Annotated in this window: 47 protein-coding genes, 1 tRNA gene, 1 pseudogene and 1 riboswitch (1 of these 50 running past the window's edge); of the genes and pseudogenes, 24 read left to right on the top strand and 25 right to left on the bottom strand. The window is 62.4% G+C overall.

Annotation, left to right across the window (positions count from 1 at the left end):
- Nucleotides 1-252, top strand: the 3' portion of a protein-coding gene (locus AC0L3L_RS01365; RefSeq protein ID WP_036267505.1) for a hypothetical protein. The gene continues 93 nt to the left of window position 1, outside the view; 252 of the gene's 345 nt are visible here — the last part of the coding sequence; the start codon falls outside the window, past its left edge; its stop codon occupies nt 250-252.
- 66 nt (nt 253-318) lie between these two features.
- A pseudogene (locus AC0L3L_RS01360) lies at nt 319-833 on the top strand (recombinase family protein); the annotation flags it as partial.
- 68 nt (nt 834-901) lie between these two features.
- On the opposite strand, the gene AC0L3L_RS01355 reads toward AC0L3L_RS01360, so the two are convergent.
- The 4 genes from AC0L3L_RS01355 to AC0L3L_RS01340 form a co-directional block, all read right to left on the bottom strand.
- Nucleotides 902-1,624: a phytochelatin synthase family protein gene (locus AC0L3L_RS01355; RefSeq protein ID WP_244602620.1), complete on the bottom strand. Its 723-nt coding sequence runs from the start codon at nt 1,622-1,624 to the stop codon at nt 902-904.
- A gap of 411 nt (nt 1,625-2,035) precedes the next feature.
- Nucleotides 2,036-3,769 (bottom strand): gamma-glutamyltransferase, encoded by a 1,734-nt coding sequence (gene ggt, locus AC0L3L_RS01350; RefSeq protein WP_473636257.1) that lies wholly within the window; start codon nt 3,767-3,769, stop codon nt 2,036-2,038.
- A gap of 529 nt (nt 3,770-4,298) precedes the next feature.
- On the bottom strand, nt 4,299-5,591 hold the full coding sequence (gene rhaI / locus AC0L3L_RS01345) for an L-rhamnose catabolism isomerase (protein ID WP_473636256.1): 1,293 nt from the start codon (nt 5,589-5,591) through the stop codon (nt 4,299-4,301).
- Between the two features lie 175 nt (nt 5,592-5,766).
- The gene (locus tag AC0L3L_RS01340; protein ID WP_473636255.1) at nt 5,767-7,869 is read right to left on the bottom strand and encodes a bifunctional rhamnulose-1-phosphate aldolase/short-chain dehydrogenase; all 2,103 of its coding nucleotides are present in this window, start codon (nt 7,867-7,869) and stop codon (nt 5,767-5,769) included.
- Between the two features lie 192 nt (nt 7,870-8,061).
- Here AC0L3L_RS01340 and AC0L3L_RS01335 point away from each other — a divergent pair, with 192 nt between their 5' ends.
- From AC0L3L_RS01335 to AC0L3L_RS01305, 7 genes are all read left to right on the top strand, one after another.
- Complete coding sequence (locus AC0L3L_RS01335) at nt 8,062-8,871, top strand: DeoR/GlpR family DNA-binding transcription regulator (protein ID WP_473483688.1); 810 nt, start codon at nt 8,062-8,064, stop codon at nt 8,869-8,871.
- Nucleotides 8,872-8,916: 45 nt separating this feature from the next.
- A complete protein-coding gene (rhaS, locus tag AC0L3L_RS01330; RefSeq protein WP_473636254.1) occupies nt 8,917-9,912 on the top strand; it encodes a rhamnose ABC transporter substrate-binding protein in 996 nt (331 codons plus the stop codon).
- Between the two features lie 84 nt (nt 9,913-9,996).
- Entirely contained in the window at nt 9,997-11,538 is a 1,542-nt protein-coding gene (locus tag AC0L3L_RS01325; protein WP_473636253.1) for a sugar ABC transporter ATP-binding protein, read from the top strand.
- Nucleotides 11,535-12,512, top strand: a complete 978-nt coding sequence (locus AC0L3L_RS01320; protein WP_473636252.1) for an ABC transporter permease — start codon at nt 11,535-11,537, stop codon at nt 12,510-12,512. Before AC0L3L_RS01325 ends, AC0L3L_RS01320 begins: the two co-directional genes overlap by 4 nt.
- The gene (locus AC0L3L_RS01315; RefSeq protein ID WP_473636251.1) at nt 12,509-13,510 is read left to right on the top strand and encodes an ABC transporter permease; all 1,002 of its coding nucleotides are present in this window, start codon (nt 12,509-12,511) and stop codon (nt 13,508-13,510) included. Before AC0L3L_RS01320 ends, AC0L3L_RS01315 begins: the two co-directional genes overlap by 4 nt.
- Nucleotides 13,510-13,827 (top strand): L-rhamnose mutarotase, encoded by a 318-nt coding sequence (rhaM, locus tag AC0L3L_RS01310; RefSeq protein WP_473636250.1) that lies wholly within the window; start codon nt 13,510-13,512, stop codon nt 13,825-13,827. Before AC0L3L_RS01315 ends, rhaM begins: the two co-directional genes overlap by 1 nt.
- On the top strand, nt 13,824-15,194 hold the full coding sequence (locus tag AC0L3L_RS01305; RefSeq protein ID WP_473636249.1) for an FGGY-family carbohydrate kinase: 1,371 nt from the start codon (nt 13,824-13,826) through the stop codon (nt 15,192-15,194). The genes rhaM and AC0L3L_RS01305 overlap by 4 nt, the downstream gene beginning before the upstream one ends.
- A gap of 96 nt (nt 15,195-15,290) precedes the next feature.
- On the opposite strand, the gene AC0L3L_RS01300 is transcribed toward AC0L3L_RS01305, so the two are convergent.
- The 3 genes from AC0L3L_RS01300 to galE all read right to left on the bottom strand — a co-directional run bounded on the left by AC0L3L_RS01300 (nt 15,291) and on the right by galE (nt 19,480).
- Nucleotides 15,291-17,117 carry an alanine racemase gene (locus AC0L3L_RS01300; protein WP_473483697.1) on the bottom strand — a complete coding sequence of 609 codons (1,827 nt, stop codon included), beginning with the start codon at nt 17,115-17,117 and terminating at the stop codon, nt 15,291-15,293.
- A gap of 3 nt (nt 17,118-17,120) precedes the next feature.
- Entirely contained in the window at nt 17,121-18,371 is a 1,251-nt protein-coding gene (locus AC0L3L_RS01295) for a D-amino acid dehydrogenase (RefSeq protein WP_473636248.1), read from the bottom strand.
- A gap of 113 nt (nt 18,372-18,484) precedes the next feature.
- The gene (gene galE / locus AC0L3L_RS01290; RefSeq protein WP_473636247.1) at nt 18,485-19,480 is read right to left on the bottom strand and encodes a UDP-glucose 4-epimerase GalE; all 996 of its coding nucleotides are present in this window, start codon (nt 19,478-19,480) and stop codon (nt 18,485-18,487) included.
- A 276-nt stretch (nt 19,481-19,756) separates the two neighbouring features.
- Here galE and hemA point away from each other — a divergent pair, with 276 nt between their 5' ends.
- Nucleotides 19,757-21,034 (top strand): 5-aminolevulinate synthase, encoded by a 1,278-nt coding sequence (gene hemA / locus AC0L3L_RS01285; protein ID WP_473636246.1) that lies wholly within the window; start codon nt 19,757-19,759, stop codon nt 21,032-21,034.
- Nucleotides 21,035-21,176: 142 nt separating this feature from the next.
- Here the strand turns inward: hemA and AC0L3L_RS01280 are convergent, their stop codons facing one another.
- Nucleotides 21,177-22,343, bottom strand: a complete 1,167-nt coding sequence (locus AC0L3L_RS01280) for a pyridoxal phosphate-dependent aminotransferase (protein ID WP_473636245.1) — start codon at nt 22,341-22,343, stop codon at nt 21,177-21,179.
- A gap of 111 nt (nt 22,344-22,454) precedes the next feature.
- Entirely contained in the window at nt 22,455-22,871 is a 417-nt protein-coding gene (gene mscL / locus AC0L3L_RS01275; RefSeq protein WP_473636244.1) for a large conductance mechanosensitive channel protein MscL, read from the bottom strand.
- A 229-nt stretch (nt 22,872-23,100) separates the two neighbouring features.
- Between mscL and AC0L3L_RS01270 the strand changes: the two genes are divergently transcribed.
- Nucleotides 23,101-26,589: a PAS domain-containing hybrid sensor histidine kinase/response regulator gene (locus AC0L3L_RS01270; RefSeq protein WP_473636243.1), complete on the top strand. Its 3,489-nt coding sequence runs from the start codon at nt 23,101-23,103 to the stop codon at nt 26,587-26,589.
- Nucleotides 26,590-26,601: 12 nt separating this feature from the next.
- Here the strand turns inward: AC0L3L_RS01270 and AC0L3L_RS01265 are convergent, their stop codons facing one another.
- On the bottom strand, nt 26,602-27,261 hold the full coding sequence (locus AC0L3L_RS01265; protein WP_123146589.1) for a response regulator transcription factor: 660 nt from the start codon (nt 27,259-27,261) through the stop codon (nt 26,602-26,604).
- 125 nt (nt 27,262-27,386) lie between these two features.
- The gene (locus AC0L3L_RS01260) at nt 27,387-27,824 is read right to left on the bottom strand and encodes a hypothetical protein (protein WP_473483712.1); all 438 of its coding nucleotides are present in this window, start codon (nt 27,822-27,824) and stop codon (nt 27,387-27,389) included.
- Between the two features lie 110 nt (nt 27,825-27,934).
- On the opposite strand from AC0L3L_RS01260, the gene AC0L3L_RS01255 reads away from it, so the two are divergent.
- Nucleotides 27,935-28,285, top strand: a complete 351-nt coding sequence (locus AC0L3L_RS01255; RefSeq protein WP_473483715.1) for a DUF952 domain-containing protein — start codon at nt 27,935-27,937, stop codon at nt 28,283-28,285.
- Nucleotides 28,282-29,358 carry a quinone-dependent dihydroorotate dehydrogenase gene (locus AC0L3L_RS01250; RefSeq protein ID WP_473636242.1) on the top strand — a complete coding sequence of 359 codons (1,077 nt, stop codon included), beginning with the start codon at nt 28,282-28,284 and terminating at the stop codon, nt 29,356-29,358. Before AC0L3L_RS01255 ends, AC0L3L_RS01250 begins: the two co-directional genes overlap by 4 nt.
- A gap of 12 nt (nt 29,359-29,370) precedes the next feature.
- Here AC0L3L_RS01250 and AC0L3L_RS01245 read toward each other — a convergent pair whose 3' ends face one another.
- Nucleotides 29,371-30,699: an MATE family efflux transporter gene (locus AC0L3L_RS01245; protein WP_473483720.1), complete on the bottom strand. Its 1,329-nt coding sequence runs from the start codon at nt 30,697-30,699 to the stop codon at nt 29,371-29,373.
- Between the two features lie 128 nt (nt 30,700-30,827).
- On the opposite strand from AC0L3L_RS01245, the gene AC0L3L_RS01240 reads away from it, so the two are divergent.
- Complete coding sequence (locus tag AC0L3L_RS01240; protein WP_473636241.1) at nt 30,828-31,730, top strand: histone deacetylase family protein; 903 nt, start codon at nt 30,828-30,830, stop codon at nt 31,728-31,730.
- Between the two features lie 80 nt (nt 31,731-31,810).
- On the opposite strand, the gene AC0L3L_RS01235 is transcribed toward AC0L3L_RS01240, so the two are convergent.
- Nucleotides 31,811-32,074, bottom strand: a complete 264-nt coding sequence (locus AC0L3L_RS01235) for a DUF6460 domain-containing protein (RefSeq protein WP_192364333.1) — start codon at nt 32,072-32,074, stop codon at nt 31,811-31,813.
- 259 nt (nt 32,075-32,333) lie between these two features.
- On the opposite strand from AC0L3L_RS01235, the gene AC0L3L_RS01230 reads away from it, so the two are divergent.
- Both AC0L3L_RS01230 and AC0L3L_RS01225 read left to right on the top strand, forming a co-directional pair.
- Nucleotides 32,334-34,205: an acyltransferase family protein gene (locus AC0L3L_RS01230; RefSeq protein ID WP_473636240.1), complete on the top strand. Its 1,872-nt coding sequence runs from the start codon at nt 32,334-32,336 to the stop codon at nt 34,203-34,205.
- 79 nt (nt 34,206-34,284) lie between these two features.
- Nucleotides 34,285-34,358, top strand: a tRNA-Gly gene (locus AC0L3L_RS01225).
- A 242-nt stretch (nt 34,359-34,600) separates the two neighbouring features.
- Here the strand turns inward: AC0L3L_RS01225 and AC0L3L_RS01220 are convergent.
- From AC0L3L_RS01220 to AC0L3L_RS01210, 3 genes are all read right to left on the bottom strand, one after another.
- Nucleotides 34,601-35,047, bottom strand: a complete 447-nt coding sequence (locus AC0L3L_RS01220) for a lipocalin-like domain-containing protein (protein WP_473636239.1) — start codon at nt 35,045-35,047, stop codon at nt 34,601-34,603.
- Between the two features lie 233 nt (nt 35,048-35,280).
- Nucleotides 35,281-36,285, bottom strand: coding sequence for a L,D-transpeptidase family protein (locus tag AC0L3L_RS01215; protein WP_473636238.1), 1,005 nt, complete (start codon nt 36,283-36,285; stop codon nt 35,281-35,283).
- A 167-nt stretch (nt 36,286-36,452) separates the two neighbouring features.
- The gene (locus AC0L3L_RS01210; RefSeq protein ID WP_473636237.1) at nt 36,453-37,442 is read right to left on the bottom strand and encodes a LysR family transcriptional regulator; all 990 of its coding nucleotides are present in this window, start codon (nt 37,440-37,442) and stop codon (nt 36,453-36,455) included.
- Between the two features lie 315 nt (nt 37,443-37,757).
- Here AC0L3L_RS01210 and chvE point away from each other — a divergent pair, with 315 nt between their 5' ends.
- From chvE to araD1, 4 genes are all read left to right on the top strand, one after another.
- Nucleotides 37,758-38,822 carry a multiple monosaccharide ABC transporter substrate-binding protein gene (gene chvE, locus AC0L3L_RS01205; RefSeq protein WP_473483731.1) on the top strand — a complete coding sequence of 355 codons (1,065 nt, stop codon included), beginning with the start codon at nt 37,758-37,760 and terminating at the stop codon, nt 38,820-38,822.
- 100 nt (nt 38,823-38,922) lie between these two features.
- Nucleotides 38,923-40,455 carry a multiple monosaccharide ABC transporter ATP-binding protein gene (gene mmsA, locus AC0L3L_RS01200; RefSeq protein WP_473483733.1) on the top strand — a complete coding sequence of 511 codons (1,533 nt, stop codon included), beginning with the start codon at nt 38,923-38,925 and terminating at the stop codon, nt 40,453-40,455.
- Nucleotides 40,452-41,744: a multiple monosaccharide ABC transporter permease gene (gene mmsB / locus AC0L3L_RS01195; RefSeq protein ID WP_123146578.1), complete on the top strand. Its 1,293-nt coding sequence runs from the start codon at nt 40,452-40,454 to the stop codon at nt 41,742-41,744. The genes mmsA and mmsB overlap by 4 nt, the downstream gene beginning before the upstream one ends.
- A 287-nt stretch (nt 41,745-42,031) precedes the next feature.
- Nucleotides 42,032-43,024 carry an AraD1 family protein gene (gene araD1 / locus AC0L3L_RS01190; protein WP_123146576.1) on the top strand — a complete coding sequence of 331 codons (993 nt, stop codon included), beginning with the start codon at nt 42,032-42,034 and terminating at the stop codon, nt 43,022-43,024.
- A 191-nt stretch (nt 43,025-43,215) separates the two neighbouring features.
- On the opposite strand, the gene AC0L3L_RS01185 is transcribed toward araD1, so the two are convergent.
- Complete coding sequence (locus AC0L3L_RS01185; protein WP_473636236.1) at nt 43,216-43,989, bottom strand: ABC transporter substrate-binding protein; 774 nt, start codon at nt 43,987-43,989, stop codon at nt 43,216-43,218.
- Between the two features lie 93 nt (nt 43,990-44,082).
- Complete coding sequence (locus AC0L3L_RS01180; RefSeq protein WP_473636235.1) at nt 44,083-45,177, bottom strand: 2'-deoxycytidine 5'-triphosphate deaminase; 1,095 nt, start codon at nt 45,175-45,177, stop codon at nt 44,083-44,085.
- Nucleotides 45,178-45,301: 124 nt separating this feature from the next.
- A riboswitch (SAM riboswitch) is annotated at nt 45,302-45,379 on the top strand.
- Nucleotides 45,380-45,453: 74 nt separating this feature from the next.
- Here AC0L3L_RS01180 and AC0L3L_RS01175 point away from each other — a divergent pair.
- Entirely contained in the window at nt 45,454-46,644 is a 1,191-nt protein-coding gene (locus tag AC0L3L_RS01175; RefSeq protein ID WP_123146574.1) for an O-succinylhomoserine sulfhydrylase, read from the top strand.
- 46 nt (nt 46,645-46,690) lie between these two features.
- On the opposite strand, the gene AC0L3L_RS01170 is transcribed toward AC0L3L_RS01175, so the two are convergent.
- A complete protein-coding gene (locus AC0L3L_RS01170; RefSeq protein ID WP_473636234.1) occupies nt 46,691-47,845 on the bottom strand; it encodes a ceramide glucosyltransferase in 1,155 nt (384 codons plus the stop codon).
- 225 nt (nt 47,846-48,070) lie between these two features.
- Here AC0L3L_RS01170 and apaG point away from each other — a divergent pair, with 225 nt between their 5' ends.
- Entirely contained in the window at nt 48,071-48,463 is a 393-nt protein-coding gene (gene apaG / locus AC0L3L_RS01165; protein WP_065005838.1) for a Co2+/Mg2+ efflux protein ApaG, read from the top strand.
- A 161-nt stretch (nt 48,464-48,624) separates the two neighbouring features.
- Here apaG and AC0L3L_RS01160 read toward each other — a convergent pair whose 3' ends face one another.
- The 3 genes from AC0L3L_RS01160 to AC0L3L_RS01150 form a co-directional block, all read right to left on the bottom strand.
- Nucleotides 48,625-49,659 carry an Hsp33 family molecular chaperone gene (locus AC0L3L_RS01160; RefSeq protein ID WP_473636233.1) on the bottom strand — a complete coding sequence of 345 codons (1,035 nt, stop codon included), beginning with the start codon at nt 49,657-49,659 and terminating at the stop codon, nt 48,625-48,627.
- Between the two features lie 93 nt (nt 49,660-49,752).
- Nucleotides 49,753-50,664: an ornithine carbamoyltransferase gene (gene argF / locus AC0L3L_RS01155; protein WP_123146572.1), complete on the bottom strand. Its 912-nt coding sequence runs from the start codon at nt 50,662-50,664 to the stop codon at nt 49,753-49,755.
- A gap of 17 nt (nt 50,665-50,681) precedes the next feature.
- The gene (locus tag AC0L3L_RS01150; protein WP_473526047.1) at nt 50,682-51,881 is read right to left on the bottom strand and encodes an acetylornithine transaminase; all 1,200 of its coding nucleotides are present in this window, start codon (nt 51,879-51,881) and stop codon (nt 50,682-50,684) included.
- 353 nt (nt 51,882-52,234) lie between these two features.
- Here AC0L3L_RS01150 and AC0L3L_RS01145 point away from each other — a divergent pair, with 353 nt between their 5' ends.
- On the top strand, nt 52,235-52,753 hold the full coding sequence (locus AC0L3L_RS01145) for a GcrA family cell cycle regulator (protein ID WP_095493542.1): 519 nt from the start codon (nt 52,235-52,237) through the stop codon (nt 52,751-52,753).
- A 62-nt stretch (nt 52,754-52,815) separates the two neighbouring features.
- On the opposite strand, the gene AC0L3L_RS01140 is transcribed toward AC0L3L_RS01145, so the two are convergent.
- The 3 genes from AC0L3L_RS01140 to AC0L3L_RS01130 all read right to left on the bottom strand — a co-directional run bounded on the left by AC0L3L_RS01140 (nt 52,816) and on the right by AC0L3L_RS01130 (nt 56,114).
- Nucleotides 52,816-53,823, bottom strand: coding sequence for a magnesium and cobalt transport protein CorA (locus AC0L3L_RS01140; RefSeq protein ID WP_473636232.1), 1,008 nt, complete (start codon nt 53,821-53,823; stop codon nt 52,816-52,818).
- Between the two features lie 91 nt (nt 53,824-53,914).
- Nucleotides 53,915-54,640, bottom strand: coding sequence for a phosphate signaling complex protein PhoU (gene phoU / locus AC0L3L_RS01135; RefSeq protein WP_473483750.1), 726 nt, complete (start codon nt 54,638-54,640; stop codon nt 53,915-53,917).
- A gap of 202 nt (nt 54,641-54,842) precedes the next feature.
- Entirely contained in the window at nt 54,843-56,114 is a 1,272-nt protein-coding gene (locus tag AC0L3L_RS01130) for a sensor histidine kinase (protein ID WP_473636231.1), read from the bottom strand.
- Nucleotides 56,115-56,320: 206 nt separating this feature from the next.
- On the opposite strand from AC0L3L_RS01130, the gene ppk2 reads away from it, so the two are divergent.
- Complete coding sequence (ppk2, locus tag AC0L3L_RS01125; protein WP_473526050.1) at nt 56,321-57,229, top strand: polyphosphate kinase 2; 909 nt, start codon at nt 56,321-56,323, stop codon at nt 57,227-57,229.
- Nucleotides 57,230-57,372 lie beyond the last annotated feature (143 nt).

Genomic DNA, 57,372 nt, shown 5'->3' with positions numbered 1-57,372 from the left:
GTGGCCAGCAACGATTTCGAGAAATACGCGGTCGCCGTGATCATCGTTTTCGGCGCTCTCATCATTGGCGGCTTGATGGCCGCAACCCTGGCCTTGGGGCACCGCAACGGCTTCCTGTACGCGCTTGGCGGCGCCACCGCGGCGTGGATATCCGGCAATGCGCTTCTGCTCGATCGGCCGCGTATCTATGCCTTGTTCGTCGGCATCGCGGCCGTGATGCTGATTGCGTCCACCATCACGCTGGTCATCTGACGGGTCTCCCGATATTCAGGTGATGCAGGCCTGACCTGACTCTCAACAGAGTCGGGGCGCACGAAATCTAGTATCCACGTCGAGCCGCGCCGCAGCATCACCGAGACAGTTTCCGGAAGCACGGCCATTGCGCTACGGCAGGGCTTCACGCGGCTTATCGATCGGCTGGAATCAGGGGACGTACTGATCGTGACCAAGCTTGATCGTCTCGGCCGCGACGCCATCGACGTCAGCTCCACGGTCCGGACGCTGGCCGAAATGGGCGAGCGCGTTCATTGCCTCGCTCTTGGCGGCGTCGACCTTACCAGCTCAGCCGGGACGCGACCATGAACGTGCTCAATGCTGTCGCACAGTTCGAGCGGGATTTGCTGATCGAACGCACCCAGTCCGGCCTCAAACGCGCCAAGTCGGAAGGCAAGGCTCTCGGTCGCCCCTCGACCCTCAGCGAAAAGCAGAAGCAGGACGTGCGCGACGATCTGGCGACGGGAATGAGTGTTTCGGCCGCCGCCAGAAAGTTTGCGACCAGCCGGCAGACGATCATGAGCATTCGTGACGAAAGCTCACGATCCGTTCGACCTTAGCGTGTCTGGGGGAACAGTTCTTATTCCGACCCCTCACAGAATCGATTTGCAACCCGGGCTAGCCAACATCAGGGCTTGGCAGCAATCAGAACATAACCCCGCGTACGGTTGGCATTGTCCGAGTCTTGCGTGTTCATCGCGTTAAATAGGTCGGCTGTCGTCACCCAGACGGGGGGATATTTGTAGCGGGCAACGTCGAGGATGAGGAAACGGTCGGTCTCGGCATCATAGGCGGCCAAGGGCGAGATGTGGCCGCCTTTTTCCTGGCCCATGGCTTTGCGCAAGTAATTGACGATGACAAACTGCTTTTTGGTCGCGAGATAGCCTCGGGCTTCCTTGCGGAAGGTGTCCAGGCTGCTGTCAGCAGCATGTCGCACTTCAACCTGCACGGGCTGCAAGGCAAGAAGGCCACCCAATTCATCTAAGGTCATGCCCTGCTTTTTGATTGTCTCAGCCGGAATGACCTGCTCGCTGCGGGCATCCAGAAGATTGTCCTGAGTGAAGGTGCTGTAGGGGTCGTACTCGGGCACTGGTGGGGCTGGAACGCCAATGGCATTCAGAACCATGACACTGCTGGCCACCCCACAAAAAGCTTGGTTCTTCTGGGTGACGAAATTTATGGCCAGCGGAAAATAGGCTTCCCGGGCATCGGCCTCGATCAGGAGCGTTTCACCGGCATCGGAAGCCGCCCCGATGAGATTTGCCGGCAGTGGCAACGTCTCGGCTCTGGCCTCCATCGAGGCCAATAACGTGGCAAACAGTGCGAGTCGAATGACATGCTTCATGAACATCGTCGCGCTCCTTGGCTGATCACCCTTCGGCCTGACAAACTTGCTCCTACGTTTCGCAACTGTCCAGAGGAGCTTCGGCGCAACGAGAGCCATCTGTGACCCCTGATGTGAGTGACCCAGGTGGTTTGCGGCGTTTCTCCGACAACGGAAGCTGGCACGGTTTATAGGCGGATCCTTCATTATCGGGAACGGGCCTCCTGTCGTCATTGCGGCGGCATTTTTCCTCGCCTCGAAGGCTAGAGCCGGAGAACTGGACACCGCTTGCACCTTCCGCGAAGCTGCCAATTTCCCCGCGGGGGAAATTGGCTGGCAGGGTGCTCCCTCGACCTCTCAAGGCTAGGTTCCTCGCCCGCCGCGAAGCGGGGGGATCGCGTCGACCATTGCGCTGGTCACTTAACTCAAGCGAATAACCTAATATCCGATGGCCTCGCCGGAAGCGGCGCGGCTGTCGATGGCGCCGTTGTAGCGGGCGCCGCCGCCCTTTTCGATGTCCGCCAGGCTCTTGCCGCCGACCAGGATGCCGGCCGCCTCACCCCAGCTCGCGTCGGCGAGATCGAGGTGGTAGCCCATGCCGGCAAGCAGTTTTTCGGTATCGGGCGACAGGCCGAACGGTTCGATATAGACCGTGTCGGGCAGCCACTGGTGGTGGATGCGCGGCGCGTCGATCGCCTCCTGGATGTTCATGCCGTGATCGACGACGTTGACGATCGCTTCCAGCGTGACGGTGATGATGCGCGAGCCGCCGGGGCTGCCGATGACCATGAACGGCTTGCCGTCTTTGGCGACGATGGTCGGGCTCATCGACGACAGCGGCGTCTTCCTCGGCGCGATCGAATTCGCCTCGCCCTGGACGAGGCCGTAGAGATTGGGCACGCCCGGTTTCTGGGTGAAATCATCCATCTCGTTGTTGAGCAGGATGCCGGTGCCGTCGGCGACGACGGCGGCGCCGAACGAACCGTTCAGCGTAAAGGTCACCGCGACAGCGTTGCCGTCATTGTCGACGATCGAATAATGCGTCGTCTCCTGGCTTTCGCCAAAACCCTTCGGCATCAATTCCTGCGAGACGCCGGCCCGGAACGGATCGATCTTTTCGCGGATTTCTTTCGCGTAATTCTTGTCGAGCAGCTTTTCGACCGGATTGTCGACGAAGTCGGGATCGCCGAGCGCCGAATTGCGGTCGACATAGGCATGGCGCATTGCCTCGACCATGATTTTGACGGTTTCGGCGGAACCCGCGCCGAGATAGGACAGCGGGTAGAATTCCAGCACGTTGAGGATCTCGCAGATGATGACGCCGCCCGAGCTCGGCGGCGGCGAAGAGGTGATCTCATAGCCACGGTAGTTGCAGGTCACCGGCTCGAGCTCGCGGACGGCATAGTTCTCGAAATCCGGCTTGGCCAGAATGCCGCCCTTCTGCGCGCTCGCCTTGACGATGCTGTCGGCGATCGGCCCTTTGTAGAAGACATCGCGGCCTCGCTCCGAAATCGCCGAGAGCGAGCCGGCGAGGTCGGCCTGAACAAGGCGCTCGCCGATGCCATAAGGCTTGCCGTCCGGCTTCAGGAATATGGCGGCGGCGGCCGGGTCCTTGGCCAGCCGCGCGGCACCGCCTTCGAGCGAGGCGACATCGCCCTGCTCCAGCACGAAGCCGTCCTTGGCATAGCGGATGGCCGGCGCCATCAAGTCCTGCCGCGTCAGTGTGCCGTATTTTTCCCGTGCGGTCTCGAAGCCGGCCACCGAGCCCGGCACGCCGACCGCGAGATAGCCATCGAGGCTGGCGCCTTTCACCGGCTTGCCGTCCTTGTCGAGATACATGGTTTTGGTCGAAGCGAGCGGCGCGCGTTCGCGGAAATCGAGGAACGTCGAGCGGCCGTCCTTGAAACGGATGGTCATGAAGCCGCCACCGCCGATATTGCCGGCGTTCGGATAGACCACAGCCAGCGCATAGCCGACGGCGACCGCCGCATCGACCGCGTTGCCGCCCTTCTTCAGCGCCTCGACGCCGACTTCCGATGCAAGATGCTGGGCGGTGACCACCATGCCATGCTCGCCCTTCGCCGGCTGCGGCGAGGCGGCGAAGATGGCCGTCAGCGGCACAAAGGCCAAGGTGAGGGAAAGACTGATCGCGATTAGGGTGCGGCGATGCATGGCCGTTCTCCGAGGCGTGGGGATGCGCCTAGAAAAGCCGCTTGGTGAGGTTGAGTCCATGGCAATAGGACGGAAAAGGATTGGTGCACCCGTCACCGGCCGCCCGTAACCACCGTTGCGATCTTCGGCTGATGTAACGGCATGGATCCTAGGGTCTCCGCGACGTCGCTTCGCTCCTGCTCCGCCCTAGGATGACGAAGGGAGAGAGGCATCGGCTAATTTCGAACGCCTTCGCTTGTCATCGGCCTACCTACGCTGCGACGCAACTGCCAAATCTCCGCCATCTGCGATTAGCTGTAGGCCAACACGCCTTCGTCATCCTAGGGCGGAGCAGGAGCGAAGCGACGTCGCGGAGACCCTAGGATCCATGCCGTGACCTCTCAGCGTCGCCGCGTTGACGGCAAGCCTATGCTTCACGCTTCAGCCGTTTTGTTCTTGCTTTGTGCCGACAACTATGCTATAGATTTAATTATAATGTTGATTTGCGCCGCGACCCGCTTCAGGCGGGTTTTTTCGTTTCAGGCCGGTATCAAACAATCCCGCCGCTGCCACCCGCAACCGGCGGCCGTTCCGCCGCGACCTTGGCCCGATAGGCGGCGGCGCGATAGGCGGCGACCGGATCGATGGCGCCGCCCGTGTTCAGCCGCGCCATGGCGAGGATCGGCTCGACATCGGTGCGATAGGCGGCTTTCAGCGTCTGCGTCGCCATCAGCGCGTCGTTGGTGTCCTGGAACCCCTCCAGTGCCTTGCGATCGACCAGCAGCGCCTGCGCATAGGCGCGCTGCACCTCGACCGCCGACAGCATCAGGCTTTCGATCGGATCGGTGACGTTGTGGCTCTGGTCGAGCATGTGGGCCGGATCAAAACCTTCGGCACCGGAAAGGTCGGCATCGACCAGTTCGTTGAAGACGAGGAACAGCCGGTAGGGATCGATCGAGCCGGCGTCGAGATCGTCGTCGCCATATTTCGAATCGTTGAAATGGAAGCCGCCGAGCTTCTTGAACTGGATCAGCCGCGACACGATCATCTCGATGTTGACGTTGGGCGCGTGATGGCCGAGGTCGACCAGGCAGAACGCCTTATCGCCGAGCTCTTTGGCGATGATGTAGTTGGTGCCCCAATCCTGCACGACCGTCGAATAGAAGGCCGGCTCGTACATCTTGTGCTCGGTGAACAGCTTCCAGTCGTCCGGCAGTCCGGCGTAGATCTCCTTCATCGCGTCGAGATAACGCTCGAACGCCTTGGCGAAATTGACCTGGCCGGGAAAATTCGAGCCGTCGCCGATCCACACCGTCAGCGCCTTCGAGCCCAGCGTCTTGCCGATCTCGATGCATTCGAGATTGTGCTCGACCGCCTGCCGGCGTGTTGCGGCATCGGCATGCGACAGCGAGCCGAATTTGTAGGAAAGTTTTTGGTCCCTGGCGTCGGAGAACGTGTTCGAATTCATGGCGTCGAAGCCGAGGCCGAAGCGGGAGGCCGCCTGCTTCAGCCGGTTCGGGTCGGCCTTGTCCCACGGAATGTGCAGCGAGACCTTGGGTGTGGCCTGCGTCAACTGCCGGATGACGGCGCAGTCCTCGATCTTGTCGAAGATGTCGCGCGGCTCGCCGGCGCCGGGAAAGCGGGCAAAGCGGGTGCCGCCGGTGCCGACGCCCCAGGACGGGATCGCCACAGCGAATTTTTCGACTTTGTCTCTGATAGCGTCGATGGCGATGCCGCGGCGGTCGAGGCGCTCGCCGAGCGAGTCGTAATCGCGCTTGAGGTCGGCTTCGCGGACGGCGTTGTCCTTGTCGACGATGTCGGCGGAGATGATGGTTTCGGACACTGCGTTTCCTCCCAAATGGCGTTCGGTTGGCGCTGCCACTCATCCGCCTGCCGGCACCTTCTCCCCGTATAGGGACGGGGAGAAGGGAAGCGCTCCGGCGTTGGCGACCCCTCTCACCGTCCTTACGGGGAGAGGGTAAGGGTGAGGGGCAGCGCAACCCTCAAAAAATGATCGCCTACCGCGTAAAACTCTGGGCGTTGCCCGCGTCGACATTGACGATGTTGCCGGTCGACTTGGCCGACATGTCGGAGGCAAAGAAATAGATCGCCTCGGCGATATCTTCGGGGAACACCGAACGCTTCAGCATCGAGCGCGAGCGGTAGTGCTCCTCGAGGTCGTCGGTCGACATTTTGTAGGCGGCGGCGCGCTGTTCCTTCCACTCGCCGGTCCAGATCTTCGAGCCGCGCAGCACGGCGTCGGGATTGACGACATTGACCCTGATCTGGGCGTCGGCGCCCTCCAGCGCCAGGCAGCGCGACAGATGGATTTCGGCGGCCTTGGCAGTGCAATAGGCGGCGGCGTTGGGCGATGCGGCAAGACCGTTCTTGGAGGCGACGAAGACGACATTGCCGCCGATTTTTTGCGCACGGAACAGCCGGAATGCTTCCCGCGAAACCAGGAAATAGCCGGTCGACAAGATGTCCATGTTCTTGTTCCACAGCGCCAGCGTCGTCTCCTCGATCGGCGCCGAGGTTGCCAGGCCGGCATTCGACACCAGAATATCGATGCCGCCGAATTCGACCGCCGTCTCGGCAAAGCCGGAGATCACCTGGTCCTCGGCGGTGACATTGATGACCACCGGCCGCACGAAATCCTTGCCATAGGCTTTGGCAAGCTCGTCATTGGCGCTGGCAAGGGCTGCTTCGTCGATGTCGGCCAGCACGACGCAGGCGCCTTCGCGCAGGAGCCGGTTGGCCGTCGCCCGGCCGATGCCGCCGGCGCCGCCGGTGACCAGCGCGATCTGGCCGGCAAGAGCCTTCGGCTTCGGCAGGCGCTGCAGCTTTGCCTCTTCGAGCAGCCAGTATTCTATGTCGAAAGCTTCCTGCTCGGGCAGGCCGACATAGGTCGAGACCGTCGAGGCGCCGCGCATGACATTGATGGCGTTGACGTAGAACTCGCCTGAGATGCGCGCCGTCGCCTTGTCGCCGGCGAAGGTGAACATGCCGACGCCGGGCATCAGATAGACCACCGCGTTCGGATCACGCACGGGTGGCGAATCGGCATGCTTGCACCTGTCATAATAGCCCTGATAGCCGACGCGATACTCCGCTACGTCGTCGGCGAGACGGGCGATGACGGCATCGACATCGGGGGCCTTGGGATCGAACTCGATGACCAGCGGCCGGATCTTGGTGCGCAGGAAATGGTCGGGGCAGGACGTGCCGAGCGCCGCCAGCGGGCGCAAATCCTTCGAATTGACGAATTCGAGCACGGCGGGCGAATCGTCGAAATGGCCAAGCTTGTGGCTCTTCTCCGAAATCAGGCCGCGGATCCTCGGCATCAGCCTTGCGGCCACGGCGCGACGCGCTGGTGCGTCGAGCGATTTGACGACTTCGCCGCCGAAGATCGGCTTGCCTTCAGACTTGCGCTCGAACCATTCGATCGCCTGGTTGATCACCGAGATCGTCGTCTCGTAGCATTCCCGAGGCGTCTCGCCCCAGGTGAACAGGCCATGGCTCGCCAGCACGACACCCTTGGCCTCAGGGTTTTCGAGGCAGAATTTTTCCAGCCAGAGGCCGAGTTCAAAGCCCGGACGCTTCCATGGCAGCCAGCCGATCGCGTCGCCGAAGATCTCCTTGGTCAGCGCCTGCGAATCCTTGGCGGCGGCAATCGCGATGATCGCGTCGGGATGCATGTGGTCGACATAGGGCTTCGGCACGAAGGCGTGCAGCGGCGTGTCGATCGAGGCCGCGCGCGGATTGAGGTTGAAGGTGCAGTGGGGCAGATAGCCGACCATCTCGTCCTCATGCTCGAGGCCACGGTAGAGACCCTTCAGCGCCCTAAGCTTGTCCATGTAGAGCGTGGCGAAACCGTCGAGCTTGATCGAGGCGCTGTCGCCGCCCGAGCCCTTGACCCACAGCACTTCCACGCTCTCGCCGGTGAGCGGATCCGTTTGCCAGATCTTGGAAGAGGTGTTGCCGCCGCCATAGTTGGTGACGCGCTTGTCGGAGCCAAGAACATTCGAGCGATAGACGAGACGTTCCGGCTCGCTCATCCCCAGGGCTTTCGCCTCATTCCAAAGATTGGCGAGGCGCGTGCCGGAGCGCTTGTCGAGCATAGGTAATCCTCCCGTGACGTGAGACGCGCAAAACGGCGCGGTCCCTTTGGTCCGAATTTCTACGCAAGCGGCGGCGTTGTCAATCACAAACGATCAACATCGATCATATTGCACTGCACAATGGATTTATCTGATCGGAAATGATTGACACTGCGCGTTTTGAGTGCCTAGATGTGCTGGCAGGGAGGAACCATGCACGAAAAAGAGCGCCACAGGATCATTTTGTCCGCCGTCCAGGAAAAGCCTGTGGTGACGGTGCAGGAGATGGTCGACCTGACAGACTCGTCCGAGGCGACGATCCGGCGCGACATCGCCGCATTGCATGTGCAAAAGCGCCTGCGCCGCGTGCGTGGCGGCGCCGAGGCGATCACCCCACCGCAGTTCATCGGCCTTGCCGGCCGGCCTTTCTCCGTCAACGAGACGATCAACGCTGCGCAGAAGCGGGCGATCGCGCGGGACGCCGTGGAACTGTGCAAGGACGGCGAGCCGATCATCATCAATGGCGGCACCACCACCTTCCAGATGGTGCATTTCCTGACCGGCCGCCGGATGCCGATCTTCACCAATTCCTTTCCGATCGCCGAGCACCTGCTCAAGCACTCCAAGAACACGGTGATGCTGTCGGGCGGCACCATCTACCGCGAGCAGAACATCATCCTGTCCCCCTTCGAAAATGACGTGACGCGCAATTTCTATGCGCGCCGCATGTTCATGGGCGCGCAAGGGCTCGGGCCGTTGGGCCTGATGGAAGGCGATCCGCTGCTGATCCAGGCCGAGCAGAAACTGATCGATCAGGCCGACGAACTGGTGGTGCTGGTCGACTCGTCGAAGTTCCGCAAACGCTCGAGCCTGATCCTGTGCGGCCTGTCGCGCATCGCGACCGTCATCACCGACGACGGCATCGAGGATCGCGAGGCCAAGATGTTGGAGACCGCCGGTGTGACGCTGATCGTCGCCCGCACAACGCTAGGCAATAAGGAAGAATCTTCGCTGCAGGCCTGAGGCCCGCAGCGGCGATGGAATGCAACGCTCAAGGGAGGATATTCGATGAGCTTTCTGAAGAAATTGATGGTCACGGCGGCGTTCTCCGCCGCTATGTTCGTAAATGCGGCCTATGCCGAGAACGTCAAGATCGCGCTGGTGGTGAAGTCGCTCGGCAACGGCTTCTTCGACGCCGCCAACAAGGGCGCCGAAGAGGCGGCCAAGGAACTTGGCGACGTCGACATCATCTACACCGGCCCGACCAAGGCGACCGCCGAAGCGCAGATCGAAGTGATCAACTCGCTGATCGCCCAGAAGGTCAACGCCATCGCCATTTCGGCCAATGACGCTGACGCGCTGGTTCCGGCGCTGAAGAAGGCGATGGATCGCGGCATCACCGTCATCTCGTGGGATTCGGGCGTCGCTCCGGAAGGCCGCCAGCTCCACCTCAACCCCTCGGACACCAACCTGATCGGCGAGACCATCATCAAGCTAGCCGCCGACTACCTGCCGGAAGGCGGCGATGTCGCCATCCTGTCAGCTTCGTCGACCGCGACCAACCAGAACGCCTGGATCGACGCGGCCAAGAAGGTGCTGCCGGAGAAATTCCCCAAGATCAATCTCGTCGCCACCGTCTATGGCGATGACGACTCGGCCAAGAGCACGGACGAGGCCAAGGGCCTGCTAAAATCCTATCCGAACCTCAAGGCGATCATCGCACCGACCACGGTCGGCGTCGTTGCCGCCGCGCAGGTGGTGACCGACCAGGGCCTGATCGGCAAGGTCAACGTCACCGGCCTGGCACTGCCGTCGGAGTTCAAGAAGTTCATCGACAACGGCGCCAGCCAAGCGGTTGCGCTGTGGAACCCGATCGATCTCGGCTACTCAGCCGTCTACCTCGCCTATGATCTGGCGGTGAAGAAGGAAGAAGCCAAGCCGGGTGCGACGCTGTCGATCGGCCGCGTTGGAAAAGTCACGCTCGACGACACCAATTCGGCTGCGATGGCTCCGCCCTTCAAGTTCGACAAGTCGAACATCGAAGAGTTCTCCAAGATCTATTGATCCTGGAGCCCTTCAAGCCGGCGCGGCGGGGCAGAGGTTCCGCCGCGCCTTCAAACGAACCTTGCTTCAGGGCTTGATACGACTATGGACACGACAGCCCAACTCAACCCGACCACCGAACAGCCTCTGACTCCGGTTCCGCGCCTGACCCTGTCCGGCATCTCGAAGAGTTTTCCCGGCGTGCGCGCACTGCACGATGTCAGCCTGTCGCTCTATCCCGGCCAGGTGACCGCGCTGATTGGCGAAAACGGCGCCGGCAAATCGACCTTGGTCAAGATCATGACCGGCATCTACCAGCCCGACGCGGGCACCATCAGTATCGACGGCCAAGCCGTCACCTTACCCAGCGCCCATGCCGCTTTCGGGCATGGCATCACGGCCATCCATCAGGAAACCGTACTGTTCGACGATCTGACGGTGGCCGAGAACATCTTTCTCGGCCATGCGCCGCGATCGCGCTTCGGCACCATCGACTGGCGCACCATGCGCAAGAATGCCCGTGAAGTCCTTGATACGATGGGCGCCGGCCACATCGACGCCGATGCGCGGCTGAAGGACCTCGGCATCGCCAACAAGCACCTCGTCGCCGTCGCCCGCGCCATGTCGATCGATGCGCAGATCGTAATCATGGACGAGCCGACCGCAGCGCTTTCGCTGAAGGAGATCGAGGAGCTCTTTTTGCTGGTCGAGTTCCTGAAGAGCGAAGGCAAGGCGATCCTGTTCATCAGCCACAAGTTCGACGAAATCTACCGCGTCGCCGACCGCTATACGGTGTTCCGCGACGGCGAGATGGTCGGCGAAGGCCTGATCAGGGATGCCGGCCAGAGCCAGATCGTGCGCATGATGGTCGGCCGTGCCGTCGATCACATCTTTCCGCAGCGCAAGGCCGAGATCGGCGCTCCGGTGCTCACTGTCTCCGGCCTGTCGCACCCGACTGAGTTCGACGACATCGGCTTCAAGTTGCACAAGGGCGAAATCCTCGGCTTCTACGGCCTTGTCGGCGCCGGGCGCAGCGAAGTGATGCAGGCGATATCAGGCATCACCCGCACCAGCAGCGGAACGATCACGCTGGAAGGCAAGGCGATCGTGCCGAAATCGGCGGCGGATTCGATCGACGCCGGCATCGTCTATGTGCCGGAAGAACGCGGCAAGCAGGGCGTGGTGATCGGCCTGCCGATCTTCCAGAATATCTCGCTGCCCTCACTCAAGCGCACATCCAAATCCGGCATGCTGCGGCTGGCGGAGGAGTTCGCGCTGGCCCGTTCCTACACCGAGCGGCTCGATTTGCGCGCCTCGTCGCTCAGCCAGGATGTCGGCACGCTGTCGGGCGGCAACCAGCAGAAGATCGTCATCGCCAAATGGCTGGCGACCGCGCCCAAGGTGATCATCCTCGACGAGCCAACCAAAGGCATCGACATCGGCTCCAAGGCCGCCGTGCACGGCTTTATGGCTGAGCTCGTTGCGCAGGGCCTGTCGGTGATCATGGTCTCGTCCGAACTGCCCGAAATCCTCGGCATGTCCGACCGCGTCGTCGTCATGCGCGAGGGCCGCATCGCTTCGGTCTACGACAATAAGGGGCTCGACGCGGAAACGCTGGTCAAGACGGCAGCGGGGATCGCAGCATGAAGGCTTTTCCTAGATATCGCGAAGTCTGGCTGCTCGCGGCAATCGTTGTGCTGATCGGGCTGATCTCGATGCGCTTTCCGGGTTTTGCCAATCCGGCCAATCTGCGCCAGGTGTTCAACGACACCTCGATCCTGATGATCCTGGCGCTGGGGCAGATGGTGGTGATCCTGACCCGCTCGATCGACCTGTCGATGGCGTCCAACCTGTGCTTCACCGGCATGGTGGTAGCGATGCTGAACGCCGCGCATCCGGCAATCCCGATCCCGCTGCTGATCGTCATCGCACTTCTGGTCGGACTGGTGCTCGGCGCGATCAACGGCTTGCTGGTGTGGCGGCTGAACATCCCGTCGATCGTGGTGACGCTCGGCACGCTCACCATCTATCGCGGCGCCACCTTCGTCATATCGGGCGGCGCCTGGGTCAATGCCGACCAGATGAGCCCTGATTTCATCGGCCTGCAGCGCGCGGCCTTCCTCGGCATTCCGGTCCTGTCGTGGATTGCCATACTGGTCATCGCCTTGTTCTTCCTCTTGATGACGCGCACCGCACTCGGCCGCTCGATCTACGCCATCGGCGTCAATCCGACCGCGTCGGTCTATGCCGGAATCGATGTCGGCCGCACCAAGTTCATCGTCTTCTGCATCTCGGGGATGGCCGCCGGGCTTTGCGGCTATCTCTGGATCTCGCGCTACGTCATCGCCTCGGTCGAGGTCGCCAACGGCTACGAGCTCAACATCATCGCCGCCTGCGTCATCGGCGGCATCTCGATCGCCGGCGGCATCGGCTCGGTCGGCGGCGCGGTGCTCGGTGCGCTGTTCCTCGGCATCATCTCCAATGCGCTGCCGGTCATCAACATCTCACCCTTCTGGCAGATGGCGATTTCGGGCAGCGCCATCATCCTGGCCGTGGTGCTCAACGCGCGCGGCGAACGCCGGCAAGGTCGCATCATCCTCAAAAAGGCGGAAGCGGCATGACCGACACTCCTGCTCCACGCCACATTCCCGACCGGCTCGACAAGCCGCTCAACTCGGCGATCTTCTCATGGGAGGCGCTGCTGGTCGCTGTGGCGGTCGCCATCTTTGCCGTCAACAGCTTCGCCTCGCCCTATTTCCTCGACGCGTGGTCGCTGTCGGACCTGACCTTCAACTTCACTGAAAAGGCGCTGATCGCGCTCGCCATGGCGCTGCTGATCATTTCCGGCGAGATCGACCTGTCGGTCGCCGCCATCATTGCGCTTGCCTCGACGATGATGGGCATGGCGGTGCAGGCTGGCGCCGGCACGCCGGTGCTGGTGGCGATCGGCATCGTTGTCGGGCTCGGCTGCGGCGCCTTCAACGGGCTGCTCGTCACAAGGCTGGGATTGCCGTCGATCGTCGTCACCATCGGCACGATGAGCCTGTTTCGCGGCATTGCCTTCATCGTCCTCGGCGACCAGGCCTACAAGGGCTATCCCTCGAGCTTCGCCTTCTTCGGCCAGGGTTATGTCTGGTGGGTGGTGTCGTTCGAACTGACGCTGTTCCTCGTCGCGGCCGTCATCTACTGGTTCCTTCTGCACCGGACGAGCTTCGGCCGCCGCGTCTTCGCCATCGGCAACAATCCGGTCGCGGCGCAGTTTTCCGGCGTGCGCGTCGGCCGCATCAAATTCTTCCTGTTCTGCCTGACCGGGCTGATGGCGGGCATCGCCTCGGTGCTGATCACCTCGCGACTCGGTTCGACCCGGCCGTCGATCGCGCAAGGCTATGAATTGGAAGTCATCACCATGGTGGTGCTCGGCGGCGTCAGCATCCTGGGCGGCGCCGGCAGCATAGTGGGCGTGGTGTTGGCCGCCTTCATCATGGGGCTAGTGACCTTTGGCCTTGGCCTGCTCAACGTGCCCGGCATCGTCATGTCGATCTTCATCGGCCTGCTGCTGATCATCGTCATCGCGCTGCCTATCGTCTGGCGGCGGGTGCGTCGGGAGCGCTTCACCTGATGCCCGAAAAATACGCGTTCAAGATGAAGCTCAATCCCGGCATGAAGGCCGAATACAAAAGGCGCCATGACGACATCTGGCCGTCGCTGGTCGCACTGCTGAAACAGGCCGGCGTTTCCGACTATTCGATCCATTTCGACGAAGAGACCAACATACTGTTCGGCGTGCTGTGGCGGCGCGACGATCACGGCATGGACGAACTGCCGAAGCATCCCGTGATGCAGCGCTGGTGGGCCGAGATGGCCGACATCATGGAGACCAAGCCTGATAACGAGCCGGTGGCGGTGCCGCTGGAAACAATGTTCCATATGGAATGACCCGCCACGTCGCCGTCATCGATATCGGCAAGACCAATGCCAAGGTGGCGCTGGTCGATCTTGCCGATCTGCGCGAAGTCGCGCTGCGCCGTATGGCGAACGCACCCGTTGCCGACGGTCCCTACCCGCATCATGATGTCGAGCTTCTGTGGTCGTTCGTCCTCGACAGCCTCGCCGGGATCAATCGCGAACAGCGCGTCGATGCGATATCGATCACCACCCATGGCGCGACGGGCGTGCTGCTGGACGCTGCCGGTGAGCTGGCGCTGCCGGTGCTCGACTATGAATTCGCCGGGCCCGACTCCCTCGCCGAGGGCTATGAGGCGATCCGTCCGGCCTTCGCCGAGACGGGCACGCCGCGCCTGCCGGTCGGTCTCAATCTCGGCGCGCAGTTCTTCTGGCAGCAGAGGAAGTTTCCGGCTGAGTTCGCCAGGGCCGCCGCGATCCTGATGTACCCGCAATACTGGGCCTTGCGCCTGACCGGCGTCGCCGCCAACGAAGTGACTTCGCTGGGCTGCCACACGGATCTGTGGAACCCGTGGAAAGCGGATTTTTCGACGTTGGTCGACAAGATGCAATGGCGGCGCCTGATGGCGCCGGTGCGGCCGGCGAAGGATCGCCTCGGCCCGATCCTACCCGCGCTTGCGACACGGACCGGGCTCGATCCGCAGACTCCGGTGTTTTGCGGCCTGCACGATTCCAACGCATCGCTGCTGCCGCATCTCCTGTCGGACAGACCGCCTTTCTCCGTCGTCTCGACCGGCACCTGGGTGGTGTCGATGGCGGTCGGCGGCAACAAGATCGCGCTCGACCCGGCCCGCGACACGCTGGTCAACGTCAATGCGCTCGGTGATCCAGTTCCCTCGGCGCGTTTCATGGGCGGCCGCGAATTTTCAGTGCTGACGGAAGGCCAATCGGAAGACTGGACCGAAGAGGATATTGGGACGGTATTCGCCAGGACAACCCTGCTGCTGCCGGCGACGCAACAAGGTTCTGGGCCGTTCCCGCATCATACCGCCGCATGGCTCAACGCCGACGGGATCAACAACGGCCAGCGCTTTGCCGCTATCTCTTTTTATCTGGCGCTGATGACCGCAGCCTGCCTCGATCTGATCGGCGCCGAAGGCCCGGCCATCGTCGAGGGCCCTTTCGGCCGCAACCGGCTTTTCATGCAGATGCTCGCTGCGGCGACGGGGCGGGCCGTCATAGCGTCCGAGGCAGGGACCGGCACCAGCATTGGCGCCGCCTTGCTAGCGTCGGACCAAGGAACAGTCCAAGGCAAAGGCGAAAGGATCGAACCGCCGGCCGGCCCAGCCTGGGCAAACTATGGACGCTCGTGGCATGCGGCGGTCGACGCGCCGGGCTGACATTTCTTGAGCATGATCTTTCCCGAACCGAAGGTCAGCGAACCAAAAACCGGTGTCCACTTTTCGCTGACGCGGTCCTTCGGTTCGGGATCATGCCTAGAGAATCCGCTTGCCGAAAGCCGACATGACGAAATTGACCGTTTCCGTCGCCAATCGCGGTTCGAAACCTGATGTCAGCCCGGAAACATTCATCGACAACAGCCCGCCGGACAGCGCGATGGCCTCCATCGCCTGATGCGTTTCGCGCACCGTGATGCCGCCGGAGCCAGCCGCCCAGCCGGCGAATTCGGTGACATCAGGGGAATAGCTGACATGGAAGCCCTGCGTGCCGGAGGTGGCAATGCGGATCGCCTCGTGCATCACGTCGCGCATGCCCATGGCGTCGATGTCGGTCATGGTGAAGGCGGAGACGCGCGAATCTTTCAGCACCCGGGCCTCGGCCGGATCGGCATGGCGCAGCCCGACGATGACGACGTTTTCCGGCGACAGCTGCGGCTGCAGCGCGCCGGACTTGTGATCGAGGCCGAGCGCCCGCGCCAGCACCGAACGTTCCGGCAGATCGATGCCGTCCTCGTCCTCGGGCATAAGTGCTGCGATGGAATCGATCCAGATCAAACCGAAGGAGTGTGTCGCCCGCGCGGTCGTCGTCAGCGCCTTGTGGGCGATGCGCCGGTCACCGCCGGCGGTAAACCGGACCAGACCGGATGGTGGCCGCTCGATATCGGCCAGCTCGACGACGTCGAAATTCATCGCCTCCAGCCGGGCGCCGGTCGCTTCCCTGGCCAGGATGCCGGCGGCCGCCGGTTCGGCTGATATCGACACCATCTTGCGGCCGGAGAAATCCTCGACGTCGTGCATCGGGGCCTTTTCGACATATTCCGAGGTCATCGCCAGCAGCATGGCGCCATAGCTCATGCGGAAGGCGACACGGTCGCCGACGGCGGGTGGCGGCTCGGCATCGGTCACGTCGAGCAGCAGATGGTCGCTGGAGGCGCCGAGCACCCGCACACCCCTGGCAATCGGCGTCAAACCTTCGACCAAGACGTCCTCGCGGCCGATATTGGCGATGGCGCGCAGCCTGTCGCCCTCGTCGGGAAACACAGGCTGGTTGCCGAAAGCGTCGTAGCCGGATTGGCCGATCGGCCGCGACGGCTTCAGCTTGACCTCGATGATGTCGCTGGTCAGCCGGCAGGCATCGGGTTCCAGTTCGGCCCACGGCGTCTCGCGGAAGGTTTCAACACCACCCTGCAGGATCGCTTCGCCGACGCGCAGATTGTTGATGCCGGCGGGCAGCCTGCCTTCGAGCAGCAGCGTCAGCGACGATGACGCGCCGCCTGAAATCCAGTCCAGCCTTGCGCCGGACAGGCGCTCGGTCTTGTAAGCGTGGGCCACGAGTTGCCCGAGATTTTCCTCCGTCGGCATGATGGCGCCGAAGCAACCGAGATTGGTGCCGATGCCGGCGATGCGAACGCCCCTGAGCGCCAGTATCTGCTCGACCGTCGGGATGAGATCGTTCGGCCAGATGCCTTCCCTGAGGTCGCCAAGATCGATCATCAGCATGATGTCGTGGACGCGGCCCATGCGTTCGGCGATGCGCGATAGCTCGCGGATGGTGGCGAGTTCGGATTGCAGGCTGATGTCGACGGTGCGCACCACCTCCTCGATGCGTGCCATCGGCGGACTGCGCAGCAGCATGATCGGCGCGTTGATGCCGCTGTCGCGCAGCCGGCGGATGTTTTCGAAGCGCGATTCGGCGATGCCGGCGACGCCGCCGCGCAACATGGCACGTGCCACCTGCGGCATGCCGCATGTGCCCTTGGTGACGCCGAAGACCTTGATGCCCGATAAGGCGCAGCGGTCGACGATGGTGCGCGCATTGCGCTCGATGCGGCCAAGGTCGATGGCGACTTGCGGTCCGGACATGATCTAGCCCTTGTAGACCAGACCTTGCGGGTCGATCTCCGGCTTGCGGCCGGCGACCACATCGGCAAGGAATTTTCCGGAACCGCAGGCCATTGTCCAGCCGACATGGCCGTGGCCGGTGTCGAGGTAGAGATTGCTGTAGCGCGCCTGGCCGATGACTGGCACCGAGTTCGGCATCATCGGCCGCAGACCGGCCCAGAGCTCGGCCTTGTTCTCGTCGAAGGCGCCGGGGAAAAGCTCGTTGCCGGTTCTGAACATGGCGGCGAAATCGCTGGGCTTGTGGCTGCGGTCGAAGCCGGTGAACTCGGCGGTCGAAGCAAGCCGCAGCCGGTTGCCGAGCCTGGAATAGGCGATCAGCTGATCCTCGTCGGCGCCGCCCATGGTCGGCCCTTTGCTCTCGTCCTCCAGCGGCACGGTCGCGGTGTAACCCTTGACCGGATAGACCGGCAGGTCGATGCCGTAGCGGCGACCGAGCAGGCCGCTTTCCGGGCCCATCGAGATGACGACGGCGTCGCTTGTTATCGGACCGGCCGAGGTCATCACCGCGCGCACCCGATCGCCTTCGATGTCGAAGCCTTCGACCGTCGTGGTGTAGAGGAATTGGACGCCGAGTTTCTCGGCGGCATAGGCAGCGAGGTTTTGGGTGAATTGGCTGGAGTCGCCGGTCTGGTCGATCGGCGAATAGACGCCGCCGGCTATTCTGTCCTTGGCCCCGGCAAGGCCCGGCTCCAGCTCGACCAGCCGGTCGCGGCCGACGATCTCGATCGGCAAACCGTGCTCGGCGAGATAGCGATAATTGTCGGTGCCGGTATCAAAACTCTGCTGCGAGCGGAAGAAATAAAGAATGCCCCTCTTGCGCTCGTCATAGTAGATGCCGGTGTCGGCCGAGATGGCGTTGATGCAGTCGCGCGAATAAAGCGCCAGGCGCAGCTTGATATCGGTGTTGGCACGCAGGCGCGCTTGCGTGCACTGGCGCAGGAAGCGCAGACTCCAGGCGAAGAAAAAGGGATCGAAGCGCAGCCGCACCTTGATGCCGAGATTGTGGTTGTAAAGCGCGCGCAGGAACGTCTTCAGCGCAGCGGGCGAGGCCCAGGCGGTGGCGTCGCCGGGCGACACCAGCCCGGCATTCGATTGGCTGGTGCCGCGCGCCGCCGTCGGATGGCGCTCGATGACGGTCACCTCGTGGCCGTCGCTCGCCAGATAATAGGCGGCGGCCGTGCCGACGACGCCAGCGCCAAGGACCAATATCTTCATGCCGCCCCCAAAGGATCAAATACGGCCGAAACGCCTCCACGTTTCAGCCGCGCAGCTCCTTCAATAGCGCTTCTACGCTCGATCTACGAGCCCACGGAGGGAAAAGCGGGACTTCAGCTCCGCGCCGAATTCTTGCCGGTCAGGATTCGCTCCCACGCCAGCGCGTCGGCGACAATCCGGTCGAGGTCGTCGTGCTGCGGGGTCCAGCCGAGTTCGCGGCGCGCCAGCTCGGAATTGGCGACCACCGCGGCGGCGTCGCCCGGACGGCGTTCGCCGATCCGCACATCGAAATCATGGCCAAAGACGCGCCGCACGCTGTCGATCACCTCGAGCACCGAATAGCCGTGGCTGTAGCCGCAATTGGCGACGAGGCTTGCCCCACCGGCGCGCAGCCGTTCCAGCGCCAGCCGATGCGCCGCCGCCAGATCGCTGACATGGATGTAGTCGCGCATGCAGGTGCCGTCCGGTGTCGGATAGTCGGTGCCGAACACCTGCATGAACTGTCGCTTGCCGAGCGCCGTCTCGGCGGCAACCTTGATCAAATGCGTGGCGCCCGGCGTCGACTGGCCGGTGCGGCCCCTCGGATCGGCGCCGGCGACGTTGAAGTAGCGCAGCGCCGTATAGCGCAAACCATAGGCAATTGCGGCGTCGCGCAGCATCCATTCGCTCATCAGCTTGGACAGGCCGTAGGGGGATTCCGGTGCAAGGCGGGCATCCTCGCGCGCCGGCTCCAGCCCGGCGCCGCCATAGACGGCGGCGGTCGAGGAGAAGATGAAATTGGGCACGCCCTCGCGCACCGCGGTCTCGATCAGCGTGCGCGTCTTGCAGGTGTTGTTCTCGTAATAACCGAGCGGGTCGGCGACCGATTCGGGAACCACGATGGAGCCGGCAAAATGGATGATCGCATCGACACGATTGTCTCGGATGATCGAACCGACCAATTCCTTGTCGGCGACATCGCCGACGACCAGCTTTGCCTCGGGCGCCACGGCCCACTCGAAGCCGGTCGAAAGCCGGTCGAGGACGACGACGCTGTCGCCCGCGTCCAGCAGCTCCCAGACCATATGGCTGCCGATATAGCCGGCACCGCCTGTCACCAAAACCGTCATCCGTGTCCTCGCTGCTCAAGATTTATCGGAACCTGTCTCAACACCCGCCTTACTGGAAAGCCTGCCACTAGGCCATTAGTACCATTAGTGTCTGCGGTAACCGGTCTCATCGGCGCATGGCATCGTCCTGAAACAAAATTGATCCACATCAAGGGAATAGGCCATGATCCGTGGTCGTTAGGAACAGGCTTGGGGCGTGGCATTTTGACCAAAAAGGCCAAGTAGACGTCGAATAGGGCAATGATTATGATCCCACGCAAAAATTGGGAAGCCGAAATGAACTATCAGCGGTTCTTCGAAGACGCGATCGACCAGCTCCACGCAGAGCGTCGCTATCGCATCTTCGCCGACCTCGAGCGCATCGTGGGGAAATTCCCACGCGCCATCTGGCGCGCCAACGGCCGCGCCCAGGAAATCACCGTCTGGTGCTCCAACGACTATCTCGGCATGGGCCAGCATCCAGACGTCATCGCCGCGATGCAGAACGCCGCCGGCAAGATGGGATCTGGCGCCGGTGGCACCCGCAACATCTCCGGCACCAGCAACCCGCTGGTCGAGCTCGAACTGGAACTGGCCGACCTGCACGACAAGGAAGCCGCACTCGTCTTCACCTCCGGCTTCGTCTCCAACGAAGCCTCGATCTCGACCATTGCGCGGCTTCTGCCCAACTGCCTGATTGTCTCGGACGAGTTGAACCACGCCTCGATGATCGAAGGCGTGCGGCGTTCGGGCGCCGAGAAGAAGATCTTCCGCCACAACGACGTTGCGCATCTCGAAAGCCTGCTACAGGCGGCGGGCCGCGAACGCGCCAAGCTGATCGTCTTCGAGAGCGTCTATTCGATGGATGGCGACATCGCGCCGATCAAGCAGATCGTCGATCTCGCCGAACGCTATAACGCCATGACCTATATTGACGAGGTCCATGCCGTTGGCATGTACGGGCCGCGCGGTGGCGGCATCACCGAGCGCGAAGGGCTGGCCGACCGTATCGACATCATCGAAGGCACGCTGGCCAAGGCGTTCGGCACGCTCGGCGGCTATATTACCGGCACAAGTGCCGTGATCGATGCCGTGCGCTCCTATGCGCCGGGCTTCATTTTCACCACGGCGCTGCCGCCGGCCATCGCCGCCGCGGCGACCACGTCGATCCGCCACCTGAAGCGCTCGCAGGCCGAACGCGACGCGCAGCAGCGCCAGGCGACGCGGACCAAGCAGGTTCTTTCCGCCGCCGGCCTGCCGGTGATGGACTCCGCTACCCACATCGTCCCGCTGCTCGTCGGCGATCCCGAGCTCTGCAAAATGGCCAGCGACCGCCTGCTGGGCGTCCACGGCATCTATATCCAGCCGATCAACTACCCGACCGTGCCGCGCGGCACCGAACGGCTGCGGATCACGCCGACGCCATTCCATTCGGATCAACTGATCGCGGAACTTCAGGACGCTCTGGTCGAGACCTGGGATGCTTTGGGTATCTCTTACGGTTCTGCGGGCCGGCCGGCCGTGAGGGAAAGCGACCGCGTCATTCCGCTGCTGGTGCCGAAGTCCGGCGGTTGATCTTCAGCCGAGGGCATGATGGCAGTTTCCGCTCCCGGTGCCGTCTTGTTCTTCGACGCCGCGGCATTCGAAGGTCACGGCATGATCCATGCCGTTTACGTGAAACGGTTCGCGCTGTCCTACCTGCGAACCTCAACAAACCTCACACACTCTTCATCCACTTCGCCAGCCGGTGTGCGGCTTCCTCGAGCTGGTCGAGGCGGCGGTGGAAGCACAGCCTGAGGAAGGCTTCGCCGCCGGGACCGAAGGCGGTTCCGGGCGCCAGGCCGACGTTGGCGCGGTCGACGATGTCGAAGGCGGCGGCGCGTGAATCGGTGATGCCGTCGATTGCGAAGAACAGATAGAACGCGCCCTGCGGCACGGTGAAGCGTGCTCTGCCGGTCGCAGCCAGGATGCCGCAGACCAGGTCACGCGCAGCCCTTGCCCGCTCCACCTGCTCGACGATGAAGGCGTCGCCTTCGTCTAGGGCGACGACAGCACCGCGCTGCATGAACTGGGCAACGCCGGAGGTCGAATACTGGACCAGATTCTCGAACACCTGCTGCAGCGAGGGATGGGTCTTGATCCAGCCGACCCGCCAGCCGGTCATCGCCCAGTTCTTGGAAAAACTGTTGACGAACAGGATGCGATCCTCATCGGCCATGATGTCGATGAAGGACGGCGCGCGACTATCGCCGTAGTGGAACAGCGAATAGATCTCGTCGGCGATGATCCACAGGCCCCTTTCGCGGGCGAGGTCGAGGATCGCCTGCAGCGTCTCCCTGTCGGCGGTCCAGCCGGTCGGGTTGGACGGCGTGTTGACGAACAACGCCTTTGTCCTTGGCGTGATCGCCGCCTCGATCTTGCCGACGTCGCAGGACCAGCCATTGCCGGACTGGTCGAGCGTGACAGCGACCGGGACCGCGCCCGCCACGCCGGCGGCTGCGGCGAAGTTCGGCCAGGCCGGCGACAGATAGACGAGTTCGTCCCCCTTCCCGGCGACGGCATCGATCGCCAGTTGGATGGCATGCATGCCCGAACCGGTGACGATGAATTCTTGATCGGCGAAGCTCTTGCCGAAATGCCTGAGGTAATAGCGGGCGAGCGCCTGCCGCAGCTCGGGGATGCCTTTCTGCCAGGTATAGAAGGTCTCGCCGCCGGCGAGCGCCCGGGCAGCGGCATCGGTGATAAAGGCGGGCGTCGGCAGGTCGCCCTCGCCGGCCCAGAGCGGGATCATGCCGTCGCGGTCGCGGCCGCGGTTCATGACGGCGACAATGCCGCTTTCCGGCGCGGCCCGGGCCTCGGCGCGCAAATTCTCGATCAAGGTCATGGATAGATCCGTTTTCGTCTTCTGGACTGCTAGCGTGTTTTGCGACGGGCGAAAATAGAAAACCCCGGCCGAAACCGACCGGGGCTTTGGTCCAGGGAACCTGTCTTCGGACTATTTTCTGGCGAGGAGATCGCGAATTTCGGTGAGCAGCGCGACATCGGCAGGCGGAGCGGCAGGGGTGGCGGGCTTTTCTTGTTCTAGCCGCCGGCGCAGATTGTTCACCGCCTTGACCATCAGGAAGATGACGAAGGCGAGGATGATGAAGTTCAGCAGCACCGTGATGAAGTTACCATAGGCAAACACCGCGCCTTGCTTGCGCGCGTCGGCGAGGTTGGTTGCGTTTACAGCGGACGACAGACCTATGAAATAGTTTGAAAAATCGACGCCTCCAAGTGCGCCGATGAAGGGCATGATGATGTCGGTGACCAGGGAATCGACGATTCTGCCGAAGGCAGCGCCGATGATGACGCCGACGGCCAGGTCCATGACATTGCCCCTGGAAATGAACTCCTGGAATTCTTTCAGCATCCGACCCTCCTTGTTCTGACGGGCCAGGCCGCCGCCTCCGCCCGCTTCGTTCGGCCCACAGTCACAATAGCAAAAACCTGCGGTTGCAGCATCGGCAAAAGACCAGTACGGCCAAAATTCCCGAAGCCGCAGCCATCCTGCGCCGAAAGCCGCGATGGACTTGATCGCCAAGCTGTGATTGCGTCTCAGCGGGCCGGATGCAAAACCGGCAAGGGAGGATTATCGGGCCGTGCAGGGCTGGTTCATCGTCATCATCGCGATCGCCTATGTGACGTTGCTGTTCGTCATCGCCAGCCTCGGCGACCGGCGCTCAACGACATCCGGGCCTGACCGGGCCCGGCCCTTCATCTATGCGCTCAGCCTGGCGATCTACTGCACCTCCTGGACGTTCTTCGGTTCGGTCGGCCTTTCCTCCGAGCGCGGCCTTGAATTCCTCGGCATCTATATCGGCCCGGTTCTGGTGTTCGTGTTCGGCTTTCCGCTGCTTCGGCGCATCGTCAGGCTGGCCAAGACAGAGAAGATCACTTCGATCGCCGATTTCCTCGGCGCCCGCTACGGCAAGAGTTTTGCCGTTGCAGCGATCGCCACGCTGATCGCGACGATCGGCGCGGTGCCTTACATGGCGCTGCAGTTGAAGGCGATTTCCGGCTCGGTCAGCCTGATGGTCGAGCATTATACCGGCTCGCCGCCTTCCTTCGATCCGTTCGTCAGCGACATCTCGCTGGTCGTCGCCATGCTGCTTGCGCTGTTTGCGGTGCTGTTCGGCACGCGCCACGCCGACGCCACCGAGCACCAGGATGGGCTGGTGCTGGCAATAGCGGTGGAAACCGTGGTCAAGCTCGCCGCCTTCCTGGCGATCGGCCTGATGGTGACGTTCCTGATCTTCGGCGGCCCGGGCGATATGGTCGACAAGCTCGCCGAGAATTCGCAAGTTCAGCAGGCGATGAGCTACAGCACCTCGCTCGCCACCTGGCTGGTGCTGACATGTTTGAGCGGGTTCGCCATCATCATGCTGCCGCGCCAGTTCTACGTCACCATCGTCGAGAACCGCAACGAGGCCGAGTTGCGTACCGCAACATGGGTATTTCCGCTCTATCTGGTGGCGATCAATCTTTTCGTGCTGCCGATCGCGCTCGCCGGCTTGGCGCTGGTCGGCACCAAAACCAGCAGCGATCTCTACGTCCTGTCGCTGCCGCTGCTCAGCGGTCACGATCTGTTGGCCATGGCGGCGTTCATCGGCGGCCTGTCGGCGGCGACCGCGATGGTGATCGTCGAAAGCGTCGCGCTGTCGATCATGATCTCCAACGACCTCGTCATTCCGCTGTTTGTGCGCCGCCTGCTCAAGACCACGACGTCCGAGAACGAGGACTGGTCGACGCTCATCCTCAACGTGCGGCGGGCGGCGATCTTCATCATGCTGTTCGTCGCCTTCCTCTACTATCGCGAGAGCACCGACAGCGCGCGGCTCTCCTCGATCGGCCTGATGTCGTTCGCCGCGATCGCGCAGTTTGCGCCGGCCCTGATCGGCGGGTTGATCTGGCGCGGCGCCAACGGCAGGGGTGCGGCACTCGGCATGGTCGCCGGCATCGTCGTCTGGAGCTACACGCTGCTGCTTCCTTCGCTCGCCGCGTCCGACACCGGCATTGTCGTCCACGGCCTGTTCGGCTTCGAGGCATTGCGGCCGCAAGCGCTGTTCGGCACCATCGCCGAGCCGCTGAACCACGGCGTCTTGTGGAGCCTGTCGATCAACACGCTGTTCTTCGTGCTCGGCTCGCTGTCGCGCGCGTCGGTGCCGCTGGAACGCATCCAGGCGTCGATCTTCGTGCCGCGCGAGGCGAGCCCGATGCCGAGCCTGCGCCGCTTCCGCACCACCGTCACCCTCAACGACCTCAAGGACACCATCGCGCGCTATCTTGGCGTCGAACGCACCGAGCGGTCCTTCCAGTCGTTTGAAGAGAGCAGCGGCGCTTCGTTGCACGGCAACGAACAAGCCAGCATGGACGTCATCCGCTTCTCCGAGCAGCTTCTGGCGAGTGCTGTCGGCTCCTCCTCGGCGCGGCTGATCCTGTCGCTGCTGCTGCGCCGCAACGACCGCGAATCCAAGGATGCCTTCCGCCTGCTCGACGACGCCACCGAGGCGCTGCAGCACAATCGCGACCTGCTGCAGATCGCGCTCGACCAGATGGAACAAGGCATCACCGTCTTCGACAGGGATTTCCGGCTGATCTGCTGGAATCGCCAGTATCGGGCGCTGTTCGACCTGCCCGACGAGATGGGCCAGGTCGGGGTCTCGCTCGACCGCATCCTGCGCCACCTGGCCGAGCGCGGCGACATTCCGGCCGACCAGCGGGTGGCGATGCTCAACCGCCTCACCAGTTTCGTCAGCCCCTGGCAGATGGAGCTGAAGACCAGCGGCCGCATCCTGGAGTTGCGCTCCAACCCAATGCCTGATGGCGGCATCGTCGCCACCTATGCCGACATCTCAGGACGCGTCGAGCAGGATCTGGCGCTCAAGCGCGCCAATGAATCGCTGGAACAACGCGTCAAGGACCGCACCGTCGAACTGACCCGCGTCAACGAGGAACTGGCACAGGCGCAGATGCTGGCCGAGGAGGCCAATCTCGGCAAGACGCGGTTCCTTGCCGCCGCCGGCCACGATATCCTGCAGCCCCTGAACGCCGCCCGCCTCTATTGCTCGTCGCTGATCGAAAAGGCCGGCAAGGGCCAGACCGGCAAGGCCGCAAACAACATCGAATCCTCGCTGGAATCGGTCGAGACCATTCTCGGCGCGGTGCTCGACATCTCCCGCCTCGATGCCGGCGCGATGAAACCGGACGACGCCGTGTTCAGCCTGGACGAGCTGCTGCGGCAGATCGGCAACGACTTCCAGCCGCTTGCCGCCGAGAGGAAGCTCGGCCTGACGATCATGCCCTCGTCACTCAGCGTGATGACGGATCGCAACCTGCTACGCCGCCTGATCCAGAACCTGGTGTCCAACGCCATCAAATACACGCGCCGCGGCCGCGTCCTGGTCGGTGTGCGGCGGCGCGGCGAACTGGTCGAGATCCAGGTGATCGATACCGGCATCGGCATTGCCGGCGACAAGCTAAACACGGTTTTTCACGAATTCACCCGGCTCGATGAGGGCGCACGCGAAGCTGAAGGCCTCGGCCTCGGCCTCTCCATCGTCGACCGCATCGCTCGCGTCTTGCGCCTCGAAATCCGGATCTTTTCAAGCCCGGGCAAAGGCACGCGCTTTTCCGTCATCCTGCCGGTCGCGGCAGCGCAGGAGCCACGGCGCGTGGTCACGGCGAAAGCGCCGGTCCGCACTGCTGCTTCGCTTGCCGGGCTTCGCGTGCTCTGCATCGACAACGATGCCCGTATCCTCGACGGCATGCGCCTGCTGCTCGAAGGCTGGGGCTGCAGCGTCGACACGCTTGCCGGCTCGGGGGATCTCGAGCGATCCGGAATGCGTCGACCCGACCTCGTGCTTGCCGACTACCATCTCGACGGCGAGACCGGCCTTGATGCGATCGCCAAACTGCGCGCCATCCACGGCCAGGACATGCCGGCCGTGCTGGTCACCGCCGACCGCTCGAGCGAGGTGCGCGCCAGCGCCGGCAGGCTCGACGTGCCGGTGATCAACAAGCCGCTGAAGCCGGCGGTGCTGCGCTCGATGATGGCCAGGGTCAGGCCGCTGGCGTCGGCGGCAGAGTAGAGCCGGAAGGGGTCAACCCGTCGCCTGCAGCGGATCGCTGCCGATCTTCGACAGCAGGATCACCGCCTGGGTGCGGCTGTCGACGCCAAGCTTCTGCAGGATGGCCGAGACATGCGCCTTGATCGTCGCCTCGGAGACGCCGAGTTCGTAGGCGATCTGCTTGTTGAGCAGCCCTTCCGCCAACATGCCGAGCACGCGCGTCTGCTGCGGCGTCAGCGTCTGCAGCCGCTTGATCAGATCGGATATCTCGGGATCGCGCTCGACGCCGAGATCGATGCCCGCTGGCGCAGCGATGTCGCCGGCAAGCACCGACTGCACGGCGCTGCGGATCTCCTCCATGCTGGCCGATTTGGAGATGAAACCCGAAGCGCCGAGGTCGAGCGCGCGCCGGATAGTCACCGGGTCGTCATGTGCCGACACCACCACCAGCGGCACCGTCGGATGGATGCCGCGCAGCGAGATCAGGCCGGAAAGGCCGCTAGCGCCCGGCATCGACAGGTCGAGCAGCACCAGATCGACGTCCTCATTGGCCACGACCAGCGCCTTGGCGCTTTCGAAATCGCCGGCCTCGTGAATGCCGGCGACGTTGCCGATGCCGGCAAGCGCCTCTCTCAGCGCACCGCGAAAAAGCGGATGATCGTCGGCGATGACGAAAGTGTAGCCCGACGGCACATGGCCCTCCCCAAATCCCATTGATGATTGTCTGCTTCTTACGGGATCAGTCGAACGATTATGCGGCGATATCAGCCGTTTTCAAGCGCAAAGCTATGCGCCGGGTTTCCCCGGTGAACGGTTGCTCAGGTTTTTTGCGGATTGGGCTTGGCGGCATCCTCGCCGCTATCCTTTTCCATGTCCTTGACGATGCCGATGAAGCTGCGCAGGAAGCGCTCCATATAGCTCATCGTCTTGTTGAAATCCTCCTCGCTGGGCAATGTCGACTCAAAGCGGGCGGCAAGCGAGTTTTCGAGCTTGACGACGCGCTGGTCGAGCGCCTTCACCGAATTTTGCAGCCGGTCGATCTCGTCCTGGAAGGCGGCGCGTTCATCGGCCGCCATCTTGCAGACGAGCTGGCCGGAACGCTCCTCGCAGATCGACATCGCACCGGTCTGCGTGTCCATGCGGACATAGCCGGTGGCCGACTTTTCCAGCCGGTAGCGTTCGGTCTCCTCCGAAAAGGCTGATGCCGCGACGAGCGAGACGAGTGCTGCGGGAATCAAGACGTGCTGCGGACGCATATTGTCCTCCATGGGCCAGTAAGCGCAATTTATCGCATGTTTGCGCCGGAAATGGGGAAGAACCCTGGCCCGCTCTTTCCCGTATGGTTGGTTCGGACTATAGCGCAACCATGTCTCAGATTATCTACAAGATAGTGCCTGAAGCGTTGTGGCGCGAGGCCGAAAGAAATGGCCGCTTCACCGGCGCGCCGATCGACGTCGCCGACGGCTTCATCCATTTTTCCACCGCCGGCCAAGCCAAGGAAACGGCGGCAAAACACTTTGCCGGCCAGACCGGGCTGCTGCTGGTCGCGATTGATGGAGCCAAGCTCGGTGATGCGCTGAAATACGAGGTCTCGCGCGGCGGTGCGCTGTTCCCGCATCTTTACGGCCCGCTCGACCTCAAGGCCGTCGTCTGGGTGCAATCATTGCCGCTCGGCACCGATGGCCTGCACCAATTCCCGGCGCTGGAGGCCGAATGAGCGTGCTCGACCGGCTCGGCCAGAGGTTCCTGTTCGCATTCGATCCGGAAGCCGCCCACGGCCTGTCAATCGCCGCGCTGAAATGCGGGCTGCCGGTCACCCGGCGCCCAGTGCGCGACGACAGGCTGAAAGTCAGCGTCTGCGGCATCGATTTTCCCAATCCGCTCGGCATGGCTGCCGGCTACGACAAGAACGCCGAGGTTCCCGATGCGCTGCTTGGCCTCGGCTTCGGCTTTGCCGAGGTCGGCACGATCACGCCGCTGCCGCAGGCCGGCAACCCGAAGCCGCGCATCTTTCGGCTGACATCGGACGAGGCGGTGATCAACCGGCTGGGCTTCAACAATGAGGGCCACGAGGCCGCCGAACAACGGCTTGCCGCCCGCAAGGGCCGCGCCGGCATCGTCGGCGTCAATATCGGCGCCAACAAGGACAGCACCGACCGCATCAGCGACTATGAACGCGGCGTTGTCAGGTTTGCGCTATACGCCAGCTATCTGACGGTCAACATCTCCTCGCCGAACACGCCGGGTCTGCGCAACATGCAGGCGCGTGAACAGCTCGGCGAACTCCTGTCGCGCGTCATGGCCGCACGTACGGCAGCTGCAGCGCAGCCGCCCGTCTTCCTGAAGATAGCGCCGGACCTGGTCGAGGCCGAGTTGGAGGATATCGCCGCCGAGGTCACCGAGAAGGCAATAGACGGTGTCATCGTCTCCAACACCACCATCGCGCGGCCGGGGCTGCGCAGAGCCGATCTTGCCGGCGAGACAGGCGGGCTTTCGGGAAAGCCGCTGTTCGAGCGCTCGACCATCGTGCTGGCCAAGATACGCAAACTGCTTGGCCCGGACCGCGCCATCATCGGCGTCGGCGGTGTCGATTCCGCTGAGACGGCACTTGAAAAGATCCGCGCCGGCGCCGATCTCGTCCAGCTCTACACCGGCATGATCTATGCCGGGCCGGCACTGCCGGGCCGCATTCTTGCGGGGATGGCGCGTTTTGCGGATATGCAACGGCTCAAGTCGCTGCGCGAGTTGCGCGATAGCAGCCTCGATCAATGGTCGTCCAAGCCGCTCTGACCCGAAGTCGCTCTAAAACGCCGTCCGCATCCGCACACGCAAAATGATAAGCAGGCTGAAGCCGCGCACCAGCAGGAAGACGTGCAGCGCCGCCCACAGGCCGTGATTGCCGAAGGCCGGCGCCAGGATGAGCAAGGCCGCGCTGAAGACAAGGAACGACAAAAGCATCATGTTGCGCATGTCGCGCGACCAGGTCGCGCCGATGAAGACGCCATCCATCTGGAACGCCAGCACGCCGCTGAGCGCGGTGAACGCCGCCCAAGGCAGGTAGATGTCAGCAATGGCGCGAACGTCTTGTGAGGTCGTGATCAGGGCGACCAGATCAATTCCACCCAGCAAAAGGACAAGCGTCGCCGTGGCGGCCAGCCCGAAGCCCCACAACAGGGTCAGCCGAACCGCCTGCCGGAATTGCATGGCGGCACGCGCACCGACGGCCCGCCCGGCGAGCTGTTCGGCTGCCGTGGCGAAACCATCGAGGAAATAGCCGGCGATGAGGAAGACGTTCATCAGCACGGCGTTGGCGGCCAGCGTCACCGTGCCGAACTGTGCGCCCTGGCGGGTGAACAGCGCGAAAGCGGCGAGCAGCGAGAACGACCGGATCATGATGTCACGGTTGAGCGACATCATGCGCAGGAATGCCGACAGGTCGAGGATGCGATGGCGCGGCAGCCGGGGCGCTGCCCAGAAACGCCGGCCGATGATCGCCAGACCAAGCAGCATGGCGACGAATTCACCGGTGACGGTCGCCCAGGCGACGCCGGCAACGCCCCAGCCGAGTTCCAGCCCTAGCAGGATGCAGAGCGCAATGTTGATGCCGTTCAGCACCAATTGCAGCATCAGTCCCAGCCCGCCCTCGCCACGCCCCAGCACATAGCCGAGGATGGCGTAGTTGATCAGCGAGAACGGTGCTGCAAGCAGCCTGATGCGGATGTAGACGGCCATCGCTTCGCTGACGCGCGGCTCAGCGCTCATGAACCATTGTCCGGCGATGGCGACCAGTGGCGCAAGTGCGGCAAGCACGATGCCGGCGACGACCGCGATCAGCACAGCACGCCAGAACACCGCCTGTTCCTCCAGTTCGTCGCCGCGTCCGACAGCCTGGGCGACGAGGCCTGTGGTGCCGGAGCGCAGGAAATTGAAGGAGGTGAAGACGACATCGAAGACCAGGGCGCCAGCCGCCAGGCCGCCGAGAAGGGCAGCGTCGCCCAACTGCCCGACCACCGCAGTGTCGACGATGCCGAGCAGCGGCGTCGTCAGATAGGCGAGCGTCATCGGCACCGCGATGGCGAGCACCGAGCGATTGGTGACGACGAAAGACCGGCTGTTGGCCGTTGCTGACACCTGATCCAGGATCCCGCTTCCCCATTGCGGCTTGATCGAACAGCCGATGTGCCCCAGTTTCCGGACGCCGCGCAACCACTCATCCCACTACGGCCAACCGAAACCCGCCTCTGGCTCACCTGCCGCTCATGCTCCTGCAGATCGTTCATCATCCCGACTACGACGCCGGCTTCGCCGTCAACCATCGCTTCCCGATGAGCAAATACAAGCTGCTGATGGAAGCCTTGGGCGCGCGCGGACTGACCGGCCCCGCCGCGCTCAACGTGCCCGAACCGGCGCCGGCATCATGGCTGAAGCTTGCCCATGACACCGGCTATGTCGACCAGGTGCTGGCCTGCGAAGTGCCTGAAAAAATCGAGCGCGACATCGGCTTTCCGGTGAGCCCGCGCGTCTCGCTCAGGGCGCAGCTCGCAACGGGTGGCACCGTGCTGGCGGCGCGGCTGGCATTGCTGGACGGCATCGCCTGCAACACCGCCGGCGGCAGCCATCATGCGCGGCGCGCGCAAGGCGCCGGCTTCTGCACCTTCAACGATGTTGCGGTGGCTTCACTGGTACTGCTTGCCGAAGCTGCCGCCCGCAACATCCTGATCGTCGATCTCGACGTGCATCAGGGCGACGGCACGGCGGACATTCTCGGCGACGAGCGGCGCGTGTTCACGTTTTCCATGCATGGCGACCGCAACTATCCGACACGAAAGATCGCTTCCGACCTCGACATCGCCCTGCCCGACGGCAGCGGCGATGCGGCCTATCTCGAAAGGTTGGTCGGCATCCTGCCGGAACTCACCGCCAGGGCGCGCTGGGACGTCGTTTTCTACAATGCAGGGGTCGACGTTCATGCCGAGGACCGGCTTGGCAGGTTGTCGCTGTCGAACGAGGGGCTGCGTGCCCGCGACGACATGGTGATCCGTCATTTCCGCGCGCTCGGCATCCCGGTCTGCGGCGTTATCGGCGGTGGCTATTCGACTGACGTGGCGGCCCTCGCCGCGCGCCATGCCATCCTGTTCGAAGTGGCCTCAGGCTTCGCCTGAGCGCCTATCGTTTGGGCATGATCCTTTCCGAAAACCGGTTCCACTTTTTGCTACGCTGACCTTCGGTTCGGGATCATGCTCTATTTCCGATAATTGGCGATCCTGAGCAGAATGAAGGCCGGAATGACGATCGCCGCGCCCAGCAGGATATAGCCAAGGAAACGCTCAATGGCGCGGAAGCCCAGATTCCAGAGATCGACGAAGAAATTCCGGATGCCGTAGAGCACATCCATCGGCGACCAGCCGAATGCGTTCATGACAAGGCCGACGAGGAACGACACCACCAGCAGCTTCAGGAGCACCCGGAGCGGCGTATCGCCGAGAAAGCGCGTCAGTGCGGACAAGGCGTGTCTCCAGATTCGGTTACAGGTCCAGAAATACGCACTTGCCGCGCTGGCATCAAGGCGGTCACCAACTCCAGTTGCCCCGGACGGCGGGTGGCCGGATTGTCTGCTCGCCAGTCTTGACACCGATGCTGCAGTGCAGCAAAATTAGGCGACAGAGGGTGACCCGTTGATATCGATCTGCCAGACCCACTCGTATCGCCCGGTGATGGACGGACTGCGCTGTCTCGCCGTGACCTGCGACCACGGGACTTTTTGAATGAAGTACAGGCGCGATATCGATGGTCTTCGGGCCGTTGCGGTGCTGCCGGTTGTACTCTTCCATTTCGGAATCTCGGCAATTCCAGGCGGTTTTACCGGCGTCGATATCTTCTTCATCATATCCGGCTATCTGATCACCGGAAGCCTTCTGGACGACCTTGAACGCGGCCAGTTTTCGATCATCAGCTTCTATTGGCGCCGTGCCCGGCGCATCCTGCCGGCTCTGATCTTTGTCACGCTTCTCACCTGCATTGCGGCATTGTTCATTCTTCTGCCGTCAGATCTGCACGAATTCAGTCTCAGCGTCATAGCGGCCTCGACTTTCTGGTCGAACATCTATTTTTGGAAGACGTCAAATTACTTCTCCATCGATGCCGAGCTCCGACCGCTGTTGCACACCTGGTCGCTTTCGGTCGAGGAGCAGTACTATATCTTTGCCCCAATCCTGATGTTCCTGATCTATCGCTATTTTGCCAAGCGCTGGCTGACGATACTCCTGCCGATCATTCTCGGCAGCTTCGTGCTGGCGGTCATGGCGACATGGCTGGCGCCAAACGCGGGATTCTACCTGCTGCCGACACGAGTCTGGGAACTCATGCTGGGCGCGGTGCTCATGCTGAAACGGCCCCCGCCCTTGAGCAACCGGTTCCTTATGGAACTGGTCGGGCTGGCCGGATTTGGCCTTCTCGCCATCGGGTTCTTTGCGATCTCGGAGAGCGACCCGTTCCCGGGCTACAACGCTTTGTATCCTTGCCTCGGAACTGCCCTCCTTATCTATGTCGGCCAAAATAGCCCCTCGACGATCGCCAGCCGCATACTCGAAATTCGGCCGCTGGTCTGGATCGGCCTCATCTCCTATTCGCTGTATCTTGTTCACTGGCCGATCAATGCGTTCGCGCACTATCTTTCGTTACAAAAACTCGACCTGTCGATGACCGTTGCGATGACGGTTACAAGCTTCGCATTGGCTGCATTTTCCTGGAAGTACATCGAGCAGCCGTTTCGGCAGAAAAGGAGCTTCACCGCCCCGGTGCCGATCTTCGCCTTTTCAGCGGGCGCAATCGCTCTTCTTTGCGTTGGCGGGGCGGCCGGGGCGCTCGGCAACGGCTTTCCGCAACGGTTTCCGGACTATGCCCAACAGCGGATTCCTGTCGGGGACTGGGGCAATGGCACCTGTTTCAACGAGGGCTCCAGCCGGATCGAAAGCTGGAATATCGAGGATTGCACGCGCACTCGCGGCTTCCCAACAACCGTTTTGTTGTGGGGCGACTCGTTCGCCGCCCACTATGTTTCAGGCCTGGACGCCAACATAAATCAGCTCCAGGCCAACATCGTGGAGTATACTTACGCAGGCTGTCCACCGATCCTCTCTTACTTCTCCTATGCACGCCCGGATTGCATGCCGTTCAATCAGCGAGCCCTGAAGATCGTCCAGGACGCCGGCATCAAGACGGTTGTACTCAGCGGTCGGTGGACCGACTACGAGGCCAGAAGTTTCGACGGTCTCCAGCAAACGATCGATACGCTTGGTGGTCTGGGCGTGCGCGTGTTTGTCATCGGCCAGTCCCCGCAGTTCATAACCGATGTTCGAAAAATCGCGTTCTTCGCAAAGCGCGAAAATCTCGATGATACATCGTGGCCAATGGCCATGGATCCCGACATCAACAACCGTGTGCGCGCATTTACCAAAGGCGCCACCTTTATCGATCCGCTGAATTTCCTCTGTAGTGCAGGACGCTGCTCCTACGCCGACGCAGGCCAGTTTCTTTATTTCGACTATGGCCATTTCTCTTCAATCGGGGCCACGCTGGCAATTTCGAAATACTGGCCGGCTTTTGCCGCAGACGATGCCCTTGCCACGACGGAATAACAGTCTGGCGGCTGGCAAGGCACGAGTGCACGCTTAACCATTGCCCGAACGCCGGCTTGCGTGGTAACGAGGCTGCTGCGCGGGTATGATGTAATGGTAGCTTGTCAGCTTCCCAAGCTGAACGCGCGGGTTCGATTCCCGCTACCCGCTCCAGGTTGTTCCGCAAAGGTTTGTGCCTGATTTAGCAAGAGCTGAAACCCACCAGTTTTACAGGCAGTTTTACGGTTTTAGTTTTGCTTCGGTTCCTGGAATCGCCGTCGGCGCTTCGGCGAGATCGCATGTCCACCCTTGCGCGCCTTCAGGTGCACACGATCAAACGACCGCTCACCCGTTCCGGTCGTCATGCGGATGGGCCATTATCGTCGCCCGCGAGCGGACTTATGCGAGTTGCACCGTTAGTCATGAGGCGAAACGATCTTCTCGAACCTGACGGTGTGAATGCAGTCGCGACCGTCAAGGGGGTTTTTCGCTGGGGCTGATTTGTAAGTCAGCATTCGACTGTCCGTATCGACGAAACGAACTTGCTGGGTGCCCTCCCACGTCGCGTTCCAGCTCATGTCAATATGGTGAATAACTCGATCATCTTCGACCGTGTATGTCCCTGCATAGGCAAACATCGAATCGTAGAGTTCGATCTTTTCTTCAGGAGTAGGGACAAGCTCGTTGGGTGTAATGCGATCTTCATTAAGCACGAGGACCATCACTCGGCCATCCGCAGCATAGGTGATAACGCCTCTGGGATTCTTTCCCAAAGCGTCTCTGACTTCGCCGGATTCAAGGACCTCATAAGTCCAGGAAATCATCCTCCACGATCCCAGCAGCAAAGTTGCCAATTGCGACACGGCACTGACCTCCACGAAGGGTGGATCAAATTAGCATGAAGCCTGACCCTGCCAAAGTTCCGGTGGAACTCGATTTATCCAATTGGCGACATGGCAAGGCAGACTACTGCAAACCACCAAAAGCGGACTTTCCTCGATCGAATTCTCTTCCCGAAGCCAATGTTCAATGGATCTGGAACTCCCGACCCAATCCCCTTTCGACTTGGCATCTCGAGGGTGGCCAATCCATTCTGCTACGGAGCAAGCTCGTCGGCGGCACGGGCGATCTCGTTCGTGAACTCGACTTTCGTGCCCGGCTGCACGATAGAGCCAAGGTCTTCGGCATCCCAATTGGTCAGTCGGATGCAGCCATGCGAGAAGGTCGTGCCGATCTTGCCCGGGTCGGGGGTACCGTGGATGCCGTAGCTTTCGATGGAGAGATCGATCCAGACCGAACCCACGGGATTGTTCGGCCCGGCAGCGATGGTGAAGGGCCGCTTGGTCCGGACTCCCTTGAAAGCGAAGTCCGGATCGTAGTGATAGGTGGGGTTGTGCACCACGCGCTTGACCTCCGCCATGCCGCTTGGCGCCGGGTTTTCATCACTCCCAATCGAGGCGGGGTAGACTGCGAGCCATTTGCCGGAATGGTCGAGCACGCGCACCAGGCGAGCGCCCTTGTCGACCTCGATGCGGGCGACGCCAGCGGGAGGATCGCCCCGGCCAATATCAGGCACCATCAGGGTCGTGCCGGGCTTCCTGAAGCCGATGCCCGGATTGAGCATCCTGAGCAACTGTTCGCTGACATGGAAGCGCTCCGCCAGCTTCTCTGCCGCGGTGCGATAGCCGAGCCGCCGCAGACGGGCCATCCTCTCCAGGCGAGCCGGGATACGCCTGGTGAAGGGTCCGCGCACATCCTTGCGCGTCACCTCATAGGTGACCAGCACCGGGTCGGTGGAAGTTGCCATGAGCTTGTCCCAGGTCTCCCGAGTGAGCTTGCCGTCGGAATGGAGTCCGTTCGCCGCCTGAAAGGCGCCGATCGCCTTGGCGAAGTTCTCTGAAAGCCGGCCGTCGATCAGGCCCGGCGAGAAGCGGGCGCGATCCAAGAGAATCTGCGCCTTCAACACGGTCGGATCGGCATCCTTCGGTTCGCCGGCGGCGAACTGGGCTTGATTGACGGTGGTTAGGTCCAGCTTGGCTGCCCGCGCTCCGCCGCAAGCCAGGGCAAGCATCGCCGCGAAAACGAGGAGGAGCCTGATCATCGATGGTCTCGCTGGGGCTGCAACAGGAGCCCGCTTCTATGACGCGGCACGGCCCTGTGTGGTTCCTTCGCTCGAGCGATATTCTGAATTGAAGCGACATGACCGAAGACCGTGCAGCTGCGATAGCTATGCAGTGGATCGGCAATGGATTGCTTGATTTAACGCCGTCAGCCTACCTCTCTCAAAATGAAGTCGTGCAGCATCTTGGCTGCCGGCGACAGCGCGCGATTTTTTACGGTGATCAGGCTATAAGGCCTGACCTCGATGTCGAACTCGGTCTGGACGACGTCGATGGCGCCGGCCAGCCCCTCGGGGTTCTGGATGAATTTCGCCACCTGGATCGACACCGGCGCGATGGCGTCCGACTGCGCGACCATGACCAGGGTCAGGAGCAGCGAGCTGGTGTTGAGGATGCGGTCCGGCAGCGCGATGTTGCGGTTCAGGAAATTGCTCTCCATCGCCTGGCGCAGCGGCGAGCCGCCCGACTGGAAAACCCAGTCGTAGGCGGCGGTCTCCTCCAGCCGCACCGCCTTGCCCTTAGCCAGCGGGTGGCCGCGGCGCACGATCAGGCAGGCTTTTTCGACGCCGATAACGCGGGCCTCGAACAGCCGTGGATTAAGGTCGTCGGGGATGCGCGCGATGATGAAATCGTGACGTGTGGCGATCAACTCGCGCGCCAGCACATTGGAGGTCTCGACCTGCATTGTGATCTCGATACGCGGATAGATGCGCCGGATTTCGCGGATCGCCGGCACGGCGAGCTCGATCGCAGGGGCCGTCACCGCGCCCAGGAACACCGAGCCGCCCTTGCCCGCCTTGAGCTCCGATATCTCGCGGTCGACTTCACGCATCTCGAGCAGGATCGAACGCGCGCGCCTCGCCAACGCCTTGCCATAGGGCGTCAGCGTGATGCCGCGCGGCAGCCTTTCGCACAGCTTGACATCGAGCACCGCCTCCATCTCGGCGATCATGCGCGAGGCGGCGGGCTGGGAAATGTTCATGACCTGAGCTGCCGCGCTGACCCGGCCATGGTCATCGAGGGCTGCGACCATGCGCATGTGGCGAAGACTGAGGCCGCTGCGCAGCAGGGTCTCACTCCTGCCGGGACTTTCGCCATAACCATCTGAAAGTCCAGTAGGATCCCGTAGCGCCGCCATGATCTCCGTTTGCTCCTCGCTCGTGGCCGGCCGGCAATCCGGCCAGATCTTTTGTCCACTTTCAGTATATCAGTCTGGGTATAGCAACCACCAAAGATCGCATTTGACAGTTATGGCAAAGAGCCACACCCTTGGCGCGTCCTGAGGCTTGACCGTCGCCAGCGAGAAAAATCGCATCGACTGGAACCAGAGTCTCAGGGCCGATTGGGAGGATACCGGAGATCGATATGACGGCAGCGGCGCGTTTGGCGCTCCTGCGCGATCGCGCGGCCCACGAAACCCAGGGTGCGCGTCCATCAACCAGGGAGAGTTAATGTGAAGATCATCAAGACACTGGCCGCCGTCGCGGCCCTTAGCATCGCGGCCATGACGGTCCCGGCGCAGGCAGGCGAAGGCCTCATCGGCGTGCTGATGCCGACCAAGACCTCGCAGCGCTGGATCAACGACGGCGACGCCGTCAAGTCCCAGCTCGAGGCTCTGGGCTACACTGTCGACCTGCAATATGCGCAGGACGATATCCCCAATCAGCTCAGCCAGTTGGAAAACGAAATCACCAAAGGCCCGAAGGCACTGATCATCGCCTCGATCGACGGCACCACGATGTCGGACGCCCTGCAGAAGGCGGCTGACGCCGGTGTCGTCGTCGTCGCCTATGACCGGCTGATCAAGAAGACCGCGAATGTCGACTACTACACCACGTTCGACAATTTCGGCGTCGGCGTCATCCAGGCGAAATCGCTGCTCAAGGGCCTCGGCTATCCCGAAAACAAGGGTCCATTCAACATCGAGCTGTTCGGCGGTTCGCCGGACGACAACAATGCCTTCTTCTTCTACGACGGCGCGATGTCCGTTCTGCAGCCGCTGATCGACGACAAGACCCTCGTGGTGAAGTCCGGCCAGATGGGCATGGACAAGGTCGGCACGCTCCGCTGGCTGGCAGCGACCGCCCAGGCCCGCATGGACAATCTGCTCTCCGCCAACTACTCGGATGGCAGCCGCGTCGATGGCGTGCTCTCGCCGTATGACGGTCTGTCGCGCGGTATCATCGCCTCGCTGCGCGCCGTCGGTTACGGCACGGCCGATCAGCCCTGGCCAATCGTCACCGGCCAGGACGCCGAAACCGCTTCGGTCAAGGCGATCATCGCCGGCGAGCAGTACTCGACGGTGTTCAAGGACACCCGCGAACTCGCCAAGGCGACGGTCGAACTCGTCGACAAGGTGCTCTCGGGCGGCAAGCCGGAAGGCCTCGACACCACGACCTACAACAACGACGTCAAGGTCGTCCCCTCGATCCTGCTGACGCCGCATGAGGTCGACAAGTCGAACTACCAGGCGCTGGTGGTCGATTCCGGCTACATCAAGGCCGAAGAGCTGAAGTAACCGCAGTTGTAAAAACCGGGGTCCTGCGCAGCGCAGGACCCCTTTTCGTTAGCGAGCGACACCGGTATTGTTTCCGGACCTCGGAGGAGTGGTATTCCTGATGGCCTCGACGATTTTGGAGATGCGTGACATCACCAAGACGTTTCCCGGCGTCAAGGCGCTGTCGAATGTCAACCTCAGCGTCGAGGAAGGCGAGATCCACGCCGTTGTCGGCGAGAACGGCGCCGGCAAGTCGACGCTGATGAAGGTGCTGTCGGGCGTGTATCCATCCGGCACTTATGACGGCGAAATCATCTATCGCGGCGATGAGTGCCATTTCAAGGGCATCCACGACAGCGAGCGCCGCGGCATCGTCATCATCCACCAGGAACTCGCGCTGGTTCCGATGCTGTCGATCGCCGAAAACATCTTTCTCGGCAACGAGCACGCCAGATACGGTGTCATCGACTGGAACGCCAACGAGACGCGCACCAGCGCTCTGCTCAAGAAGGTGGGCCTTAAGGAAGACCCCAAGACGCTGATTACCAATATCGGTGTCGGCAAGCAGCAATTGGTCGAGATCGCCAAGGCGCTCAGCAAGGAAGTGCAGCTGCTGATCCTCGACGAACCGACGGCGAGCCTGTCCGAAAAGGACAGCCAGGCGCTGCTCGACCTGCTGCTCGAATTCAAGCGGCAGGGCATCACCTCGATCCTGATCTCGCACAAGCTCAACGAGATCAACCGGGTCGCCGACAAGGTCACGATCATCCGCGACGGGCGGACCATCGAGACGCTGCCTAAGAAAGACATTTCGGAAGACCGCATCATCACCTCGATGGTCGGCCGCTCGCTAGACGACCGTTATCCGTCGCGCGAGCCCGAGATCGGTGAGATCGTGCTCCAGGTGAGGAACTGGTCGGTCTATCACCCGATCCATGCCGAGCGGCAAGTGATCAAGGGCATCGACATCGACGTCCGCAAGGGCGAGGTGGTGGGTATCGCCGGGCTGATGGGCGCCGGACGCACCGAATTCGCGATGAGCCTGTTCGGCAGCTCCTATGGCCGCCGCATCACGGGGGAGGTGCTGCTCAAGGGCAAGCCCATCGATGTCTCCTCTGTCAGCAAGGCAGTGGAACACGGCATTGCTTACGTCACCGAGGACCGCAAGACCTACGGTCTCAACCTGATCGATCACATCAAGCACAACATCACGCTGGCCAATCTTCCCGGCGTGTCGCGCCATAGCGTGATCGACGACATGCGCGAGCTCGCCGTCGCCAACGACTACAAGGCCAAAACCAACATCCGCTCGTCCAGCGTTTATCAGATGACCGGCAATCTATCGGGCGGCAATCAACAGAAGGTGGTGCTGTCGAAGTGGCTGTTCGCCAATCCGGAGGTGCTGATCCTCGACGAGCCGACGCGCGGCATCGACGTTGGCGCCAAGTATGAAATCTACACGATCATCGCGCGTCTCGCCTCGGAGGGTAAGGCGATCATCGTCATCTCGTCGGAGATGCCCGAACTGCTCGGCATCACCGACCGCATCTATGTCATGAACGAAGGACGTATCGTCGGCGAAATGGCGGCGAGCGATGCCAGCCAGGAAAAGATCATGCGCGCCATCGTTCGCGGAGAAGGAAAAGCATCATGAGCACCGAAAGCGCTCCCGTCCCGAAAAGCGGCGTCGCCGAAGATGTGCAGCAGGGTCCGCGCGTTGCCGTCTCGGCGCTGGTCACCAACCTGCGCGAATACGGCCTGATCCTGGCGCTTATCGCCATCATGGTATTCTTCCAGTACACGACGTCCGGAACGCTGTTCAAGCCGGTGAACTTGAGTAACCTGGTGCAGCAGAACAGCTTCATCATCGTGATGGCGCTGGGCATGCTGCTGGTGATCGTCTCCGGCCATATCGATCTCAGCGTCGGGTCCGTCGCCGGTTTCATCGGCGCGCTGGCGGCGATGATGATGGTCATCTGGCCTCTCGGCCCTTTCAGCAATCCGCTGGTGGTGTCGATCATCTGCCTGATCATCGGCGGCGCGATCGGCGCGGGACAAGGCTACTGGATCGCCTATCACCGAATACCGAGCTTCATCGTCACGCTGGCGGGGATGCTGATCTTCCGCGGCATCTGCCAGGCGCTGCTGGGTGGCGGGTCTTCCGTGGGGCCGCTCCCAGCCGGCTTCAAGGCGCTCAGTTCCGGCTTCATTCCGGACGTGATCGGCTCGTTGACGCTGATCCCGCCGGTCGTGAACGCTGCCGGCAAGACCATCGTCGGCAGCGGGCTGACGCTGCACATGACGACGATCGTGATCGGCCTCGTTGCCGTGCTCGCCTATGCCTATTTCGGACTCAGGGCACGGCGCAGCCGCGAGCGGCATGGCTACCAAGCCGAACCCTTCACGCTGTTCGTCGTCAAGACCCTGGTGACCAGCGCTCTGGCGCTGTTTCTGGTCTACCAATTCGCCACCTACAGAGGTCTGCCAATCGTTCTCGTAGTGATGGGCGTGCTGATCGCGCTGTTCGTCTTCGTCACCAAACGCATGACGGTCGGCCGCCGTATCTACGCAATGGGCGGCAATGCCAAGGCGGCGCAGCTATCGGGTATCAAGACCGAGCGGCTGACCCTGATGGTGTTCATCAATATGGGCGTGCTCTCGGCGCTCGGCGGGCTGATCATTGCGGCGCGCCTTGGCCAGGCGGTGCCGGCGGCCGGCCTCGGCAGCGAGCTCGACGTCATCGCCGCTGTGTTCATCGGCGGCGCTTCGGCGATGGGCGGCGTCGGTCAGGTTATTGGCGCGGTGGTCGGCGGTTTCATCATGGGCGTCATGAACAACGGCATGTCGATCATGGGCGTCAATGTCGATTGGCAACAGGTGGTCAAAGGCCTGGTGCTGCTCGGCGCCGTGGTCTTCGACGTCTACAACAAGAACAAGGCTTGAGGGCGAGGGAACTCATGCAGGTCGCCAAACGTGTGCAGCGTGTTGGGACAACGACATGCATAAAAACAAGGATTAAAGCGGGCCGCCTTTCAAACGCGGCGCGCGTTTAGGAGGCACGGGTCACATCGCGGCGCTGCCGGGCGGCGCAAAGAAGTCCCTCAGGGACCGGGCCCGCGAGCGCAATCCGGACGAACAGTTCACCAGTGGCGCGGATACTATCCGAGCCGCGCTGGTCAAGGTTTGCCAACCCGGCAGCCAGGCCAAAGGCAATTGAGAGAGGGTACATCATGCTGATCTCCCAGATCCTCGACGACGCAGAGACCATCCGCGTCGTTGCCCGCAACGGCGGCAAGACCCGAATCATCAACGGCGCCCGCAGCGTCTATTCGCTGGCGATGGAGGCCGCGCGCACAGGCACCGGACTTGTCGCCCTCATCGAGCGCAAGGGCTTCGGTGAAGCGGTCGACCTCGATGCCGCCTACAAGAAGGGGCGGCTGTTGTCACCAATCAACCATCCCGACCCGGCGCATCTCCACCTCACCGGCACCGGGCTGACACATCTCGGCTCCGCCGCGACCCGCGATTCCATGCACAAGAAGCTCAGCACCGACGGCGAGGAGCAGCTCACCGATTCCATGAAGATGTTCCGCATGGGGCTGGAAGGTGGCAAGCCGGCCAAGGGCCAGACGGGCGTGCAGCCGGAATGGTTCTACAAGGGCAACGGCACCATGGCGGTGGCGCCCGGTGCGGCACTTCTGTCGCCCGCCTTCGCCGAGGATGCCGGCGAGGAGCCGGAAGTCGCCGGCATCTATGTCATCGGCGACGACGGCGCCCCTTTCCGCGTCGGCTTCACGCTGTCAAACGAGTTTTCCGACCATGTCACCGAGCGCGTGAACTATCTTTTCCTCGCGCATTCCAAGCTGCGCAACGCTTCGTTCGGGCCGGAGATCCTGATCGGCGAACTGCCGTCCGACGTCAGGGGTACCTCGCGCATCGTCCGCGACGGCAAGCTGCTGTGGGAAAAGCCATTCCTGTCGGGCGAGGCGAACATGTCGCATACCATCGCCAATCTCGAACATCACCACTTCAAATATTCGGCCTTCCGCCAGCCGGGCGACGTGCATGTGCACATGTTCGGCACGGCAACGCTGTCCTTCGCCGACGGCGTCAGGACCGAGGCCGGCGACGTGTTCGAGATCGAGGCCAAGGATTTCGGCCTGCCGCTACGCAACCCGCTTGAAATCGAGCAGCCGGTGAAGGTCGCCGTGAAGGCGCTTTGAACGGTCAATGACGGCGTGATCTCTCCCCTTGTGGGGGAGATGGCCGGCAAGCCAGAGGGGGCGCTGTCCCGCCAAATGCCTGCAGGTTGCCGCAGCTGGTCGCAGGGTGCGAAGTTGGTGATCCTTCGCGCCCCCCTCCTGCCCTGCCGGGCATCTCCCCGATGAGGGGGGAGATTGGCAGCTTCAACCTCTCAATAGATATCGAAATCGAAATATTTGGCCTGGATCTTCTTGTAGGTGCCGTCTGCGACGATCGCATCGATCGCGGCGTTGAGCTTTTCGCGCAGCGCATTGTCTTCCTTGCGCACGGCTATACCGGCTTCGGTCTCAGTGCCCTTGACGTCGCCGACCATCTTGCAGCAGCCGTCGCTCGACTTCTTCATCCAGTCCATCAGCACGAATTTGTCTGAAAGGACGGCATCAAGCCGGCCGTTCATCAGGTCGGCGACCGCCTCCTCCTGGGTCGGGTAGAGCTTCGCCTCGGCGCCTGCCTTGCTATAGACATCCTGGGCATAGTCGGCCTGGGTGGTCGAAGCCTGCGCGCCGACTGTCTTGCCGGCGAGTGCTGCGGGTTCGGTCGAGGCAATATCGCTGTCCTTCAGGGCCACCAGCGAAAGCGGCGTCGTATAGTATTTGTTGGTGAAGGAGACCTGCTTCTTGCGCTCCTCGGTGATGCTCATGGACGCGATGATGGCGTCGAATTTTCTGGCCTGGAGCGCTGGGATCATGCCGTCCCAGTCCTGCGTGACAAGTTCGCATTCGACCTTCATCTGAGCGCAAAGCGCATTGGCAATGTCGATGTCGAAGCCGACGAGCTTGCCATCCGCGGTGATGGTGTTGAACGGCGGATAAGCGCCTTCGGTGGCGATCTTCAACTTTTCCTGTGCTTGCGCCGACATGGACCCGGCAGCCATCACCAGCATGGCAGCTGCTGCTGCCGATGCGATCCATCTTGAAATCTGCATTTCTTGTTCCCTTGGTTCCAACCACCTTGACGGTTGGGCACAACCAAGCACGGCCTACAAGGTCAGGCAAGCACAGTCTGATTTAATCGGCGATCAGCGTGCGACGCGGAAATGCTTGGACAGTTTCAGGCCCTGTGCCTGGTAGTGCGAGCCGAGATCAGTGCCGTAGAGCGCCTGCGGCCGCTTCAGCATGTGCTCGTAAACCAGCCGCCCGACGATCTGGCCGTGGTCGAGGATGAACGGCACTTCGTGGCTGCGCACTTCGAGCACCGCCCTGCTGCCGGTGCCGCCGGCCGCCGAATGGCCGAAGCCCGGATCGAAGAAACCGGCATAGTGAACACGGAATTCGCCAACCAGCGGATCGAAGGGCGTCATCTCGGCGGCGTAGAGCGGCGGCACATGCACCGCTTCCTGGCTGACGAGGATATAAAATTCGTCCGGATCGAGCACCAGTTCGCCGGCGCCGCTCTTGTAGAGCGGATCCCAGAAATCGACGACATCCTGTGCCGCGCGCTTGTCGACATCGACCAGGCCGGTGTGGTGCTTGCCGCGGTAGCCGACCAGCCCGTCCTTGTCGCCATCGAGGTCGATCGACAGCGCAATACCGCCGCCGGAAATATTCGGTGGCTCGGTGGCGACGAGCGTCTCGGCACGGTGCAATTCGTGCAGCTCGCTTTCCGACAAAAGCGCATTGCCGGTGCGGAACCTGATCTGAGACAGCCGCGAGCCGGCGCGGACAACGATCGGAAAGGTGCGCGGGCTGACTTCCAGATAGAGCGGGCCGTTGTAGCCGGCAGCGATCTTGTCGAACTCGTGGCCACGATCGGTCATCACGCGGGTGAAGATGTCGAGCCGTCCGGTCGAGCTCTTCGGGTTGGCGGAGGCGGAAATGCTTGCCGGAAGCGCCAGGCTCTCGAGCAGCGGCACGATATAGACGCAGCCCGTCTCCAGCACCGCACCATCAGCGAGATTGATTTCGTGCAGCTTCAGACGGTCGAGTTTTTCAGCAACCCTGTGGTTGGGGCCGGGAAGGAAGGAGGCGCGCACCCGCCAGGCCTTGTCGCCAAGCCTGAGGTCGAGGCTGGCCGGCTGGACCTGGTCGGCATCAAGCGCGCGCGGCGATTTCAGAGCGCCCGACTGGAACAGCGCGGAAATGTCCTGATCGGGAAGAATGCCTGTCTGCCGCAAAGTCTGGCTCCGCTCGAAGGCCGGGCGAGGTCTCGTTTTGTTGCAGGTCCTTGCCACGGAACCTGCTGGTACAACCTCTTAATCATGCCGGCAATTGACGCAAGCGCGGTGCAGGTCTAAAGGGTCATTATCCCGTGGTGATTTGGCCGGTCGGCTTGCAGCCACGTTAAACAAGTCGCTAAAGGACCGTCGGGCCGAAAGGCCGTATGGACCGGTTGCGACTTTCGCGGCCGGTTTTTTTGTGTTTGGACCATTTTTGGTGTTTGGAACAAGGTGATGACGAGCAACAAGCGCAACTGGAAGCCTCAGACCGCCCTCGTGCATGCAGGAACGCTGCGTTCCGGCTTCGGCGAAACCTCCGAGGCGATGTATCTCACGCAAGGCTATGTCTACGACACGGCGCAGGCGGCGGAAGCCCGCTTCAAGGGCGAGGAACCGGGCTTCATCTATTCGCGCTATGCCAATCCGACGGTCGACATGTTCGAGAAGCGCATGTGCGCGCTGGAAGGTGCCGAAGATGCCCGCGCCACCGCATCCGGCATGGCGGCGGTCACAGCGGCGTTGCTGTGCAGCGCCAAGGCCGGCGACCACATCGTGGCGGCGCGCGCGCTGTTCGGCTCCTGCCGCTGGGTGGTCGAAACGCTGGCGCCGAAATACGGCATCGAGGCGACGCTGGTCGACGGCACCGAAATCTCCAATTGGGAAAAGGCGGTCAGGCCCAACACAAAGCTGTTCTTCCTTGAAAGCCCGACCAATCCGACGCTGGAAGTCGTCGACATCGCAGCCGTCGCCTCACTTGCCAATTCGATCGGAGCGCGGCTGATCGTCGACAACGTCTTTGCCACGCCCTTACAGCAGAAGCCGTTGCAGCTCGGCGCCCATATCGTCGTCTATTCGGCGACCAAGCACATCGACGGCCAGGGGCGCTGTCTCGGCGGCGTCATCCTGTCGGACAAGAAGTGGATCGACGAGAACCTGCACGACTATTTCCGCCACACCGGTCCCAGCCTGTCGCCGTTCAATGCCTGGACGCTGCTGAAGGGCCTGGAAACGCTGCCGCTGCGCGTGCGCCAGCAGACGGAAAGTGCCGGCCGGATCGCGGACTTCCTCGCCGAGCAGCCGGAGATCGCCCGCGTCATCTATCCCGGCCGCGCCGATCACCCGCAAGCGGCGGTCGTCAAGAAGCAGATGTCGGGCGGCTCGACGCTGATCTGCCTCGACGTCAAGGGCGGCAAACAGGCGGCTTTCACCTTCCAGAACGCGCTCGATATCGTGCTGATCTCTAACAATCTCGGCGATGCCAAGAGCCTGATCACCCATCCGGCGACGACGACGCACAAGAATCTGAGCGATGAGGCGCGTGCCGAACTCGGCATCGGGCCAGGCACGCTCAGGCTGTCCGTCGGCCTGGAGGACACAGACGACCTGCTCGAAGACATCGAGCAGGCACTGAAAGCCGCCAGATAGGGATACGCGCCGAACAGCTTCGCTCGAATCGTCAGGCCAAGCGCGGTCAGGCGCCCGACGGGGTCTCTTCCAATTCCGCACCGGCGCTGGTGTGGATGGTCATCGTGTTGCCGCGCCAGTCGACGGCACCGCTGAGCCAGCCGCGCACCCAGATGGCGGGAAGCATCACGTCCCGCGCAACCATCGCCGGGATCATGCGCAGCGACAGGTGCCAGCCCTTGGCCGAGGCGAGAGCGCATTCCGGGAGATAGGCGACTACCAGCACGGCAACGGCGGTTGCCGACAGGCTGAAGCCGGCGCCTGCTGCAGCAACCAGCGCAAGCACCAGCGGTGGCGCCGCTCCGATCAGGATCTCGGGCGCGAAGAACAGGGGGAAGGTGACGCGGCGCAGGCGTGCCCAGCGGGCCTGACGCGACCAGATTTCGCCAAATGTGCGCAAACCGAGCGGCTGCTCGAAGGGCGAGGCGACGAGATTGACACGCAGTCCAAGCCCGTTGACCAGCTTGGTCGCGGCGGCATCCTCGGCAATCTCGGCGGCAAGCGCACGGATGCCGCCATTGGCGTCGAGCATGGGCTTGTTCCACAACATGCTCTTGCCCTGGGCGAAACCGAGGCCGAGCGCCTCGCCGGTATATTGCCAGCGCGCCTGCAGCGTGTTGAGGAAAGCGCATTCGACCTCCGCCCAGAACCCGTCCGGCCGCGAGCCGATCGGCGTCGAGCAGACAAGGCCAGTGTCCGGCCGCCATGCCGCCATCAGATACTGGACATAGTCCCTCGACATCAGGACGTTGGAATCGGCAAGGATGACCCAGCGGTGGCGCGCGGCCTCCCAGCCCTTCACGCAATTGTTGAGTTTCGGATTGCCGCTGATGCGGTCGTCGCCGACGAGCAGCCGGGCCGGCACGGCTGGAAAGCGGGCGATCGCGTCGGTGATCGGCCCGACCACCGGGTCATCGGCATGGGCGACGCAGAAGATGAGCTCATAGCGCGGCCAGTCGAGAGAGAAGGCGCGCTCGAGCGTTTCCTCGGCAAACGGTTCGACGCCGCGCGACGGCACGACGATCGACACCGGCGGCGCCTTGCCGGCTGCCGGCGTGATCCTGCCAGGCCGCTTCAGCTTCAACGAAGCGAGCAGGATGCTGGCGAGATTGACAAGAAGCAGAGCTGTGGAAAGCAAGGCGGCTGTGACTGTCAATTCCATCGATATCTGGTCACTCCAGAAAAAACCGGCCGCATGAAAGCCGTTTCAACAGTTCGACAGAATGCTGAGTCGCCCGGCCCTGCACACCATCATTGTCATGTGTCACTTAAATGACATTGTTCTTCGGCACCTGCGCGCAAAGCAGGCGGGCAGCGACGGGAAGCACCCCGTTGACCAAGCTGCGGAGAGCGTCGAGAGTTCCGTCTACATATTGTGGAGTAGTCTATGTACAGCGCCGTTACGCGCAACATCGAAGTACAGGTCAGGCCGTTCTATCTGGAAGATCGCTCCGACCCGTCGGAGAACCGCTATGTCTGGGGCTACCAGGTGACCATCGACAACCAGTCGGATGAATTCGTGCAGCTTCTGTCACGCTATTGGCACATCACCGACGGCACCGGCCGGGTCGAGGAAGTGCGCGGCGCCGGCGTTGTCGGCGACCAGCCCGAACTCAACCCCGGCGACAGTTATCAATACACGTCTGGGTGCCCGCTCTCAACGCCATCCGGCATCATGGTCGGCCACTACACGATGCGCAACAAGCGGGGCGAGACGTTCGATGTCGCCATCCCCGCCTTTTCGCTCGACCTGCCGGGCACGCGGCGCACCGTCAATTGACGCTCACTTGGGTTCCTCGCCCTCGCGAAGCGGAGGAGAGAGGGTGCCCCACTCCGTGGGGCGAGGAACCCAAACTCTGCGAAGGCGCCGCACTCGGTATTTGGCGATTCCTACTTCCATTGGAAGAATGCCAGCGGGCAGATAGGCAGCACTGACGCTCGTTATTGCGCGGCGGCAAACTCCGCCGGGTCGAAGTCATATTGCTTCGAACAGAATTCGCAGGCGACATGAATGCCGCCATCCTCGCTGCTGTCCCTGATCTCGTCGGCGGAGAAGCCTTCGAGAATGCCGCGGATCTTCTCCCTGGAGCATGAGCACTGGTCGGCAACCGGTACGCCGCCGAAGACGCGCACGCCGTGCTCGTGGAACAGCCGGTAAAGCAGCCGCTCGGCGCCGATCGTCGGGTCGATCAGTTCCGTAGGCTCGATGGTGCCAAGCAACGCCAGCAGTTCCTGCCAGGAATTGTCGGCCGGATCGTGGATCTCCTGGCGCGGATCGCCGTCGCCGCCTGGAAGATCGGGCACGCGCATGCGGTCCGGCGATTGCGGCAGGAACTGCGCCAGGATGCCACCGGCACGCCATTGCTCGCGGGCGCCGCCGACGCCGGGCGTCAACAGCTTGGCCACCGTGAGCCTGAGATCGGTCGGGATCTGTTCCGACTGCCGAAAATAGGTGCGCGCGGCCTCCTCCAGCGTCTCGCCGTCGAGCTGGACGATGCCCTGATAGCGCTGCGTGTGGGCGCCCTGGTCGATCGTCAGCGCCAGGACACCGCTGCCGAGCAGCGTCTGCTGCGAAGTTTCGCCGGCAGACGTCAGAGCCTCCAGCCGGTCGGCGTCGAAGCGCGCGTAGGCGCGTAGCGCATGCGGCGTGGAAAAATCCGCCACCAGCATATCGACCGGTCCGTCCGTGCGGGTCTGCAGGATGAACTTGCCTTCGAACTTGAGCGAGGTGCCGAGCAGCACCGTCAGCACGCAGGCTTCCGCCAGCAGGCGAGCGACCGGCTCGGGATAGTCATGACGGCTGAGGATCGCGTCGAGCATCGGCCCGAGCTGGACGGTGCGGCCGCGCACGTCGAGCGGGCCGACCTCGAAGGGCACGACATAATCGTCGCCGGCGTAGCCGAATTCGCCGAGTTTGGGTTGTTGTTCAGCCAATTGATGAGTTTCCAACATGACAAAGCTCCAGGGCGCGGCCATGCCGCCCTCCGGGGCGCATGCGTCGAAACGCGCTCGATTTGCGTGATGCGCCTGAGATAGGCACCACGCAGTGCCGGATCAAGGTGGCCCGGATCAAGCGCCCAGACACCAGGCCAAAACCGCCTTCTGGGCGTGGAGCCGGTTCTCGGCCTCGTCGAACACTACCGAATGCGGCCCGTCGATGACTTCGTCGGTGACCTCTTCGCCGCGATGCGCCGGCAGGCAGTGCATGAACAATGCGTCCGGCTTTGCCTTCGCCATCAGCGCCGCATTGACCTGGTAGGGTGAGAAGACATTGTGGCCGCGAGCACGGTGCTCCTGGCCCATCGACACCCAGCAGTCGGTGACGACGCAGTCGGCCTCGTGGACCGCCTCCTCGGGCGAGCGGGTGAAGTGCAACTTGCCACCATGCGCCGTCGACCAATCGACATGCTTCTGCGCCGGCTCGCTGCCTTCCGGCACGGCGACGTTGAGGTTGAAGCGGAACCGCGCCGAGGCCTCCAGCAGGGAATGCAGCACGTTGTTGCCGTCGCCGGTCCAGGCGATTGTCTTGCCGGCGACCGGACCGCGATGCTCCTCGAAGGTCATGATGTCGGCCATCAGTTGGCAGGGGTGGGTATCGTCGGTCAGCCCGTTGATGACGGGAACGGTGGCGTTCTCGGTCAGCTCCAGCAGCCGGTCATGCGATGTGGTTCGGATCATGATCGCATCGACATAGCGCGACAGCACCTTGGCCGTGTCGGCGATGGTTTCGGAGCGGCCGAGCTGCATCTCGGTGCCAGTCAGCATGATGGTCTCGCCGCCGAGCTGGCGCATGCCGACGTCGAAGGACACGCGCGTGCGCGTCGACGGTTTGTCGAAGATCATCGCCAGCACTTTGCCTTCGAGCGGTTTTGTCCGCTCGCCCGCCTTGAGCCTTGCCTTTCGCACCACGGCATCGTCCAGCATGAAGCGCAGATCGCCCTCGGAAACGGCGGAAAGATCAGTGAAATGGCGAAGGCTCATTTGGGGTCTTTCGACTGTTACTTCGCGGCAGCCGCGGCGATGGCATCGGCCAGGCCCCGGGCACCGGCACGGATGCGGTCGAGCGCCTCATGGATCTCGGCGTCGGTGACGGTGAGCGGCGGCAGCAGGCGAAGAACGTTGTCGCCGGCCGGAACCGCAAGCAGATGCTGGTCGCGCAACGCCATGTTCACCTTGGTGTTGGGTGCGGCGCATTTCAGGCCGAGCATCAGGCCGGTGCCCCTGATGTCTTCGATGATGTCAGGAAACTCGTCGGCGACGCCCGCCAGCCCCTGCTTCAGCAGCAACGCCTTGCGCTGGACCTCCTCCAGGAAGCCGTCTTCCAGCACCACGTCGAGCACGGCGTTGCCGACCGCCATCGCCAGCGGATTGCCGCCGAAAGTCGTGCCGTGCACGCCGGCGGTCATCCCGACGGCCGCCTCGTCGGTGGCGAGACAGGCGCCCATCGGGAAGCCGCCGCCGATGCCCTTGGCAACCGCCATGATGTCGGGCGTGACGCCAGCCCATTCATGCGCGAACAGTTTTCCGGTGCGGCCGATGCCGCACTGGACCTCATCGAAGATCAGGAGCAGGCCATGCTGTTCGCAGAGCTGCCTCAGCCGCTTCAGCGACTGCGTGGGCACCGGGCGGATGCCACCCTCGCCCTGCACCGGCTCGATCAGTATCGCGGCGGTCTCTGATGTGATCGCCTTTTCGGCGGCGTCGATGTCGTCGAAGCCGACCTGGTCGAAACCTTCGACCTTGGGTCCGAAGCCTTCCAGGTATTTATACTGGCCGCCGGCGGCGATGGTCGCCAGCGTGCGGCCATGAAAGGCGCCTTCGAAGCTGATAATGCGAAAGCGCTCGGGATGGCCCTTGACGAAGTGATAGCGCCGCGCCGTCTTGATGGCGCATTCCAGCGCCTCGGCGCCGGAATTGGTGAAGAACACCTTGTCGGCGAAGGTGGCGTCGACCAGCCGCTCGCCCAGACGGCTCTGCCCCGGAATCTCGTAGAGGTTGGAGACATGCCAGACCTTGGCCGCCTGCTCGGTGAGTGCCGAGACCAGATGCGGATGGCTATGGCCCAGCGAATTCACGGCGACGCCGCCGCCAAAATCGAGATATCGCTCGCCCTTGTCGGTGACCAGCCAAGTGCCTTCCCCATGGTCGAAGGCCAGGGGTGCGCGGGTAAAGGTCTCGAAAAGCGCCGAACCGCTCATTATATGCGTCTCCGGAACCGGAAAATCAAAAAGCCGCCAAAGCGGCGGCCTTGCGGCTTATCGTGTTTTTCGGCCATGAAGTCAACGAAAAGGTCGCGCAAGGACGCGCGGCAAGCTCTCCAGCGAGACGCCGGCTCATCAGCGACCGGGCAAGTTGGGGAAAACCGAAAAAACTGATTCGTGTTGGCCCTCAGACTCTTGTCACTGAGTCAGCGCATAAGGTAATTGTAGTCGAGAAATAACTAGATTTCGTGCGGCGGACCTAATCACCCGATATATGTGGTGTCTGCCCGGCGGAAGCCGGATCGTGGAAGGATTCCGATCGCCGCACATTTCAGCAGGAGCGCGGTCTCATGAATTGGACTGACGAGCGGGTCGAACTTCTTAGAAAATTGTGGTCGGAGGGACTGAGCGCCAGCCAGATCGCCGCACAGCTCGGGGGCGTCAGCCGCAATGCCGTCATCGGCAAGGTGCATCGGCTGAAACTGTCGGGCCGCGGACGCTCGACCGCCACGCCGGCACGCCAGAAGAAGAGCGTGCAAGGATCGAGCGTCCAGAAATCGGTGTCGCGGGCGGCAAGCACCGCGCGGCATATCACCACGTCGATCGGCGCGACCGCGCTGCAGGCGCAATTCGACACCGTACCGGTGGCGCGTCATTACGTCCGTCCGGTCGAGAACGTCGTCGTGCCGATCTCGCGGCATTTGCAACTCGTCGAGTTGACCGAGCGGACATGCAAATGGCCGAATGGCGATCCGCTTTCGGAAGAGTTCCATTTCTGCGGCAACGACGCGGCCGAAACCGGACCCTATTGCAAGTACCACGCTCGCATTGCGTTTCAGCCCGCTTCGGAGCGGCGGCGCAGTCGCTGAATAGCGAATAGCCTTTGCGAAAGGCGCAAGTCGTTTCTTGCCCTATTCCCTATTCGCTTTCTTCACAGCCAGCCGCTCTTGCGGAAGCGCCAGTAGAGAACCGAGCAGACCAAAATAATCGCTCCCAGAACGACCGGGTAGCCATATTCCATCCTAAGTTCCGGCATGTCGTTGAAGTTCATGCCGTAGATGCCTGCGAGCGCCGTCGGCACCGCCAGGATTGCAGCCCATGAGGCGAGCTTCTTGGTGATCGCCGTTTCCTGGCTCTGGCCAACCAGGAGGCTCGCCTCGAAGGCAAATGCGAGCACCTCCCGCAAGCTGTCGATCTTCTCCTGGACGGTGCGGATGTGGTCGGTGACGTCGCGGAACAGCGGGTGCATGGCCGCATGGATCTGCGGCAGGTCGGCGCTGGTCAGCCGGCGGCAGACTTCCACCAGCGGCAGCGCGGCGTTGCGCAGGCGCAAGAGATCGCGGCGCAGCATGTAGAGCCGCTCTATGTCGGAGCCGGTCATCGGCTTCAGCAGGACCCTGTCCTCGATCGCCTCGACCTCGTCCTCGATCTGCTCGAGCACCGGCATGTAGTTGTCGACGATGAAATCGAGAATGGCATAGAGGACGAAATCCTCGCCCTTGGCTAGCGAATGCGGGCAGCTTTCCCAATGCTGGCGAACGACGGCATAAGAAGTCGAGGGACCGTGCCTGACGCTGACGATGTAGCCGGCGCCGACGAACAGATGCGTCTCGCCGAAGGTGACGCGCCTGTCGATCAGTTGAGCCGTGCGGGCAACGATGAACAACGCATCGCCATATTGCTCGATCTTCGGCCGCTGATGCGGATGCTCGGCGTCCTCGATCGCCAGATCGTGCAGGTGGAATTGCGCCTGGACGCGAAGCAACAGGTTGCGGTCCGGCTCGAGCAGGCCGATCCAGACGACATGGCCTGGCTTCTTGGCCCATTCGCCAGCTTCCTCGATCGGAATGTCGGCGACACGCCGGCCGGCGGTATAGACGCTGGAAGCGACGATGGCCGCTGTCGGCGGGGCCGGCGTCAGGTTCCGAACGGTTTCCATCGCTACCTCCTGGAGGCATGGCCTCGGGTCAGGATCAGGAACGTTCGGTAAAGCTTAGCCTAAATCAGCAATGGGTTCGAGAGGCAGCCGTTCACTTCGCCGGTAGCGTTACGGGAAGCACAATCTTGTCTGTCTTGTCGCCCTTCGGCCGCTCGGCCGGCATCTGGTCGCCGGTGACGATGTAGTAGATCGTCTCGGCGATATTGGTGGCGTGATCGCCGATCCGCTCGATATTCTTGGCGCAAAACAGCAGGTGCGTGCAAGGCGTGATGTTGCGCGGATCTTCCATCATGTACGTCAGCAACTCGCGAAACAGCGAGGTGTACACGGCGTCGATCTGATCATCGCGATCACGCACCAAGCCGATCTTTTCCACCGAGCGCGACGCGTAGACGTCGAGCACTTCCTTGAGCTGCGTCAACGCCAGGTCGGCCAAGGCCTCAATGCCGCGGAACAGGCTGGTCGGCTGGCGCCCTTCTATGACGGCAACCACGCGCTTGGCGACATTCTTGCCGAGGTCGCCGACCCGTTCGAGGTCCGCCGAGATGCGGATCGCGCCGACGATCTCGCGCAAATCCGTCGCCATCGGCTGGCGCTTGGCGATGATGATGATCGCCTTGTCGTCGATCTCGCGCTGCCCTTCGTCCAGAACGGCATCGTCACGGATGACTTTCTGGGCAAGACCGGGGTCGGCGTTGACCAGGGCCGCGATCGCCTGTTCGACCATGCGTTCGGCATGCCCGCCCATCGCGGCGATGCGCTTCGACAGATATTTCAGCTCCTCGTCATAGGCGCTGACGATGTGCACGGACTGCATAGAGATGCCTTCCCGGGGTCTTCTGGTCCGAGTCGTTTCCTCGAATCCCCGCTGATACGCTAGCCGGATGACAGAAAAAAGAAACCGTTAGAGCGACGTGCGTCCACTTGGAGACAGAGTACGCCCTAAGTCCCTTATCCACGCATCCGGCTGTCCTAAAATCTTCCGGTTTTCGGCCGACGCGTTCTTAGGTAGTGAGGCGTCAGTGCGCCGGCAAATGCACCGTGAAAGCTGCGCCCTTGCCGACCTCCGACTTGATTGAGAGCCTGGCGTTGTGGCGCGTCAGGATATGCTTGACGATGGACAGGCCAAGCCCGGTGCCTTTCTGGGTCCGGCTGTTTTCGACATCGACGCGGTAGAAGCGTTCGGTGATGCGCGGGATGTGCTCCTCGGGAATGCCGGGACCGAAGTCCCGGATGGTGACGTCGATGCCCGGTTCGGGACCGTCGTTGCTATGAGAAATCGTCACCACGACACGTCCACCCGACTGTCCGTATTTGCAGGCGTTTTCCAGCAGATTCTCGAAAACCTGGAAAAGTTCATCGCGATCCCCCGGCACATTGAGCGGCCCTTCCGCGAAATCCCGCTCTATGGCAACACCGTTCTGCCTGGCAAGCGGCCCCAGCGAATCGATGACGCTGTCGAGGGTCTGGCGGAGATCGACCTCAGTTCCCGGCTTCAGATAAGGTTTCATTTCCAGTCGCGACAGCGACAGCAGGTCGTCGATCAGGCGCGCCATGCGGCCGGTCTGGTTCTGCATGATCTGCAGGAACTGCTCGCGCGCCGCCGGGTCGTTGCGGGCCGGGCCGCGCAGCGTCTCGATGAAACCGGAGATCGAGGCGAGCGGGGTGCGCAATTCATGGCTGGCATTGGCGATGAAGTCGGCCCGCATCCGGTCGATGCGGCGTGCCTCGCTCTGGTCCTTGAAGACCAGCACATAGAAGTCGGTACCGTGACCGACCGAAGACGCACTCACCCGGTAGGCCCGTTCGACCGGCAGCTTTTCGGTATAGTCAACGACATCCGAAGCGGCGGCGCCCGATAAAATACTGTCCAGCAAGGCCTGCATCTCGGGCGCCCGGAATTTCAGCGACAGCGACATGCCCGGTGCGATGCCACCGAAGGCGGCGAAGGCGGCGGCGTTGGCATGGACGATCGTGGCGGTGCGATCGAAGATGATCAGCGGATCGGCAACGGCGGCCGCCAGATATTCTCCCGACAGCTGTTGTAGCCCGCCCGCCTCGATCGCCGCGGCATCCTCCGCGGGCTGGCGCGCAACGCCGGCCGGCAGCATCGCGGCGGCAAACAGCAGCACGGCACATGCCAGCAGCACCACGTAGCCGGTCATGTCTGCGAAACCATAGACCGTCAGGACCGCGACGATGCCGGCCGCCAGCAGCCAGCGGCTGTTCCACAACCGAGTGGCGACCAGTTGCGCCGTGCTTCGCTGTTCTGTGCCGCCCATGTCAGCCATTCGCGCGCACTCCTCCACCCGGTCCGGCCGGGTGCAAACTTCCCGCTGGACCGGCCTAGAGCGCCGTGCGTCCAATTGGACGCACAGTGGACGCCCTACCACTGTTAATCTGCTGCATCGTTCGTTCCGAAAACGATTCCGATTTTCAGGCCGATGCAGTAAGGCTCCCAATAGCATGAGTCCGGAAACTGGAAAGGTTCGTCTCGATGAAAAACCCCAAGGAAGATGCCGCCGCGCCCGTTCCAGGTCCGCTGAAGATCCGCATCGACGGCAAGGAGCGCGAGTTCGACATCGAGGATCCAAAGCTTCCGGACTGGGTCGAAGACAACAAGCTGAGCGCCGGCGGCTACCCCTACGACAAGAAAATGAAAAGCGACGAGTATGACGAGACGCTCGAGCGGCTGCAGATCGAGCTGGTCAAGGCGCAGGCATGGCTGCAATCGACGGGCAAGCGGGTGATGTCGCTGTTCGAAGGACGCGATGCCGCAGGCAAGGGCGGCACGATCTTCGCGCTGCGCCAGTACATGAACCCCAGGACAGCGCGCAACGTAGCGCTGACCAAGCCTAGCCCAACCGAACTCGGGCAATGGTATTTTCAGCGCTATGTCGCGCACTTCCCGACATCCGGCGAGTTCGTCACCTTCGACCGCTCCTGGTATAATCGCGCCGGCGTCGAGCCGGTCATGAGCTTCTGCACGCCGGAGCAGCACGAGAAATTCCTGGACGAGACGCCGTATTTTGAACGGATGATCTGCAACGAGGGCATCCATTTCTTCAAGTTCTGGCTAAACATCGGTCGGGAAACACAGCTTGAGCGATTTCACGATCGCCGCTGGAGTCCTTTGAAGAGCTGGAAATTCTCGCCGATCGACATTGCCGGCATCACCAAATGGGACGACTACACCAAGGCGCGCGATGTCATGTTCGAACGCACGCACGAGGAATTCGCGCCCTGGATCATCGTGCGTGCCAACGACAAGCGGCGCGCGCGACTTGCCATCATCCGGCGCATCCTGTTGTCGCTTCCCTATGATGGCCGCGATCTCGACGCCATCGGCAAGGAAGACAAGAAGATCATCGGGGAAGGGCCTTCGTTCCTGGGAATACAGGCCTGAAGCAGTGCCGCGCGCCCCAAGGACCCGCGGCCCCAATGCAGATGTTACAGTAAATATGCCCGAATACATATAAATCCCCCCCCCCCGCAAAACCCAGCAGCCCCCCCAGCCGGGGTTAGTACAGCAAAACCAGCTGAAAAAGC

This window comes from Mesorhizobium sp. WSM4849 (assembly GCF_055811385.1).
The sequence above is the reverse complement of the archived record's forward strand: the minus strand, read 5'-3'. Positions and strand labels throughout refer to the sequence as shown.

Excerpts from the sequence above, each read along its gene's own strand:
- AC0L3L_RS01355 (WP_244602620.1), bottom strand. The coding sequence starts at position 1,624 with ATGTTCATGAAGCATGTCATTCGACTCGCACTGTTTGCCACGTTATTG.
- ggt (WP_473636257.1), bottom strand. The coding sequence starts at position 3,769 with ATGCATCGCCGCACCCTAATCGCGATCAGTCTTTCCCTCACCTTGGCC.
- AC0L3L_RS01340 (WP_473636255.1), bottom strand. The coding sequence starts at position 7,869 with ATGCTCGACAAGCGCTCCGGCACGCGCCTCGCCAATCTTTGGAATGAG.
- AC0L3L_RS01335 (WP_473483688.1), top strand. The coding sequence starts at position 8,062 with ATGCACGAAAAAGAGCGCCACAGGATCATTTTGTCCGCCGTCCAGGAA.
- rhaS (WP_473636254.1), top strand. The coding sequence starts at position 8,917 with ATGAGCTTTCTGAAGAAATTGATGGTCACGGCGGCGTTCTCCGCCGCT.
- AC0L3L_RS01325 (WP_473636253.1), top strand. The coding sequence starts at position 9,997 with ATGGACACGACAGCCCAACTCAACCCGACCACCGAACAGCCTCTGACT.
- AC0L3L_RS01320 (WP_473636252.1), top strand. The coding sequence starts at position 11,535 with ATGAAGGCTTTTCCTAGATATCGCGAAGTCTGGCTGCTCGCGGCAATC.
- AC0L3L_RS01315 (WP_473636251.1), top strand. The coding sequence starts at position 12,509 with ATGACCGACACTCCTGCTCCACGCCACATTCCCGACCGGCTCGACAAG.
- rhaM (WP_473636250.1), top strand. The coding sequence starts at position 13,510 with ATGCCCGAAAAATACGCGTTCAAGATGAAGCTCAATCCCGGCATGAAG.
- AC0L3L_RS01305 (WP_473636249.1), top strand. The coding sequence starts at position 13,824 with ATGACCCGCCACGTCGCCGTCATCGATATCGGCAAGACCAATGCCAAG.
- AC0L3L_RS01300 (WP_473483697.1), bottom strand. The coding sequence starts at position 17,117 with ATGTCCGGACCGCAAGTCGCCATCGACCTTGGCCGCATCGAGCGCAAT.
- AC0L3L_RS01295 (WP_473636248.1), bottom strand. The coding sequence starts at position 18,371 with ATGAAGATATTGGTCCTTGGCGCTGGCGTCGTCGGCACGGCCGCCGCC.
- galE (WP_473636247.1), bottom strand. The coding sequence starts at position 19,480 with ATGACGGTTTTGGTGACAGGCGGTGCCGGCTATATCGGCAGCCATATG.
- hemA (WP_473636246.1), top strand. The coding sequence starts at position 19,757 with ATGAACTATCAGCGGTTCTTCGAAGACGCGATCGACCAGCTCCACGCA.
- AC0L3L_RS01280 (WP_473636245.1), bottom strand. The coding sequence starts at position 22,343 with ATGACCTTGATCGAGAATTTGCGCGCCGAGGCCCGGGCCGCGCCGGAA.
- mscL (WP_473636244.1), bottom strand. The coding sequence starts at position 22,871 with ATGCTGAAAGAATTCCAGGAGTTCATTTCCAGGGGCAATGTCATGGAC.
- AC0L3L_RS01260 (WP_473483712.1), bottom strand. The coding sequence starts at position 27,824 with ATGCGTCCGCAGCACGTCTTGATTCCCGCAGCACTCGTCTCGCTCGTC.
- AC0L3L_RS01255 (WP_473483715.1), top strand. The coding sequence starts at position 27,935 with ATGTCTCAGATTATCTACAAGATAGTGCCTGAAGCGTTGTGGCGCGAG.
- AC0L3L_RS01250 (WP_473636242.1), top strand. The coding sequence starts at position 28,282 with ATGAGCGTGCTCGACCGGCTCGGCCAGAGGTTCCTGTTCGCATTCGAT.
- AC0L3L_RS01240 (WP_473636241.1), top strand. The coding sequence starts at position 30,828 with ATGCTCCTGCAGATCGTTCATCATCCCGACTACGACGCCGGCTTCGCC.
- AC0L3L_RS01230 (WP_473636240.1), top strand. The coding sequence starts at position 32,334 with ATGAAGTACAGGCGCGATATCGATGGTCTTCGGGCCGTTGCGGTGCTG.
- AC0L3L_RS01215 (WP_473636238.1), bottom strand. The coding sequence starts at position 36,285 with ATGATCAGGCTCCTCCTCGTTTTCGCGGCGATGCTTGCCCTGGCTTGC.
- AC0L3L_RS01210 (WP_473636237.1), bottom strand. The coding sequence starts at position 37,442 with ATGGCGGCGCTACGGGATCCTACTGGACTTTCAGATGGTTATGGCGAA.
- mmsA (WP_473483733.1), top strand. The coding sequence starts at position 38,923 with ATGGCCTCGACGATTTTGGAGATGCGTGACATCACCAAGACGTTTCCC.
- mmsB (WP_123146578.1), top strand. The coding sequence starts at position 40,452 with ATGAGCACCGAAAGCGCTCCCGTCCCGAAAAGCGGCGTCGCCGAAGAT.
- araD1 (WP_123146576.1), top strand. The coding sequence starts at position 42,032 with ATGCTGATCTCCCAGATCCTCGACGACGCAGAGACCATCCGCGTCGTT.
- AC0L3L_RS01185 (WP_473636236.1), bottom strand. The coding sequence starts at position 43,989 with ATGCAGATTTCAAGATGGATCGCATCGGCAGCAGCAGCTGCCATGCTG.
- AC0L3L_RS01175 (WP_123146574.1), top strand. The coding sequence starts at position 45,454 with ATGACGAGCAACAAGCGCAACTGGAAGCCTCAGACCGCCCTCGTGCAT.
- AC0L3L_RS01170 (WP_473636234.1), bottom strand. The coding sequence starts at position 47,845 with ATGGAATTGACAGTCACAGCCGCCTTGCTTTCCACAGCTCTGCTTCTT.
- apaG (WP_065005838.1), top strand. The coding sequence starts at position 48,071 with ATGTACAGCGCCGTTACGCGCAACATCGAAGTACAGGTCAGGCCGTTC.
- AC0L3L_RS01160 (WP_473636233.1), bottom strand. The coding sequence starts at position 49,659 with ATGGCCGCGCCCTGGAGCTTTGTCATGTTGGAAACTCATCAATTGGCT.
- argF (WP_123146572.1), bottom strand. The coding sequence starts at position 50,664 with ATGAGCCTTCGCCATTTCACTGATCTTTCCGCCGTTTCCGAGGGCGAT.
- AC0L3L_RS01150 (WP_473526047.1), bottom strand. The coding sequence starts at position 51,881 with ATGAGCGGTTCGGCGCTTTTCGAGACCTTTACCCGCGCACCCCTGGCC.
- AC0L3L_RS01145 (WP_095493542.1), top strand. The coding sequence starts at position 52,235 with ATGAATTGGACTGACGAGCGGGTCGAACTTCTTAGAAAATTGTGGTCG.
- AC0L3L_RS01140 (WP_473636232.1), bottom strand. The coding sequence starts at position 53,823 with ATGGAAACCGTTCGGAACCTGACGCCGGCCCCGCCGACAGCGGCCATC.
- phoU (WP_473483750.1), bottom strand. The coding sequence starts at position 54,640 with ATGCAGTCCGTGCACATCGTCAGCGCCTATGACGAGGAGCTGAAATAT.
- AC0L3L_RS01130 (WP_473636231.1), bottom strand. The coding sequence starts at position 56,114 with ATGGCTGACATGGGCGGCACAGAACAGCGAAGCACGGCGCAACTGGTC.
- ppk2 (WP_473526050.1), top strand. The coding sequence starts at position 56,321 with ATGAAAAACCCCAAGGAAGATGCCGCCGCGCCCGTTCCAGGTCCGCTG.